Origin of the sequence: Bacillus sp. EKM202B, from assembly GCF_011066025.1 — a bacterium.
Classification (GTDB): Bacteria; Bacillota; Bacilli; order Bacillales; family Bacillaceae_G; genus Bacillus_A; species Bacillus_A toyonensis.
Window position 1 is genome coordinate 1 of the sequence record NZ_JAAMNK010000030.1, and the last position, 49,816, is coordinate 49,816.

Genomic DNA, 49,816 nt, shown 5'->3' on the forward strand with positions numbered 1-49,816 from the left:
ACCTCCATTAAAATCATAACTGATACTTACGATTTAGAGAGGTGTTTTTTATCGTCTCATTCTCAGGGTTCACTCCAATACAGGAAGGATGGCGTTTATTATGAATATTTAGATTCAAAGGGTTCTGATGCAAGGTTAGTTTAATAAAGTTACATGATGAAAGAACATTCATTATTCCATCAGGTGAAAATAAAAATTGATACCTGGTACTTATTTCTGTTAAATATTTTGTTTTAAATTAATTATATAAAGAAATGGAGGCTAGAAAATAGATGCATAGATTGAGTTTGTACTGCTTATATTAGAGATTTAAAGAAAGAATATGTACGATTCTCCCACTACACTAGTATAGTGGCCTTTATTAACAGCAAAATTTACAATTTACAAGGAGAATATTTTATGAGTAAGAGAATAAAAGAATTAGATTCCATACGAGGGTTAGCGGCACTTACAGTGGTATTTGGACATTTTTGTTTAATGCTACCATCGTTGCCTAATTCTATTAAATTTTCCCCGCTTAGGTTTTTATGGGCGGGTGGAGAAGCGGTAATCGTTTTTTATGTACTGAGTGGTTTTGTGTTATCTATGGCACTTTATCATTCAAAAACAAATTATTGGGGATATTTAATTAAGCGATTTGTAAGAATTTATATTCCTTACTATTTTTGGATAATCATTACCTTTGCGTTATTTATTTTGTTTTCACCGTATGAGGTGGCAGGACTACGGGATTGGTTCTATGATAGGTGGCAAGGGTCTATAACAAAAATAGATATTATAAACCACATTGTGCTTCTTAATAACTTTTTTACGGAAAATTACAATCCAGTTATTTGGTCATTGGCTCAAGAAATGCGTATATCGATTGTATTTCCTTTGTTATTCCTTCTTTTTTATAAACTGAGTTGGAAGAAAACGATATTAATTGCTTTGAGCTTTTCTTTAATTAGTGTTTTCCTTAATATGTTGCATATTGGGAAAGCAGAGGGATTTTATAATGGTTATGTCGATACACTGCATTTCACATCTATGTTTATGGTTGGAATGTTACTTTTTAAGTATCAGGAAAAACTTATTTACTTATATCAAAATATGAAAAAATATAAAAAAGGATTTCTTATTGCATTAGGGATTATTCTATATTTATATTCCATTTTAATTTATGGTTTTTCCCGTAATGATACTACTTTCTTATTCAAAGATTGGGGTGTCGTAATGGGGGTTAGTATATTTATTATAATGGCTATGAGTAACCTAAAAATAAAAGCATTTTTAAATAAGAGTGTATTTGTATATTTAGGAGAAATTTCATACAGTATCTATTTGTGTCATTTTCCAATCATGATGGTACTATTTAAACTTTTGTATACAAAGATACCTATTTTTTTCCTTCTCACTTTGTGCATTATAATGACACTACTTTTTTCTATAGTTTCGTATCATTTAATCGAAAAGAAATGTATCAACTGGGCAAAACAAAGAACAACAAATTTTTTGAAAAAAGTATAATTCCTAGAGAGATTTTATTTCTTTAGTAAATATACGAATATGACTGATTCCTAAGTATACTTAGGAATCGGTCAATTTTGGATTCTAAATGTAAATATAGTAAAGTGGAATATAATTGAAAACGAAAACGAAAACCACTTAGAAATAACAATTACGGTGTGAGCTATTGTATAGTATAGATATGGTTAATAATAAAGGGGGAATACATATGTGGAAGCGATTTGTAGCAATTGGTGATAGTTTTACAGAGGGGATAGGGGATGAAGTTGAGGGAATAGCATTAAAAAGCTGGGTAGATCATTTTGTTCAACTGTGTGAAAACGATATAGAATATGCTAATTTTGCAAAGCGTGGGTTAGTAACTGAAGAAATTCGCTCGCAGCAATTGGAAAAGGCATTAACTTTTAATCCAGATTTGGTTAGTCTCATTGCAGGTGCAAATGATGTTTTAAAAGGACGTTGGAATCATGATGCATATAAGAACGATATGGAATTTATGATAGACACATTAAGTAAAACAGGCGCTGATATTATGATAGCAAACCTTCCAGATTTTACTGTTAGGCTTCCATTTCCTTCTGAAAAAAAACAAGTAGTAAAAGAACAATTATTAGAGGCAAATGAAGTTATACTTTCACTGAGTAGAGAGTATAAGCTTCATCATGTTGACTTTTGGAATCATCATTTAGTTAATGACAATACGCTTTGGTCTACGGATTTCATTCATCCAAACTCAAAAGGATATGTAAAAGTTGCTGAATTGATTTTTAGTAGTTTGCCTGTACAGAAGACAAAATAATAGTTTGCAATTTAACGAATATAATATTAATTGTATGAAGCTATGTTTTTTAGTAAATGGAAAGAACTAAAAATTTAGCAAACAAAGCGTATCTACGATATATTTCTACAGTAGTGCACAAATGCAAAATCACAAAGAAAGATTACTTATCGAAATAGGTGGTCTTTAAACGTTTTTATAACTAAATTAAAATATATACTGTATTACTAACAATTTCGTACTACATAAAGATTAAGTTCTCTTATAGAAAAACTGATTTTATATTATCTTAAAATATAATAACATGTTCAAATCATATTTTGGGTATGTATCCTAATTGTGAATAATGTGTAATTTTTTGAATTATAAATGTCCAATAAATAAAATAGATAGTAGGTGCAGAAGTATTAATGCTATATTATTCAATTCTTGTTATGAGTGCATTAGTAATTGTTAGTATTATATTTTTATTATCAACTTTAGTTATTGGAATTAATTTGAATAGAAAATATGTAGGATAGAGAAAGGTACATATACTTTAATGTATATGTACCTTTTTATTTAGTAGGATTTATAGTCTCTATAAACTATTATGTTAATAAAATTAAAAAACTTAATTCTTGATATCCTTATGGCTAAAGCCATCTATAAAATGACAATATAACTAAATACTTGTTTGATATGATTTGTGGATTTAGTTTTTTATCCGAATTTTCTGATTCAAATATTTCAACTTTATGAATATAGTAGGTGAAATATTTGTGTGATAGTATTTGAGATAGAAAAAAGCCAACTTTAAAAAGGATGTGAATTGAATGTGTAAACGACTGTAAAGTGTTATATTAAGGCAACGTTTAGCTGTTATTAGTGTAAGGTAAAGGTCTATTTTGTAACAGTTGATATAAAAATGAAGAAATAGGTGAACTCGAATTTATCTGACTATTTTAAAAATACAAAACCTTGAGGTTAGTCTAGATTTTAACGAAGTTAAATTCTAGCTGAAATATTTATAATGATTAATTAAGTTTAATAAAGGGGTACCTTATACGCAAAAGCGTTTATATTAGTAACTTAAGGAGCTTGCTTTTATGAAAACTACCGATTCAAAAGGCCTATTAGGAAATAGGGTTTATTTACAAGTTTTCTCTGCCTATTCATTGCTTATGCTTGGTGTTTTTATTGATATGTTAGCGATTATGACTATAGTTGGGTTTGAATGGGAAGTAGATCCTACTATGATTGGATTGATCCCTGTTGCATATGCACTTCCTGGAATTATTTTTGGCTCATGGGCAGGTGTTATTGCAGATCGTTTTAGAAAAATTCCAATTATGATGTTCTGTAATTTGATGGTTGGTTTAATAACAATTGCTCTTTTATTTGTACAAAATATCCACTGGCTCTTAGTGGCATTAATGATTCGTTCCATTTTTATTGTTTTCTATTATCCTGCACAACAAACACTAACAAGACAGATTGTATCCCCAGATTTGCTTACTAAAGCAGTAAGTATCAACGGAATAGTAGAGCAGGGTACCAAGATAGTAGGCCCACTTATAGGGGGCATGTTGCTGAGTTGGTTTCAGCCAGAGTTCTGCCTCATTATAAGAGCTATAAGTTGTTTATTAGCTACGTTAGTTCTGATACCCACAATAAAATTCAAAGAAACTATATCCAAAGAACTTGTTGAAAAGCAAAAGCAAAGCACTTGGGCCGCTTGGGTACAAGGGTGGGGCTATGTGTTATCTAATCGGATAATATTATCAACTATGATTTTCGTTACAATAGCCATGGCAGTATTACAATTAGTAGACTCACAATTCCCGACTTTATTTAAGAGCTTATTCCCACATGATAAAAGTAAAATGGGATATATCATTTCTATTATTGGTCTTGGCGGAATACTTGGTGCATTACTAACTCAGAAATTAAAACAATTTCAATATGGTTGGGTAGTATGTGGAGGCATGGTTTTAATGGGAATTGGTTTTGGGGGGATTGGTTTGATAACGCCCGGTACGGTCTTCGTTTTGGCCTATCTGATTAGTTTTATCGCTGGTATTGGAAGTGGGCTGATGCTTGTATCTAATCAAGTCATTTTACAAATAGAATCTGATCAAGATCAAGTAGGAAGAGTATTTGGTATTCAAAGCAGTTTAACAAACGCAGTTCTAATTATTTCTCCTGCTATGAGTGGCCCATTAGTGCATTTGTTTGGAGTAACTCAACTCTATGTTTATGGTGGGATTGGGCTTGTTGTCATTGGAGTAATTGGAGTTTCACTGCAGAAATATTTATGGGCTAAACATAAACACGAACCTATAAGAGCAAATAATTTTTGAAGGGAAGATTTTTTATGACCAATGAGGAATGTTTTCCATTAAGTCACCCGCAGCGAAGAATATGGTATACAGAAGTTATTCATTCTGATAAAGGGATATGTAATTTAAGATTTTTATTTAAACTTCATCGAAAAATGAATTATTCAAAATTAAACCAAGTTGTGAATCGTGTTATCAGTGAAAATGACGGTCTGTGCATTAGATTAAAAGAAAATGGGCATCAGGAACCTAAACAATATTTTATTAAACATGAAGAACAAGAATTTGAGTTTTTCGATTTCAGTAATGTGGAGAATTCAGATTTGCTTGAGGAATGGATTGAGCAGAAAACAAAAGAAACGTTTACATTATTTAATTCGAATTTATACTATTTCGCTTTAATAAAATTAAACGATAATGAATGTGCAGTCTTTGGAAATGTTCATCATATTATTATGGATGGTTTATCAATTCAAATATTTACTGAGCAGATTGCAAAACATTATTATGATATGCATAACGAGACTGAGGAAGGCGAAATTAAAAATTCATATGTTCAATTTCTGGCTAATGAACAAACATACTTGAATAGTAGTCGCTTTCAAAAAGATCAAAAATTCTGGTTAGAGGAATTTAAAACACTTCCATCTGTGACCGGATTGAAGCCCTATAATACGTACCAAGTTAGTACCAAAGCATCACGCGAAACGTTTGTATTATCGGAGCATTTGAAGAGAAAAATAGAATTTTTTTCCGAAAATTACAAATTTAGTTTATATACTCTTTTTGTCGCTACTTTCTCGTTGTCCATGTATCGGTGGACTTCATCGCTTGATATTGCATTAGGAATGGCTTACGGCAACCGTATGACTAAAATGGAACGAAAATTGATTGGAATGATGGTGAGTACAGTTCCTTTAAGAATGGATATTAACCCAGAAGAAGAAGTGCTTTCATTTATTGGTAGGGTGTCCAGAAAACAAAGTAAATCATTAAGACATCAGAAATATCCATTTGATTTATTATTAAAGCAGATTAATAAAGAGAATAACAGCAATGTGAGACTTTTCGGAACTACGATCGATTATAGGGATCGTGATGAAAGTGGTGACTCACTATGGATCGCAAACCGTGAAGAGGTACAAGATTTTGCAGTGCATATTGAAAATCTAATTGATATAGACTCTTTACATGTACATATTGATTATCGTGAGGAGCTATTTTCTAAGGAAGAGATAAAACGCTTTTTTAACGTTATGTTAGCGATAATGGAAAACACTTTTGAAAACCCAAAGCAGAAGGTAGCTGAAATCGAAATTATTTCTGATGAAGATAAAAGAAAAAGTTTAGTTGAGTTCAACAATCCTAAGCTGGATTTCCCGCCTCGGGAAACTCTTCATGAATTGTTCGAACGACAAGCAATGATTTATCCAAACGCTATTGCAGTTACGTATGAAAAAGAAAAAGTTACTTATAAGGAGCTTAATGAACGTGCAAATCAGTTAGCTCATTATCTGCAGAAAAAGGGAATAGGACCTGATACTTTAGTTGGACTGTGTGTTGAACGTTCTCTCGAAATGATTGTAGGTATTTTAGGGATTTTGAAGGCTGGTGGGGCTTATGTTCCACTTGATCCAACATATCCAGAGCAGCGACTTCAATATATTTTAGAGGATGCGAGCATTCAGTTATTCGTAACGCAAGAAAGTTTAAAAGAATTGAAATGGTTACCAGAAAATGTTGAATCGATTTGCCTGGATCGTGATCAAGAAGAGATTGGGAAAGAAAGTAAGACCTTGCCGGTTTCTAATGTGAATTCCCAAAATCTAGCTTACGTAATCTATACTTCGGGATCAACAGGGAATCCAAAGGGCGTTATGATAGATCATCACAATGTCATTCGGTTATTTAAATCGACGGATTGTTGGTATCAATTTAATGAAAAAGATACTTGGACGTTTTTTCATTCTTATGCATTTGATTTCTCAGTATGGGAAATTTGGGGAGCATTATTATATGGTGGAAAATTAGTTGTTGTTCCGTACTGGATTAGTCGATCGCCAAAAGATTTTTATCAATTATTGGTGGAGGAAGAAGTCACAGTTCTAAATCAGACACCTTCCGCATTTCGACAATTAATACGAGTGTGTGAACACGAAGATAAGAATAAAAACTTGCAGCTGCGTTATGTGATATTTGGCGGAGAAGCGTTAGACCCCATTAGCTTGTTGCCGTGGTTCCAAAGATATGGGGATAAAGAACCACAGCTAATTAACATGTATGGAATTACAGAAACTACAGTTCATGTTACGTATTATCCAATTACTCTAGATGATGTGCATCATGCTTCGAGAAGTAATATCGGAAAACGGATTCCAGATTTAGAAGTGTATATATTAGATGCTTATCAACAACCTGTTCCTATAGGTGTAGATGGTGAGCTTTATATTGGCGGGGCAGGGCTTGCACGTGGGTATTTAAATAGACCTGAATTAACAGCAGAGCGCTTTATATCTCATCCATTTAGTAGTGATCCGAAATCAAGATTATACCGGACAGGAGACTTAGCGAGGTATTTGCCAGATGGGAATCTGGATTATCGTGGAAGAATTGATCATCAGGTTAAAATACGTGGTTTCCGAATTGAGATTGGGGAGATTGAGTCTACTTTAAATGCATATGCATCTATAAAAGAGGCAGTTGTAATTGTAAGAGAGGATCAACCGGGTGATAAACGATTAGTAGCTTATGTTGTAGGAGATGGAAATGTAGGTGCGTGGAGAGAGTATCTTAAAGCGAAACTACCGAGCTATATGGTACCTTCGGGATATGTGACGATGGAAGCCATTCCACTTACAGCTAACGGCAAAGTTGATCGTGAGTCCTTACCTATGCCGGAGGAAAAGCAGATTAATAGTGAATGTATTGACCCTCGGAATAGTAATGAACAGATACTCGCTACCATTTGGAAGCAAGTATTAGGTATTAAAAAGGTGGGAATCTATGATAATTTCTTTGAAATTGGTGGCGACTCGATTCTCAGTATTCAAATCATATCTCAAGCAAGTCAATTAGGGTTAAAACTTACTCCAAAGCAAATGTTTGAATGCCCAACTATTGCCGAGCTGGCACAATTGGCTATAGAAACGCAGGGAGTACAAGCGGAGCAGGGGATTGTAACAGGAGATGTGCCTCTTACTCCAATTCAGTACTGGTTCTTCGAGCAAGAACATCCACATCCAGAGCATTGGAATCAATCAATGCTTTTAAGAGTAAAAGAGAGATTGGATGTGAAGTTACTAGAGGGAGCAATATTAAATTTAATCAAACATCATGATGCTTTACGTTTTCGGTACGAGCAGTTACCAAACGGAACATGGAGGCAGAGAAATGAAGGAACTGATGAGCTGTCAGTACTCCATGTTGTAAAACGGAACAAAGTTAATGAAAAAGAGTGGAATAAAATAATACAAGAAGAGATGAACATTAATCAAGCTAGTTTCAATTTAGTTACTGGTCCGTTAATGAGAGTAGTTTATTTTGAGGATAACTTGACTGGAAATGATCGAATATTCTGGGTGATTCATCATTTAGTAGTAGATGGAGTATCGTGGAGAATTCTATTGGAAGATTTACAGGTGGTATATAACCAGATGAAACAAGGTCAAGGAATTCGCTTACCTGCGAAAAGTACATCTTTTAAAGAATGGTCTGAACGACTCCAGACATACAGTGATTCGGGTATTTCAAAAGAAGTACAGATTTATTGGAATGAACAAGTAGAAAAAGAAACGATGACAATTTCAATGGACTATCCAATACAAGAAACAACAGAAGAATCTATTGATCAAGTGACGAGGACTTTAGGAGTAGAAGAAACACAAGCATTGTTACACGAAGTTCCAGTCACTCATAAGACAAGGATTAATGAGGTACTATTGGCGGCATTAGGACAAGCTATCGTCGATTGTACAAATCAGCAAACGGTTTCTATTCATCTAGAAGGACACGGGAGAGAAGAGATGATTGAAGGTATTGATTTATCACGGACAGTGGGCTGGTTTACGAGTATTTATCCTGTTCATCTAAATTTTCAAGGAACTAAAACACCAATTGAAGGCTTAAAGGCTGTCAAAGAACAATTGCGTCGAATTCCGAATCACGGAGTAGACTATGGTATTTTACGTTACTTGAATAAAGAAATACTTCCGTTTTATCAGCAAAAGCCTTCAATAAGCTTTAACTATTTGGGCCAATTTGATCAGGTGTTTTTAAAGGAATCTTTGTTTATGCAAGAGGCAGGGTTTACATTTTTAGATCATGCTCCAGATTCCAAGACATCTCATCTAATTGATGTTATCGGAATGGTGAAAGATGAAAAGTTACATTTTATTTGGATGTATAGTAGAGAACAGTTTTCTAAATTAAAAATTCAAGTAATAGCAGATGGTATGTTGAGGCATCTTCGCCAACTTATAAATAAACCAACAACAGAGTCAGCTTTTACGGTATCAGATTTTGCTGATGCAGAGGATCTTACGGAAGAAAGCTTGAGCAAAGTATTACTTAAATTAACAAAGAAGAGGGTGTAAAAATGGGAGACATTATTGATATATATGGTTTATCACCTTTGCAAAAAGGAATACTGTTTCATACTTTATACGATCAAGATGATGAATATTCTTTTTCCTATATTGTACAAGTAGGTTTCTTGCTCGGGGGGCAATTGGATGTTGCTACTTTTGAAAAGGCTTGGGAATATGTTATTCAACGACATGAGGTTCTGCGCTCAGTATTTGTTTGGGAGGAAGTAGAAAAACCTCTACAAGCAGTTTACGAACGTCTTCCTTTTACTATTCATCAAGAGGATTGGAGTACCCATTCGCATGAGGAGAAGGAGAAGAAATTACACCAGTTTTTGACTGCAGATCGTAGGAAAGGATTTTTATTGGATGAAGCACCATTGATGAGAGTCACTGCGATTAAAGAAGCAGAAGGGGAAACGAGAATTATTTGGACACATCATCATATTTTGCTAGATGGTTGGAGTGTTTCATTGGTGTTTAGTGAAGTGATGGAAGTTTATCTCAAGATGATAAAGGGAGAATTGTTGAATCTTCCTAAATCTCTTCCTTATAAAAAATATATCCAGTGGATAAATAAACAAGATCAAAGTCAAGCAGAGGAATTTTGGAAAGAAGAATTAAAAGGGTTCTATGCACCTACGCCAATAGCGATGGAAAGAAAGGATCAAGGGCAGGAGAAGGGCTATGGAGAGTGTGTTTATCAGGTATCTGAGGAACTCACTGAGAATTTACAAGAGTGGGTACGAAATAGTCGATTAACATTGAATACATTAGTACAAGGAGCATGGGCCTATTTGATGGGTAGGTATAGCGGTGAAAGTGACATCGTATTTGGCGTAACTAGCTCTGGACGTCCTACTGATTTGATAGGAGCAGAGAATATGGTAGGCCTATTTATTAACACATTACCTACTAGAATTCGATTAACGGATAATACATCTGTAGTAGATTGGCTTCGTAAAATACAGATGAAAGAAATGGAACGAAGACAATATGAGTATAATTCATTGATAGATATTCAAGGGTGGAGTGAGGTTCCGCGAAATAGCTCCTTATTTCATACCTTGTATGTGTTTGAAAATTATCCAATTCAAGGTGAGAGAAATGATGATTTAAGATTACTAGATGTTAAAAGCGCGGAACAAACAAATTATCCTTTAACACTCATTGTAATGCCTGGTAAGAAAATTACTTTAAAGTTGATGTATGATCGAAGCTATTTTAATGAAGAAACAATAAATCGGATTCAGAATCACTTATTGCAAATATTAATCCAGATGACGAAGAGCCTAGATTCAAAACTCTTTGAAATTACTCATTTAACAGCGGAAGAACAGATACAGTTATTAGAGGAATGGAATCATACTCAAGTAAATTATTCGGCTGAAGGCATGATTCATACGATGTTTGAGGAGCAAGTTAAAAAAACGCCGGAAGCAATCGCGGCTATTTACGAAAATGAACAAATTACCTATAAAGAGTTGGAGGAGCGTGCGAATCAGCTAGCTCATTATTTACAAAAGCGTGGTGTAGGCTCAGAGTCTCTGGTTGGGGTATATATAGAACGTTCATTACAAATGATGATAGCGTTATTAGGTATTCTAAAATCAGGAGCAGCGTATGTTCCACTTGATCCTACTTATCCAGAGAGTCGGCTTCGATATATATTAGAGGATGCTGGAATCGAAGTACTAGTGACGGAAGAGAATTCTAAAAATTTGTTTGTATCTGAAAATGTTGAAACGATTTGTATGAATAAAGATTATACTGCAATTGAAAAAGAAGAAACAACCCCATGTATAAGTGGTGTAACAGGAAGAAGTTTAGCGTATGTTATGTATACTTCAGGATCTACAGGGAATCCAAAGGGAGTAATGATTGAGCATCATTCAGTAATCAATTATCTAGAATGGATGCAACATAAATATCCACTTTCTGAAAAGGATGTGGTCTTGCAGAAAACGCCATTCTCATTTGATGTCTCTGTTTGGGAGTTGTTTTGGGGTATTCACGTTGGTGCAAGTGTATCTTTCCTGCCTCCAGGTGGAGAAAAAGATCCTTCTATTATAGCTGAAGTGATTAAAAAACATCAGGTTACTATAGTTCAATTTGTACCTTCGATGTTATCTGTTTTCTTAGATCACTTCAATCATATTGAATTGAACATGAATTGTTCGTCCATACGCCATGTATTTTCTGGTGGGGAAGAACTAAGTTCAGGGTTGGTTAGACGATTTCAACAGAAATGGAATCATAGTGGACAAGTGAAATTAACCAACTTTTATGGACCAACTGAAGCCACTATTTATGTGAATGCATTTGATATTCAGCCAAATCAAGAATTTGTTTCTATTGGGCAGCCGATACAGAACACGCAATTATATGTATTAGACCAAAATCAACGCTTGCAATCAATAGGAATTGAGGGTGAGTTATATATTGGTGGTGCTGGTTTAGCACGTGGATACTTAAATCGTCCGAATCTTACTGCTGAAAAATTCGTTTCGCATCCATATCGATTCGGGGAACGACTATATCGAACAGGAGATTCAGTAAGATATCTAACTGATGGAAATTTAGAATTTATAGGTAGAATGGACCATCAAGTCAAAATGCGTGGTTTTAGGATTGAATTAGGAGAAATTGAAGCGACTTTAGAAAAATGTTCGTTTATTAAAGAGGCTGTCGTATTAGTTAGAGAAGATCGTCCAGGTGATCAACGATTGGTTGCATATGTAATGAGCGATGGAAATACCCAAGAGTGGAGAGAGTATTTACAAAACCAATTACCGAATCATATGATTCCAGCGCACCTTGTAGAGTTAGAACACTTCCCGCTTACTCCGAATGGGAAAATTGACCGAAAGGCCTTGCCAGCACCTGATGAGCAAACTATTGGAGGTTTAAATGTTCTACCTCGGACGCCATCGGAAGAGCTTATTGCCTCGGTTTGGAGTCAAGTGTTAGGAACTGAAAATATCGGTATTCAGGATTCCTTTTTTGAACGGGGTGGGCACTCACTACTCGCTACTCAAATTGTTTCTCGATTACAAGAATTGTTCCAAATCAAAATCCCATTACGTGAACTTTTCAAGCACGATACAGTGGAGGCATTGGCGAAACGAGTAGATCAGTTACGAAAAAAAGATAAAAAACGAGAGGCTGCCCCTCTTATACCTATGAAACGAGAAGAAGCTATTCCGCTTTCCTATGCGCAGAAACGTCTATGGTTTATTGATCAATTAATGTCAAATAGTGCTATGTACAATATTCATGCAGCGTGTCGCTTAACAGGTAAATGGTCAATTGAAGCGTTGGAGGTCGGATGGAATCAGTTGTTGGAGCGTCATGAATCATTACGGACGATAATTCTAGAACAAGAGGGTGAACCTTTCCAACAGGTTCAATCTCATGTATTCAGACATATCCCTCAATTGAATCTAACAGATCTCTCTTTGGAAGATAGGGAAAGAGAAATGAAACGGCTCATTCAAAACGAAGCGGAGGAACCATTTCATTTTGGACAAGGTCCTCTGATTCGAACACGAATATTGAAAGTGGACAGAGAAGAATGGGTTCTCATTTGTACGATGCATCATATTATTTCAGATGGATGGTCAATGGGGATTTTACTTGAAGAATGGATGGCTTTTTATGAAGGAGCACTAAGCGGAAAACCGGCGGAATTGAAGGAGTTATCTATCCAATATGCAGACTTTGTTATGTGGCAGAAGGAATGGCAAAAAGAAGAGAATTTGGATCAGCACCTTCGATATTGGAAGGAAGAATTGGCTGGGGAGTTACCGGTTTTACAATTACCGATGGATCGTCCTCGACCTGCGGTTCAAACCCACCGTGGTGCAAGTCAGTCCTTAATGGTGGCGAATTCCCTACAGGAAAAGCTCAAAGATTTAAGTCTGCAAGAAGGATGCACTTTATTTATGACATTGATGGCAGCGTATCAAAGCTTCCTTTCCCGTTATACAGGACAGGATGACATCTTGGTTGGAAGCCCAATCGCTAATCGAAATGTTAAAGAGATTGAGGGATTAATAGGTTTCTTTGCAAATACGTTGGTTTATCGAGCTGATTTCAGTGAAAATCCGACGTTCCAAGAACTTTTGTCGCAGGTAAGAAAAAAAGCACTAAAAGCATACGAGTATCAGGACATCCCATTTGAGAAAGTGGTAGAATCCGTAAAGCCGGAACGGAATACAAGTCATTCACCAATATTCCAAACCATGTTTATTTTACAGAATACGAAGCAAGAATTTCCTCGGCTATCTGAAAGACAAATGGAACTCATGGAAAGCCATGCTTCTGTAGCGAAATTTGATTTGAGTTTATTTGTTACTGAGACGGAAGAAGGATTATCACTAACCTTTGAATACAATACTGATTTGTTTGATGATACAACCATTGAACGTATGGCAAGTCATTTTGAGCATTGGTTAAATCAAATTGTCTCTCATCCAAAATGTTTATTATCAGAATTGAATATGTTATCCAAAGTAGAATATAAGCAATTACTAGAAGAATGGAATGAATCAGCTGTTATAGATATAGAAGAATGCGCGATTCATACATTGTTTGAAGAACAAGTGGAAAAAACACCAGAAGCAATTGCAGTAGTATACGAAGATGAAGAACTAACATATCGAGAGTTGGACGAACGCTCGAATCAGCTGGCACATTATTTACAAAAAAATGGTGTAGGTTGCGAATCATTGGTTGGGATTTGTGTTACACGTTCATCTGAGATGATTGTAGGCCTCTTAGGAATTATGAAGGCAGGAGGAGCATATGTCCCAATAGATCCAGCGTATCCTGAAAGTCGACTGCAATACATTTTAGCGGATGCTCAAATAAAGGTACTAGTAACACAGGAAAAATTACAACAAAAAATGGTTATACCTAAATCCGTTGACGTGATTTGTATTGATCGTGATCGAGCAGAAATAGAACAAGAAGTAACTACGGTGTGTTCGAGTGAAGTGACGGGTGATAACTTAGCCTATATTATCTATACTTCAGGTTCCACTGGAAATCCAAAGGGAGTAATGATTGAGCATAGGAATACAGTAACAATGATTCGTTGGGCGCATCACACATATTCCCGAAAGGATTTAGCGGGAGTGTTGGCCTCCACTTCGCTATCCTTTGATCTATCTGTTTTTGAAGTGTTTGTTCCCCTAACGATGGGTGGTAAGGTGATTGTCGCTGAAAATGCTCTACATCTAGACAAGTTGTCTACCAAGGATGTGACTTTAGTCAATACTGTGCCATCGGCAGCGAAGGAACTGGTTCGAGCAAAAACACTCCCTTCTTCGGTAAAGGTGGTGAATTTGGCTGGAGAACGATTGCCATATTCACTTGTTCAAGATTTATATGAGAGAAGTACGGTTGAGAAGGTGTACAACCTATATGGACCGTCCGAAGATACTACGTATTCCACTTATATGGAATTAGAAAAGGGTGTCGTCCATAGGGTACCACCAATTGGTAAACCAATATTCAATACAGAAGTATATGTACTAAGTATTGAACAAAAAATGGTTCCAATTGGTGTAGTTGGTGAGCTGTACATTGGTGGATCGGGATTAGCACGTGGATACTTAAACCGTCCTGACTTAACGGAAGATCGTTTTATACCGCATCCATTTAAAGAAGGGGAGCGAGTATACCGGACTGGAGATCTAGTAAGGTATTTGCTGGATGGAAATTTGGAGTATCTTGGCCGAATCGATCATCAGGTAAAAATTCGTGGGTTCCGGATTGAACTAGGAGAAATTGAAGCGGCATTACAAAAGCATACATTAGTTAACGAAGCTATTGTGACGGTGAGGGAAGATTATCCTGGTGATCTACGTTTGATTGCTTATGTTGTAGGAGATGGGGATGCTCAAAAGTGGCGTGATTATCTCAAGGACCAGCTACCAAATTATATGATTCCAGCCTATTTTGTCGGATTGAATGCATTTCCACTCACTCCAAATGGAAAAATTGATAGGAAGGCCTTACCAGCACCAGAGAAACAGGAGATAACAAGTGGTTATATTGCTCCTCGTACGCCTACGGAAAAAACAATCGTTTCAATATGGAATGAAGTTTTAGGTATGGAAAACATCGGAATTCAGGATTCGTTTTTTGAAATAGGTGGTCACTCATTACTTGCTACGCAAGCTGTCTCCAGTCTTAAAGAGGCTTTTGGAATTGAGATACCATTGCATGATTTATTTATGTTTCATACAGTGCAGCAATTGGCAGAACAGATAGATCAATTGCACCATAACAAAAATCAAGAAATGCAGAATGATAGTAAGGAGAATGTAAGTCTTCAAGACTATATTCAAAAAGAAGAAGAAGTGGGTAATGATGAAGAATTATTTGAACTGCTTAAGCAATTAGAAGAGCTATCAGAGGAAGAAGCACAAGGAATATTTGAGAGTAATTTAGTTGAGGAAGGGGTAAAAAAATGAGAAGTGATTTACTTGCAAAGCTGAGTTCACTTTCTCCTGAGAAGAGAGCTTGGCTTCAGAAGCAAATGCAAAAAAAGGAGAATAAAGAAGCGCTCCCGTTGTCTTATGCACAACAACGTTTGTGGTTTATGGACAGATTTAATCCAAACAGTTCTTTATATAATATTCCAACGGTATGGAATCTAAAAGGAAATTGGATACCTGAAGCATTAGAGAAGGGATTCAATCGACTTATTGAACGTCATGAATCATTACGAACTGTTTTTAAAGAAGTAGAAGAACAACCTGTACAACAAATTGTCGAATTCCTTCCTAGAGCATTACCTGTAAGAGATTACTCTCAACTTCCTCTAGAAGTAAAAGAAAAAGAGGTAGATAGTTTAATTGCGAGAGAAGCGCAAAAACCATTTGATTTAATGAATGGTCCTTTAATTCGTAATCAGCTTGTTCAATTAGAAAAGGATGAATGGTTATTACTGTGTACGATGCATCATATTGTTTCTGATGCCTGGTCCATTGGTATATTCATGAATGAATTACTTGCTTTCTATGAAGAGGAAACGGGCGGAAATCCTGCTAAATTAAGTTCATTATCCATTCAATATGCAGATTTTGCGAAGTGGCAAAAGGAGTGGTTGCAAGGTGATGTGCTAAATCGTCAGCTTACGTATTGGCAGGAAGAATTGTCTGGTGAGCTCCCTATATTACAACTGCCAGTGGACCGGCCTCGACCGGTTACGCAAACTTATTCTGGGGATACGCATCACGTGATTTTTTCTTCTAGATTACTCAGTCAATTAAAAGATTTAAGTCGACAAGAAGGATCTACCTTATTTATGACTTTAATGGCTGCATATCAGAGCTTTCTTGCACGTTATACAGGACAAAAAGATATTCTAGTCGGAAGTCCGATTGCAAATCGGAATCATAAGGGAGTAGAAGGATTAATTGGTTTCTTTGTTAATACGTTGGTTTACCGATCAGATTTGAGTGGTACCCCTACTTTCCGGGAGATTTTGAACCAAACAAAGAAAAAGGCGTTAAAAGCTTACGAATATCAAGATATACCATTTGAAAAAGTGGTAGAAGCTGTGCAACCTGAACGAAGCATGAGCCATTCTCCTATCTTTCAGACCATGTTTACGCTACAGAATATAAAACAAGAACGACTAGATTTGCCTGGTAGAAGGATTGAAATGGTAGAAAGTAATATGTCTATTGCAAAATTTGATTTGAGCTTAACTGCCTATGAAGTGGAAGAAGGTCTATTTGTCTCATTTGAATACAACACGGATTTATTTGATAGTAGTACCATTGCACGTATGGCAGGCCATTTTGAGAACTGGCTAAATGAAATCGCGCATCATCCAGATGAATCATATACAAAGCTGTCAATGTTATCGGACACTGAGCAGAAACAACTCCTAGAAGAATGGAATGATACAGAAGTAGTTTATGGTCATGATTGTATGATTCATGAGCTATTTGAGCAGCAAGTTGCACGTACACCTGATGCAGTGGCGGTAGTTTATGAGGGTGGAAAGCTAACGTATCAAGAACTCAATGAAAAATCGAATCAATTGGCACATTTTCTACAAAAACGAGGTATTGGACCTGAATCATTGGTTGGTATATGTATTGAACGTTCTCCTGATATGATTATTGGTCTCTTTGGGATTTTGAAAGCAGGTGGGGCTTATGTCCCACTGGACCCAAGTTATCCCGAAAACCGTCTGAGATACATTTTAGAGAATTCACAAATTCAAGTGCTGTTAACAAAAGAGGCACTACAGGACTGGTTACCTAAAGATATTCAAGCAATTTGTTTAGACAGGGATCAAGTAATGATTTCTAAAGAGAGTAACTTAGCTCCGGTGAGTGGAGTAACAGCAAATAACTTAGCCTATATCATATACACTTCGGGTTCAACGGGAAATCCAAAGGGGGTAATGATTGAACATCATTCGGTTATCAACCGCCTACAGTGGATGCAGAAAAAATATCCATTGTCCGAGGAAGATACAATCCTACAAAAGACACCGTTTTCGTTTGATGTTTCCGTTTGGGAATTATTTTGGTGGTCATTTGTAGGAGCACGTGTTTGTTTGCTTCCACCAGGAGGAGAGAAAGATCCTGCAGTGATTGAGGAGTATGTTGAACGATATCGTGTGACCACCATGCACTTTGTTCCGTCGATGTTATCTACTTTCTTGGATTATATGGAACAATATAATTCGAAAAGGGATGTATCGTCTTTAATTCATGTTTTTACTAGTGGAGAAGCATTAAACTCTGAGCAGGTTCGCCGGTTTAAGTGGATCTTTTACAATGTTCAGCAAACACAGTTAATTAATTTGTATGGTCCTACTGAAGCGACTGTGGATGTGACTTATTATGATTGTGATTTAGAAAAAGAATCAATGCTTATTCCAATTGGTCGTCCAATTGATAATACAGAGTTGTATGTGTTAGATCAATATCAACAGGTGGTCCCAATTGGTGTGTCGGGGGAACTTTACCTTGGAGGAGTAGGATTGGCACGTGGCTACTTCAATCGACCAGATTTAACTACTGAACGTTTTATTCCGCATCCCTTTAAGGAAGGAGAACGATTATATCGAACGGGTGACCTGGTGAGGTATATGAATAATCGTAACTTGGAATATATTGGAAGGATAGATAACCAAGTCAAAATTAGAGGATTCAGAATTGAATTGGGAGAAATTGAATCAGCTTTACATGATCACTCATCTGTAAAAGAGGCTGTTGTGTTGGTGAAGGAAGATCGTCCAGGAGATAAGCAGTTAGTAGCTTATGTAGTGGGTGAAGGGGATACTGTAGAGTGGCGTGAATATCTCAAGAAGCAACTTCCACATTATATGGTTCCGGCATACTTTTTCCAAATTGAAGGGATGCCACTCACTCCAAATGGTAAGGTGAATCGGAAAGCCTTACTGGAATTGGAAGCACAGTTCATAAGTGAAGATATTACTTCATCACGAACACCAGTGGAGGAGCTCATCGTTTCCGTATGGAGCCAAGTGTTAGGTGTAAAAAATATTAGTGTTCAGGATTCCTTTTTTGAAATCGGTGGTCACTCACTACTAGCTACTCAAGTAGTGTCACGTTTACAGGAAATCTTTCAAATCGAATTACCAGTACGTGAACTATTTGAGTATGCAACGGTGGAGTCACTGGCAAAGCGATTAGATCAGTTACGTAAAGGAGATAGAAAACGAGAGATTCCGCCACTAATGCCGATGGAACGAGGAGAAACTATTCCACTATCTTATGCGCAACAGCGCTTATGGTTTATTGATCAATTTACACCTAATAGTGCCCTTTATAATATGCCAATGGTATGCCGCCTTACAGGGAGTTGGCTACTTGAGGCACTGGAAACAGGATGGAACCAACTAATAGAACGTCATGAATCATTGCGGACGGTCTTTCATGAAGTGAACGGTCAACCCATACAGCAAATTGAACCGTATGCTTTTCAATCAATTCCGAAAACGGATTTAACTATGCTTTCTCCAGAAGACCGAGAAGAAGAAGTTAAACGTTTGATTCAACAAGAAACAGAAGTGCCATTTGATTTAGCAGAGGGCCCACTAATCAGGACAAGTATTTTGCAAGTGGGAGAGGAAGAATGGATTCTCCTTTGTACTTTACATCATATCATTTCAGATGGATGGTCGATGGGAGTCCTACTTGAAGAATGGATGGCATTCTATGAGAAAGAAACGGATGGAAAGATAGCAGAACTTGAACCATTACCGGTTCAATATGCCGACTTCGCTCAGTGGCAAAAAGGTTGGCTGAAGGAGGAGGTGCTTGATCAACAACTCCAATATTGGAGGGAAGAATTGTCTGGAGAGCTTCCTGTACTCCAACTTCCTATGGATCGTCCGCGTCCTGCAATACAAACTCATCACGGGTCGACATACACTCTGGTTCTGCCAAGCACGCTACATGATAACTTGAACAAACTTAGTCGCAAAGAAGGGGCTACACTCTTCATGACGCTGTTGGCTGCATATCAAAGTTTTCTATCCCGTTATACGGGACAAGAAGATATTCTGGTCGGAAGTCCAATTGCGAATCGAAATTATAGAGAAATAGAAGGACTAATTGGTTTCTTCGTCAACACGCTGGTTTATCGAGCTAATCTGAGTGGTAGACCGACATTTCAAGATGTTCTGTCTCAGGTTCGTAAAAAGGCATTGAAGGCGTATGAATATCAGGATATCCCTTTTGAAAAAATTGTAGAAGTTGTGCAACCAGAGCGGAGTACAAGTCATTCGCCAATCTTCCAGACCATGTTCATCTTGCAAAATATGAAACAAGAGTTCCCGGTGTTATCTGGTAGAAGTATTGAAATGATAGAAAGCCATAGTCCAATTGCAAAGTTTGATTTAAGTGTAATGGTAGCTGAGACAGAAGAGGAATTGCTTTTTACTTTTGAATACAATAAGGATTTATTCAATGCATCTACTATTGAACGGATGGCAGGACACTTTGAGAAATGGCTACACGAAGTTTCTCATCACCCACAAAATCCGTTGCATGACCTGAGCATGCTATCGGAACCCGAGCGTACTTTGTTATTAGAAACATGGAATGACACTGTAATGGAAATGTCCCATCAGGCTCTTATTTGTGACAGATTTGAGGAACATGTAGCAAGGCGCCCTGATGCGATTGCCGTTGTTGATCAAACAAAAAAGTGGACTTATGGTGAACTGGATGCACAAGCAAATCAGTTGGCAAATGTTTTACAGCGAAAAGGAGTCGCCCCAGAGTCAGTGGTGGGAGTTTATCTTCCGAGGTCAGCTGAGCTCATGGCAAGTTTACTAGGCATTTTAAAAGCTGGTGGAGCTTATGTTGTTTTAGATCCGTTGTATCCAAAATCAAGGTTAGAATACATGATTGAAGATGCAGGAATTCAATTTGTAGTGACGGCGGAAGGACAAGAAGGCCATTTCGCACACGTCGAAACGGTGAGGTTAGAAGAATTAACAGTGGAAAGCGTAATCGCACCTACACGTCAGTTAAATCCAGAGAACTTAGCTTATATTGTCTATACCTCTGGTTCTACAGGAAAGCCAAAGGGTGTCATGGTTGAATATCGCTCATTAATGAATATGGTTTCTTGGCATCAAGAAGTTTATCGTATTACAGCAGAGGATCGTGCGACCCAGATTGCAGGGATTGCTTTTGATTCGGCTGTCCAGGAAATTTGGCCGTATCTAACTGCTGGTGCAGCACTCTACTTGTCAACAGAGGAACTGAGAATTAATCCAGAAGCACTAAGGGACTGGCTCATTGATTCACGAATAACAGCTAGTTTTGCACCTACACCTATTCTGGAAAGACTCTTGAAATTATCTTGGCCAGATAAAACGGATCTTCGTTTTATCCTTACAGGTGGGGATCAATTAACGCAGTATCCATCTAAAGATATTCCTTTTGCGGTAATTAATCAGTATGGTCCATCGGAAAATACCGTTGTTACCACAGATTGTTATGTGCCTGTAGGAGTGACAACCGGTACGCCATCGATTGGTCGGCCGATTGCGAATACAGAAGTTTATGTATTAGATTCTCATCTTCAGCTAGTACCAATTGGTATAATTGGAGATCTCTATATTGGAGGGAAGAGTCTTGCACGTGGATATGCTAATCGCCCGGATCTCACAAAGGAAAAATTTATTCCACATCCTTTCAAGTCAGGAGAACGTCTCTATTACACAGGAGACAAAGCAAGTTATCTTTCTGATGGTAATCTCCAGTTCCATGGTCGTATAGATGACCAAGTAAAAATTCGTGGTTTCCGGATTGAATTGGGAGAAATAGAAGCTGTTTTGCAGGCGCATTCTTCTGTGAAAGAAGCAGTTGTATTGGTACGAGAGGATAATCAAGATGACAAGAGATTAGTAGCTTATGTAGTTGGTGAAGGAAGTGTACATGAATGGCGAGAACATCTACAAACACATTTACCAAATTACATGGTTCCAACAAACTTTATTGAGATGGAATTTTTACCACTTACACCGAATGGAAAACTTGATTTGAAGGCATTGCCTATACTTAGTGAACAATCCGCCGAAAATACTGTATACCCACGAACTCCACTGGAAGAACTTATCGCTTCAGTGTGGAGTCAAGTGCTAGGAATAAAAGAAATTGGTGTTCAGGATTCTTTCTTTGAGCTTGGTGGTCACTCTCTACTTGCTACACAAGTGGTCTCGCGCTTACAAGAAGTCTTTCAAATCAAATTACCGGTACGTGAATTGTTCGAATATCCAACGGTCGAGGCACTATCGAAACGAATAGATCAGTTGCGTAAGGGGAGTGAAAAACGAGAAATTCCACCATTGATGCCGATGGAACGAGGAAATAATATTCCGCTGTCATATGCCCAACAGCGCTTATGGTTTATTGATCAGTTTGAACCTAATAGTGCACTTTATAATATGCCAATGGTATGCCGCCTTACAGGGAATTGGTTACCTGAGGAATTGGAGTTGGGATGGAATCAGTTGATAGAGCGTCATGAATCTTTGCGGACGGTATTTCATGAAGAGGAAGGTCATCCTGTGCAACAGATTCAACCTTATATTTTCCGTCCTCTTCCGCAAATGGACCTAACTAAGCTTTCATTAAAGGAGAGAGAAAGAAAGTTGCAGCAATGGATTCAAACTGAAGTTGAATCTCCATTTGATTTAGAACAAGGACCATTGTTCCGTGGACAAATCATAAGAATTTCAGAAGAAGAATGGGTTCTTCTGTGTAATATGCATCACATTATCTCAGATGGATGGTCGATGGAAATCTTGCTTCAAGAATGGATGACATTTTATGAGAATGCGATTGGTGAAAAACAAGCAGAGCTGGAACCACTACCAGTTCAATATGCCGATTTTGCTCAGTGGCAAAGAGGATGGTTGAAAGATGAAGTACTAAATCAACAGCTTGCATATTGGAAGGAAGAATTATCTGGTGAGTTACCAGTCTTAATGTTGCCAATGGATCGTCCGCGTCCGCCAGTGCAAACCCACCATGGATTAACTCATAATGTGCTGTTGTCACGCTCATTACTGGATAAATTAAACGAACTAAGTCGTCAAGAAGGGGCCACGCTTTTCATGACCTTATTGGCATCGTATCAAAGTTTCCTTTCCCGTTATACGGGACAATCGGATATTATTGTTGGCAGCCCAATTGCAAATCGAAATTATCGAGAAATTGAGGGGCTGATTGGTTTCTTTGTCAACACATTGGTTTATCGGGCTGATTTAAGTAATGCACCGGTATTTCAAGAGTTGTTGTCTCAAGTGCGGATAAAAGCATTGAAGGCGTATGAGTATCAAGATGTTCCGTTTGAGAAAATTGTAGAGGTTATCCAACCTGAACGAAATACAAGCCATTCCCCGATTTTCCAAACCATGTTTACTTTGCAAAATACGGGACAGGAGCTACCAGAACTACATGGAAGAAATATAGAAGTAATGGAAAGTAATGCTCCAATCGCTAAGTTTGATTTAAGTTTAACTGCTGCAGAAGTGGAAGAGGGTTTATTGCTTACTTTTGTTTATAGGACGGATTTATTTGACAGCTTAACTATTGAATCCATGGCTGAACATTTTGGAAACTGGTTGAATGTAATCGTGGAGAATCCTGATAAATCATTAGCTAAGTTGCCTATATTATCAGGATTACAGCAAAAAGAGTTGGAAGAGTGGAATAATAATGCTGTAGTATATCCACGGGAAAGTGCGATTCATCAGCTGTTTGAAGAGCAGGTAAATCATACACCTGACGCGGTGGCAGTGGTAGATGAAAAACAGCAGTTAACATATCTAGAGCTTAATGAAAAAGCTAATCAATTGGCCCACTATCTTCAGCAATGTGGGATTGGGACTGAATCATTAGTTGGACTTTGCTTTGAGCGTTCAGTTGAGATGATTGTTGGTATTATGGGGATCTGGAAGGCTGGAGCAGCATATGTTCCATTGGATCCATCCTATCCAGAAAGTCGTCTACGATATATTTTGGAGGACACTGGAATTCAAGTATTAGTTACGAATGAGTCATTAGAAGATTGGATACCCAAAGAAGTCAAGGCAGTTTGTCTAGATAGGGATCAAGCAATGATTTCAAAAGAAAGCATTCTTTCACCAAAATGTGAAGTAACAGGAGAAAACCTAGCGTATGTTATCTATACTTCGGGATCGACGGGGAATCCAAAGGGTGTCTTGATACAGCATCATTCTGTAATAAACTTGTCGCATGGTTTACAAAAAGAGGTTTTCGAACATGAGATACCATCTAACATGCATGTCGGTTTAAATGCGTCAATTGCCTTTGATGCATCTATTCAACAATTACAAATGCTGTTGTATGGTTCAAGTTTGTATATTATTCCGAATGAAGTACGAAGTGATCCGGAACAGTTTGTAGCTTATATTAGGGAGAACAAGTTAGCAATCTTTGATATAACACCTTCATTGCTTCAATTACTTATAGATGCCGGATTGTTAGAAACGTACGATGGCGTTCATGTTCCAAGTAAGGTATTGGTTGGCGGCGAAGCGATTATGCCGTCATTATGGGAACAGCTAGTAGAGACTGATAAAATTGAGTTTTATAATGTATATGGTCCTACAGAATGTACGGTTGATGCAACATGCTATCATATCAAAAAAGATAGTGAGAGAGTAACGATTGGGCGTCCGTTGCCTAACGTTCAAACTTATGTATTGGATAGAAATGGGTTGCCAGTTCCAGTTGGTGTGATGGGTGAACTTTATATCGGAGGAGCGGGTCTAGCGAGGGGATACTTAAATCGTCCAGAGTTAACATCCGAACGATTTATTTCTCATCCATTCAAAGAAGGCGAGAGATTATATAGAACAGGCGATCTCGTGAGATATCTTCCTGATGGTAATATAGACTATTTAGGAAGAATTGATAATCAAGTGAAGATTAGAGGATTTCGAATCGAACTTGGGGAGATTGAGTCGACTTTACAGGAGCATGACTTGATAAAAGAGGCAGTTGTAATAGTTAGGGAAAATCAGTCGGGAGATAAGAGGTTGGTAGCTTATATAGTGGGCGAAGGCAGTTTAGAAGAATGGCGCGAGTATCTTAAAATAAAACTGCCAATCCATATGATACCTTCCTACTTTGTCGAAATGGAAGAGTTACCGCTAACCATAAATGGAAAGATTGATCGGAAATCATTGCCTATACCAGATTATCAAGGAACACAAGAAGGCTACGTAGCCCCAAGAAATGAACGTGAACACAAGCTTTCTATCATTTGGGAACGTGTGCTGGGTTCAAAACGTATTGGTATTTATGATAACTTTTTTGAAATTGGTGGAGATTCAATTCTTAGCATTCAGATTGTCTCTCGTGCGAAGCAAACTGGTTTACAATTGACACCAAAACAAATATTTGAACACCAAACGATTGCTGAGTTGGCGCAGGTAGTCAAAGAAGAACAAGGTGTACAAGCCGAACAAGGAATTATAACTGGAGATACGATACTTACACCTATTCAGCAAGGTTTTTTTGCACAAAATCATCCTAACCCACATCATTGGAATCAATCCATGTTCTTTAGAACGAAAGAGAAACTGGATATAGTATCACTGGAGAAGTCAGTGCGTAATCTTCTACTTCATCATGATGCCCTGCGTTTAAGATATGAACGTTTACCTGATGGGGCTTGGAAACAGTGGAATGAAGGAATAGAAGAACAATTGATACTTACTGTCATTTCATTAGCCGAAGTGCCGGAAGCCGATTGGCATCAAGTTATTCAAAAAGAGATTAATATTGCACAAGAAAGTTTGAATTTACATGATGGTCCGTTAATGAGAATGGTTTATTTTGATGAAGGTGAGAAGACTGGCCGATTATTTTGGACAATTCATCACTTAGCCGTGGATGGTGTTTCTTGGCGAATTTTATTGGAAGATTTGCAAACAGCGTATAATCAAGCGATTCAAGGGCAGAAAATTCAATTACCTATGAAGAGTACATCCTTTAAAGAGTGGTCGGAAAAATTACATCATTACGCTGAAACTGGAATATCACAAGAAGTGCTGCATTACTGGGAGCAGCAGTCTGAACAAGACGTAGTTAAACTGCCGATAGATGGTACTATAAGTAATTCAGTAAGCGCAGTAACTGAGGAAATTACTGTGGTGTTAAATGAGAATGAGACCCGTATGTTATTGCAAGAGACTTTAAGCACTCACCGTGTCCAAATCAATGAAGTATTATTAGCAGCATTGGTACAAGCTACAGCAGCATGTACAGGGCAGAAGATATTGAGCGTGGATTTAGAGGGGCATGGTAGAGAAGAAATTATTGAAGATGTTGACTTATCGAGAACCGTGGGATGGTTTACAAGTATTTACCCTGTTCACTTAAATATTACTAGTGCTAATACGCCAATTGCAGCATTAAAAGCAGTTAAAGAACAAGTTCGCAAAATTCCTAATAAGGGTGTTGATTATGGAGTGTTGCGTTACATGAACGCAACAATGTGTGAGCAATTGAGCTCTCAACATACACCGTCTATTAGTTTTAACTATCTTGGACAATTTGATCAAATGTTTTCTAGAGATGCAATGTTTATGCCGGAGAACGAATTTAAGCGTTTAGATCATGCTGCCGGTTCCAAGCGATCGCATGTAATTGATGTAATTGGGGTTGTAACGAATGGAAAACTTCAGTTCACTTGGGTATACAATGTTGGACAATTCGCCAAATCAACGATTCAAAATATTGCACAGAATATGCTATATCAACTGAGCAGATTGATTCAACCTTCAGATAGAGAATCTGCACTGACCATTTCGGATTTTGCAATGGCTAATCTTAACCAAGTAGGTTTGACAAATGTACTAAACAAAATGAATCGTGGAAAGAACAATCAGATTACTGATTTATATCCACTATCACCTTTGCAAGAAGGTATGATTTTCCACACATTGCATGACCAAGGGAATGAACATGTTGCACCGTATATAGTGCAATTAAGTTTTATGATTAAAGGGAAAATGGATATTCCTACTTTTGAGCAGGCGTGGAAATCTGTAATTCAGCGGCATGAAATTTTTCGTACAGCATTTGTTTGGGACGAAATTGAAGAACCATTACAAGTGGTGTATGAAAATATCCCATTTAAAGTGAACAAAGAAGACTGGCGTACAATGACAACTAAAGAGATAGAGGAAAAAAGAAAAGTCTTTTTGGCATTAGATCGAAAACAAGCCTTCCAATTTGATGAAGCGCCATTGATGCGAGTAACGGTCATTCAAGAAGGTGAGGAAGAATATCGAATTGTTTGGACACATCACCATATTTTACTGGATGGATGGAGTTTACCATTGGTCTTTAATGAATTACTTACAGTCTATCAGAAGAAAATGAATGGAGAAGCCGTGAAGTTACCTAAGCCCTCACCATATAAGAAATATATCCAATGGCTAAGAGAACAAGATAAGGAGCAGGCGGAACAATTCTGGAGAGAAAAGCTTAAAGGTTTCACTGCACCAACTTTGCTGGGCTTAGAAAGTAAAGAGGGAGAAAAAGGTTACACAGAGAAGGTTATGTATTTATCAGAAGAGCAGACCCAAGCGTTACAAGGATGGGCGAAACGCAATAAACTTACTTTGAGTACAGTAATTCAAGGTGCATGGGCATATCTCATGAGCCGGTATAGTGGAGAAAATGACATTGTCTTTGGTGTAACAAGCTCAGGGCGTTCTACGGAGATTATTGATGTTGAAAACATCGTAGGTCCTTTCATTACAACGTCACCGACGCGAATTCAATTGATTGATGATATAAAAGTAATGGATTGGTTGCAGAAGATACAAGAGGAAGAGATAGAAAGAAGACAATATGAGTATGCTTCTTTAACAGAAATTCAGGGATGGAGTGAAGTTCCTAGAGGAACACCGCTGTTTAATAGTTTATATGTGTTTGAAAATTATCCAGTGAAAGAGGAGTCTTCAGAAAATCTAGAAATTGGTGAATTGGAAGGAGTAGAGCAAACCCACTACCCATTAGGGCTGGCTGTAGTTCCAGGAACCCAGTTATCGTTAAAGTTAATGTATGACTGTAGTAAGTTTAATAGAATAACTATTGAACGAGTGTTGGGTCATTTACACCAAGTGTTGATGCAAATGCTCAAAAACATTGATCAAACTCTATCAGAGCTGGTATATATTACGGAAGCTGAACAAAGACAACTATTAAAAGAATGGAATGATAATGCTATATCCTATCCACGTGAGAATGTGATTCATCAACTATTCGAAGAGCAAGTAAATCGTACGCCTGACGCGGTGGCAGTGGTAGATGAAAAACAGCAACTAACATATCGAGAGCTGAATGAAAGAGCTAATCAATTGGCCCATCATCTACAGAAATGTGGAATTGGGACAGAGTCATTGGTTGGCCTCTGCTTTGAGCGTTCAGTTGAGATGGTTGTTGGTCTCATGGGAATTTGGAAGGCTGGAGCAGCCTATGTTCCATTGGATCCAACGAATCCGGAAAGCCGCCTGCGATATATTTTAGAAGACACAGGAATTCAAGTATTGGTTACAAATGAGGTATTAGTAGGCTGGATACCTAAAGAAATCAAGACAGTTTGCTTAGATAGGGACCAAGCAATGATTTCTCGAGAAATCAAACTTTCGCCGATATGTGAGGTAACAGGGGAAAACTTAGCGTATGTTATCTACACTTCCGGTTCGACAGGGAATCCAAAGGGTGCTTTAGTACAGCACCATTCTGTAATAAACCTATCATATGGTTTACAAAAAGAAATTTTCTCACATGAGATACCTAGTAATATGCGCGTCGGTTTAAATGCGTCAATTGCCTTTGATGTATCTATTCAGCAATTACAAATGCTGCTTCATGGTTCAAGTTTATATATTATCCCAGGTGAAGTTCGCACTAATCCGGAACAATTTGTTTCCTATATTAGGGAGAATAAATTGGAAATGTTTGATATGACGCCTTCATTACTTCAATTACTTATAGATGGAGGATTGCTAGAAACAAGTGCTGATGTTCATGTACCAAGTAAGATATTGGTCGGTGGTGAAGCAATTATGCCGTCATTATGGGAACAGCTAGTAGAGACTGAAAAAATTGATTTTTATAACGTATACGGTCCTACAGAATGTACGGTTGATACAACGTGTTATCATATCCAAACAGATAGTAAGCGAGTTACAATTGGACGTCCATTGCCGAACGTTCAAACTTATGTATTGGATAAAAATCTGTTACCTGTTCCAGTTGGTGTAACAGGTGAGCTATATATTGGTGGTGCAGGTATAGCGAGAGGATACTTGAATCGTCCAGAATTAACAGCAGAGCGATTCATTCGTCATCCATTTAATGAAGAAGAGTGTTTATATCGTACAGGAGATTTGGTTCGTTATTTACCTGATGGTAATTTAGATTACTTGAGAAGAATTGATAATCAAGTGAAAATTCGGGGCTTCCGTATTGAACTTGAAGAGGTCGAAGCGAATCTAGAGAGTCATCCATTGGTAAAAGAAGCAGTAGTTTTGGTAACAGAGGATAAATTAGGAGAGCAGAGATTGGTTGCTTATGTAGTTGGAGCTGGAAGCATGCATGACTGGCGTGAATATCTCAAGACACAAGTACCGAATTATATGGTTCCCGCACACTTTATTGAGGTAGACGAGATTCCTCTTACAATGAATGGGAAAGTTGATCGAAAGGCATTGTACAGTTTAACTATTCAAAGAGAAAATAACTTCTCTACACCAATCATTCCAAGGGATGAAATTGAATATCAGTTGGTTAAAATCTGGCAGGATGTGTTACAGATAGAAGATGTCTATGTAAATGATGATTTCTTTAATAGAGGGGGACACTCTCTCCTTGTAATCAAATTAGTTTCAAAAATTAGGGAGAAGTTTGGAAAAGAGATTAAGGTGTCTACATTGATTAAGAATCCAACATTGGAAGGAATCGCATGCCTTATTCGTGATAAGCATGATATGACAAAATCTGTATCAGCGCTGGTACCACTACAAGAATCAGAGAAAAGACCTTTCTTCTGCGTTCATCCGTTTATGGGGAATGTATTTTGTTACATTCAATTAGCAAGATTGCTTAAGAATCACTGTTCATTTTATGGTTTACAGAATCCTCTCATAGAAAAGAGAGAGATTGACGACTCGACCTTGCCGGAACTAATTCAACTTTACATTAAAGAAATAAAAAGTGTTCAGCCAGAAGGCCCATATCGTCTTGGAGGATGGTCTTTAGGCGGTGCAATTGCTTATAAAATCGCAACTGTACTAAGAAATCAAGGAGAGGAAGTTGAATTGTTGGTACTTATGGATACTAAAGTACCTTCAGAGCAAGATCGTAAAACAAGGGAGGATATGCTCTCATATATATCTGAACATTTCATTCCTAGAGATCTTATTGAGCAGGAAGAAGGCCTCGTCCATAAGCAAGATATGCTTGTGGAGCGATTAATTATGGAAGGAGTACTCCCGCCTGATGCAAATCTTATGAATTTGAAGCAAGTTATCAATGCTCATAGGAAATGCCTGAACTTAATGGCAGATAATGATTTGATACCATACTTTGGAGAAGTTATCTACTTTAGTGCTGAGGAAGGAAAAGAGTTGTTTACAGATTGGGGACCTTTATTAAAAGGAAGAATAAAGAAGTATTCTGTCCCTGGATCACATGAGGAAATAGTAGACTTCCCCGCAGTTGAAAAGATAGCTAAGTATCTATTAAATGAATTTGAAGGAATAAAAGAAACATCCCTTTCATTAACTGAAAAGTAGAGAGTGCAAAAGATGCAACGCTATGAACGAAAAGGGCAGCCCAATAACTGCAAATAAAGTGAAGGCAATAATGAATATATCAAGAGTATTACTTTTTAAGAGGATAATGCAAAAATTACTTGATAGAGACATAGAAACCTATACGAGTTGCTCATAGAATGATGTAAATGCTCTCCATTTTTTGTAATAGAAGCTAATGCTTTGATGATATTACTGAGGAAAGGTGTATATTTTCATTGATATGTAAATATGCACCTTTTCTATTGTATTTGCAATTTAATAAAGTTAATTTGAATTTATGTAACGCACATATATGAAGCCATCCTTTAAAAAAGGAAGTGATTTATCATACATATTCAAGCTGTGAAAATACCAAAGAATATTGAAAGTCATTTGTTTAAGCAACTTAGTAACTTGGTTTCAAATGAGAAGAAAGAACGAATGAAGCGTTTATTAAACTCATGCGACATTAATAGGACCCTGATAGGGGATTTACTAATCCGATCTCTAATCTGCCAAAAGTATAAAATTAATAATGAAGAAATTAGATTTATATATAATGAGTATGGAAAACCTTTTTTTGAAAATTTTTCTGACTTTCATTTTAATCTGTCACATTCAGGAGAATGGGTGGTTTGTACTACTGCTAATTTTAATGTGGGTATTGATATAGAAAAGGTTTCAGAAATAGAGGCTCTTAAATTAGCAAATGAATTTTTTTCAGAGGAAGAATTTTATGATATATCTAATATGAATTCTGATGAACAAATTAATTATTTTTATGATTTATGGACATTAAAAGAAAGTTATATAAAAACGATTGGAAAAGGGCTTTATATCCCGTTAAATTCATTCTCTATAAAAAAAGAGTCACGAACTTTAATTTCATATAAGTATATACCTCAAAACTTTTACTTTAGACAATATAACATTGAGCCAAATTATAAGATATCTGCTTGTGCAACAAGGGATGAATTTCCGCAAGAGATAATAATTAAAGACATTTATTCAATTTGCCAAAATATATACAAATTTGAAAGTAAGGAGAAAATCAATGCGGAAGACTAAACTTTTTTGCTTTCCACATGCTGGGGGATCTGCGTTTAGTTACGCAAAATGGAAAAATCACTTTAATCCATATATTGAGGTAGTCCCGATAGAGTTAGCTGGTAGAGGATATAGAATTGAAGAAAACTTGTACCAAAGTATGGAAGAGGCCGTAAATGATGTCTACAATAATATAGTTATGCAGATAGATGATTCGCCCTACATTCTATTCGGGCATAGCATGGGGAGTTTGATTGCCTATGAAGTAGCTAGGAAAATACAGGATTCTAATAACGAATTACCTGAATTTCTTGTTTTGTCCGGTAGAAACCATCCAAATAGTAAAATAAAAAATATCCGATATAATCTTCCTAACGAACAATTTAAAAGAGAAGTTATTGCAATGGGAGGTACACCATCTGGGGTACTTCAATCAGAAGAATTAATGGAGATTTTTCTCCCTATTTTAAGAGCAGATTTTAAGATTGTCGAGACATACATTCATGATAATAATATACAACCATGTGATATTGATTTTCTTATATTTAATGGGAAAAATGATGAATTTACTACATATGATCAAGTAATAAAATGGAAGAAATATACAAGTAAAACGTGTACTTTTCATTCTTTTGAAGGTAATCATTTCTTTCTAAATGAAAATATTGAAGAAATAGCAAAGAGTATTATAGGAAAGTTTAATTCTAAAAGATTATCAACTAGTTTTTAGAGATTTTCTTTGATCATCAGACAGTCGTTGGATAACTGGTGAGTTAATTGATGCAATTTGTGGATCTTGCTTATAATGCTAATTGTAAGTATTATGTACTTTAAAACCAAAACTTTCCCAATTTAATGTTGAGAAAGTTTTGGTTTTTATTATTCTAGTAGTAATCACTTTTTAAAGTTATAGAAATTTAAAAATAAAGTATTGTATACATGTAAGTATGATTAAAAATGAAAAGTTGTAAATGCTAAATTTAATTAAATACGCCTTACTCTCTTTAACATTGGCCTGAATGAATAGTTTATAGGAGATTACACTGGCTAAAGATGCGATAATTGTTCCGAGCCCTCCAATATTTACTCCTAGTAATAAAGCTTTCCAATCAGAAGTAAAGTTTGATAGAAGAATTGAAGTAGGAAAATTGCTAATCAATTGACTCAAAAATATGGAACTAAAGAAGACTGAAGTATCTCCTCTTAAATTAGCGCGAGCAAATGTCTCCAGCGCATCCGAATGGGAAATGTTTCCGATAAAAATAAAAAAACAGACAAAGGTTATTAGAAGAAAGTAATCGATCTTAAATAGTAAGTTTCTATCTAACGTAAATGCTGCCATCAATGTGACTATTAGCGCAATGTAATAATTAATAACACCAAAAATAGATGCAATGATAGTGATAAGTATCAAAATCCAGACGGTAGCTTTTTTTCGATTTTTCACGGTAATAACAGGTAGTTCTATTTTCAAATCTGTTTTTTGAAGTTTTTGAGTAAATATAAATAACAAACTAATTCCAAGTACAGCTAAAAGCAGGATTGAACCTAAAAATGGGATGAGCTTAATTCCATAGTAAGAATATAGGTATAAATTTTGTGGGTTTCCCATAGGCATCAAGCTACTACCGATGTTTGCCGCAATTGTCTGCAGGATGATTGTATCCGTCATGTTCATTTGTGTTTTTTTACTAATGACAAGTGTTATTGGTACAAAAGTGAGGAGAGCAACATCATTTGTTACAAACATGGAGCAAATAAAGCATAACAAAATTAGAATAATAGATATTGACCTGCTGTTATTGCATGTATTTAAAATCGCAACGGCAAGTTTATCTAATATCTTTAGCTGTTCAAAGGCCTTAATGGCCACCATTAAATTAAATAAGCTAATTAACACTTCAAAGTTAATATATTCGATCTTTGGTGAATGTATTAAGCAGCTTACAATTGCTAGTATCAGTGAAATGGTAAGTACTAAATCCTTTTTTAAAAATTCGAATTTCATAAGGAGTCTTTTTTTATTTTGAACGAATACAATTTCTTTCACAATACACCACCTGTAGTCTATGTTAGTAAATATACGTTTTTGGGGATAACTCAATATTGTTAGAAAAGAGGATGTCATAAGGTCCTAAATAAGAGTTTTGTAATGTTTCATCCCTCCAAAAAAATTAGTGTCTTTAATGTTGTAAATATGTGCAATATAGATGAATTCCACTAGGGGGATTAATTGATAAAACAAATGTTTTTTGTATGATACCATAAATAAATTAAATGTTTTATTTTTTTAATATTCTTACAATATTTCATTGATTCTTGATTTCAAATACTTTATATGAAGTTCTAAAAGAGAAAAAGTATGCATGTTTTTATGAAGAAAATAGAGGCTTGTCAAAGATTAGGTAGAACCGAATCTGCGACGTTTGGATACTGTATAAAATTCACAAAATCTCAGTGTTTTTTAGATAAAAAAACTTAAAATATTTTTTTGTTTTTATAAAAACCTGTACTTTTTCGTAACATTCTGTACTTTTAATTATAAATTAAAGACAAGGTTCTCTTAGTTGAAGAGTGAAAGCGCTTTATAGATTTTTCGTGAAGTTTTTACCTAGCCTATTTTTGAGATTAGTAGTGAGAAAGGAGATATTTCCATGTTCTTGAGAAAATTAACAAAAAACCACTTAATCACTATTGATTATTATGATTTAAATCACCGGTAAACGAAACAAACATAATAGTACAACAATGTTAGTGGATAAAAATATTAGTTTGCAGAAAGGGGTAGAGCATCCGTTTGTATAAGCATTAAGTACTTCAAAATTTCAGTTTTACGGTTACATGTTGTGATGTTTGCTTAAACAGGCCAATCCGATTCATATAGAAAATTTTTATCCTTGTTGTATTTGAATATGAAAGAGGTATTTATACCAGGAAATATAGGTGATTTTATATAGATTATGATAGATAAATTTTGGCATGGAGTGATGATATGGAAAGGTTTTTTGTAGAGTTAGTCGGATCAACAAATGATTTTTTATGGTCTAAATTGTTAATTATTATGCTTGTTATTTGCGGAATTTATTTTACATTTAAATTGAATTTTGTACAGTTTCGAATGTTAAAAGAGATGGTCCGTGTATTAATGGAGGGGAAAAGTGGTTCTAAAGATCAAATCTCTCCTTTTCAAGCGTTTTGTATTGGTATGGCAGCTCGCGTTGGAACAGGGAATATCACAGGAATTGCGATTGCAATTGCATTAGGTGGTCCTGGAGCTGTATTTTGGATGTGGATTATTTCTATTATTAGCTCGGCCTCCAGTTTTGTCGAAAGCACATTAGCACAAATATATAAAGTAAAAGATAAAACTGGTTTCCGCGGTGGTCCATCCTATTATATGGAAAAAGGGTTGAATAAACGTTGGATGGGAGTATTATTCTCTATTTTAATCACAATTACTTTTGGTCTTGTATTCAATTCAGTACAATCCAATACGGTTACAATCGCTTTTCAAAACTCATTTGGTACAGATCGTCTAACAGTTGGGATAATCATGGCCATTGCTTTTGCTGCAATTATCTTTGGTGGTGTACAACGTATTGCAAAAATGGCTGAATACAAGGTGGTATTTTTAGCGGTATTATACATTGGAGTTGCATTATTTGTTGTAGTTACCAACATATCAAAAATGCCGGAAGTGCTTTCTCTTATTGTTCAAAACGCATTTGGTTTTAAACAAATAGCAGGCGGTTCAATTGGTGCAGCACTTATGAATGGAGTTAAACGTGGTTTATTTTCAAATGAAGCTGGTATGGGAAGTGCACCAAACGTTGCCGCAACAGCAACAACAAGCCATCCGGTGAAACAAGGACTGATTCAAGCATTTGGTGTATTAACGGATACACTAATCATTTGTACTAGCACTGCCTTTATTATTTTGCTGTCTGATGCATATAAACAACCGGGGTTAAATGGTATTGCACTGACACAAGCAGCATTAAGTGAACACATCGGTCCTTGGGCATCGGGTTGTCTTGCTATCTTTGTTTTTTTATTTGGATTTGGTGCGTTAATTGGCAACTATTATTATGGTGAAACAAATATTCGCTTCTTACATACAAGTAAAGTGTGGTTAATGATATACAGAATAAGTGTATTGGCTATGATTGTATTTGGTTCTGTTGCAAAGATTCAAATTGTATGGGATTTAGCGGACTTATTTATGGGCTTTATGGTTATTATTAATTTAATTGCTATTACCTTACTTTCAAAAGTAGCATTTGCGGCGTTACAAGATTATATAAACCAGAAAAAAGCTGGTAAAGATCCTATTTTTTATAAAGAAAACATTAAAGGGCTTGAAAATATTGAATGTTGGGATAGTTATGAGAAAACTTCAAAAAAGAAAAGTGTGTAATAAGAAGGATATTCAGACTGCAATATGTCTGAATATTTTTCTTGGTTCTAGTGCAAATATTATTGATTATAGTAAAGAAAAAATCATTCTATATAAAGTTAATAGTACGGGGGAATATGATTACATGATAAAGGATTCTAGCGTTCAAGTTGAGGGTCAAGAAAAAGTTTGCTTAGATCAATGGGTAGCTCATTATCGAACGTATGCAGCTAAGGGACGAAGTGCCAGTTATATTCCAGCTCTGGGGGAAATAAATGTATCGCAGTTAGGTATTTGTATAGTAAAGCCAGATGGAACAATGATAAAGTCAGGAGATTGGGAGATACCTTTCACATTACAAAGTATATCAAAAGTAATCGGTTTTATAGCCGCTTGTTTAAGTCGCGGTATTTCTTATGTATTAGAACGAGTTGACGTAGAGCCAACTGGAGATGCCTTTAATTCAATTATTCGTTTAGAGATACATAAACCAGGAAAACCTTTTAATCCTATGATTAATGCTGGAGCGATTACGATAGCTTCACTTTTGCCAGGGACATCGGTGCAAGAAAAATTAGAATCTATATACGTATTAATTGAAAAAATGATAGAGAAGCGTCCCGCTATTAATGAAATAGTATTTCAATCAGAATGGGAAACGGCTCATCGTAATAGAGCATTAGCATACTATTTAAAGGAGAACGGTTTTCTAGAATCAGATGTGGAGGAGACACTAGAGGTTTACCTAAAACAATGTTCGATTGAAATAAATACAGAAGATATTGCCTTAATAGGGCTTATACTGGCACATGATGGATATCATCCTATTCGCAAAGAACAAGTGCTCCCTAAAGAAGTAGCTAGGTTAACAAAAGCTTTAATGCTTACTTGTGGAATGTACAATGCTTCTGGAAAATTTGCTGCTTTCATTGGATTACCAGCTAAGAGTGGGGTATCCGGCGGAATTATGACACTTGTTCCCTCAAAATCTAGGAAGGATTTATCGTTCCAAGATGGATGTGGTATTGGTATTTACGGACCAGCCATTGATGAGTATGGGAATAGTTTACCAGGAATTATGTTGTTAGAACATATTGCAAAAGAATGGGATTTAAGTATATTTTAAAAAGGAGCACAGATATTTTGGTGTTAGAGCGAGTCCAAAAGTGTTCAGACCTTATATTGTGTCTGAACATTTTTAAGTTATAAAGTATCTTTCTAAAGTAGAAGAGTGTAATGAATACTCACAATCTATAATGCTTTCGTTTATATCTTATTTATCAGTTTTTGAAAAAAATAGAGTAAGTATTGTATTAATGCAAATAGGTTTGTATACTGACTGTTAGGCGAAAGTGAGAAGTGATTATTTTGAATCTTAGTAATTTAGTAAAAAAAGACATCTATATTCTCATTTTAATGATACTTACAGTACCCTTAGTAGGTGAGATAAAGTCATTTCCTTTAAATGAAACATTTAGAATGAGCTTTGGTGCACCAACATTTTTCTTTTTTTTGTTATTGTTTCGACGAGTTCCAGCATTTTTACCGGGTTTTTTAACAGCGATAGTCGTGGTAGTATTTCGTATCTCAATGGATGTCATTATAAAGGAAAATATGGATTGGCTAGCCGCTTTTCATACTCACTATCCTAGTTTTTTCTTTTATTTTACTTATTCGTATCTCTTTCATTTAGCAAAAATCAAACGTTTTTATAATCAACCACTAATGATTGGTTTTATTGGTTGCATGATTGAAATACTGTCAGACTGTGTGGAATTAATGATTCAATATTTCGTATTAAAAACATCGATCACATCCGAGGCAATAAATGAGATCATTGTTATCGCATGTTCCCATAGTTTTATAGTTCTAAGCTTTTTCAATATGATGAAATTGTATGAAGCGCAATCAAGGGAGAGACACATAAAGAAACAAAATGAACACATGCTCATGCTCATCTCTAATTTATATGAAGATGCTGTTCATTTAAAAAAAACATTACAAGATGCTGAGAATATAACAAAAAAATCCTATGATTTATATAAAACTTTAGACTCTTTTGAGCACAAACAGATGGATTTTCAGTTTGGGGATTTAAGGCAACAGGCATTACAAATTGCTGGTGAGGTCCATGACGTTAAAAAGGATAACCAACGTATTTTTGCGGGACTTTCAAAGCTAATTTCTGATGAAAGTTTTACAGATTATATGTCTGTACATGAACTAGTAAATATCATTATACGGGCAAATACGAAATATGCACGGTTGCTAGAGAAAGACATCCAATTTGTGTATAAAATTGATGGTGTGCATCCTCATTATCATATTTACACAATCTTATCTATTATAAATAATATCGTTACAAACGCTGTAGAAGCTATCCAAGGTATGGGAACCATCACAATTGACATTAATAAAGACCACCATTTTGTTGAATTTCGAATAGGCGATAATGGTCCCGGTATTTCTTCAAAATATAAAGATTCAATTTTTGAGCCTGGGTTTACTTCTAAATATGATGATTTAGGCAATCCATCGACAGGTATCGGATTATCGTATGTTAAAGAAATGGTCGAACAACTTGAAGGTGATGTTACGCTTGAGGACAGAACCGAAGGAAAAGGATCAATTTTTATAATTAGATTAAGGATTGATCATATAATTTCGAAAGGGTGATTCTATGTATTTTTATATAGTAGATGATGAAAAAGCGGTTCGCTCAATGTTGGCTCAAATTATCGAGGATGAAGATCTTGGGGAGGTTATAGGAGAAGCTGAGGATGGTTTATCTTTAGAGCAACAAATGCTAATCCTTAAAAATATAGACATTTTATTTATCGATTTGTTAATGCCGATTCAAGATGGAATAAAAACAATTCGTCAAATAAAACCTTCGTTTAAAGGGAAAATCATCATGGTCTCTCAAGTAGAATCAAAAGAATTAATTGCTGATGCTTATTCGCTTGGCGTTGAATACTATATTATTAAGCCGATTAACCGGATTGAAGTATTAACAGTTGTTCGGAAAGTCATTGAACGAATTCGTTTGGAAAAATCGATAAAAAACATTCAAGAATCGCTTAATACGGTACTAAAATTGGATAGTAATTCAAGTGTGCAAGAAAAATACCGTAATGAAAAACATTTAAATACTTTTAATCATTTTCAAAATTCCATTCATTTTCTTTTGTCTGAATTAGGAATAGCCAGTGAAAGTGGAAGTAAAGATTTAATGGATATGCTAGATTATTTATATAAATATGAACAAGATAACACGTTGGAACAAGGTTTTCCCTCACTAAAAGAGATTTTTATGAATTTAGCTCAAAAAAAACTTGGGGATTCAGCTGAAGATACCGAATTAAAAAGGTTCATAGAAGCTTCCAAACAACGGATTCGGAGAGCAATTTATCAATCATTAAACCATTTAGCATCCCTTGGACTTACTGATTTTTTAAACCCGAAGTTCGAAAATTATGCTTCTAGATTTTTTGATTTTACTACCGTAAGGAGAAAGATGACAGAATTGAATAATGAACCAACATTACCTGCTCGTATTGATACGAAAAAATTTATTCAAGTTCTTTATTTTGAAGCAAAACGAATACACTTGGAGTTAAGATGATAAACTTTTGCTAATTATTATTTTCAATTGATAGATTGATAATTGTTTTCATGTTATTTGTTTTATATAGTTTTTCTAAGAGAGGACTTTCCTTTATTTCATATTGGTTTTAAAGTCAGAAAATTCCGTATCGATTCGGTAGAAGTGTATGAACTTAGAACAAAAGAATATGTATTTTTTATTTTTTAAACATTAATATTCATTAAAAAAAACGAGTATTTTCACAATAAAATATAAATACATAATAAGTTGAATTTAAAAAAGATGCTATCTTCTAGCATCTTTTTTTCTTTAAGAGGAAATATCATCGATCCTTATATTATTTAAAATTCAAATGTGGGCATATAAATAAGGGAAAAGGAGATAATATCTAACAAATTATAATTGGAAATGGTATTTTAGGTCAGAAATGTTTTTATACTAACTGGTTATTGGTGCTAAATAAGCATAATGTCTCGCTTTTCTGCTCTTTAATCTTATCGTTATTTTTTATTAAGTACATATCGTTTTTTAGAAATCTCAATCCTAGCAGAGTATATAAATTGGGTGATAAAAATGTGGAACATAATTACTTCTTATCTTCCAGGTTGGAAAGTCTTTGTACAAGCTTTTATCTTGTTTTTAATTCCGTATACTATCTCAAGATTTTTTCATTGGGTTCGTATGTCAGAGAAAGAGTGGGAAGAATGAGTTGGTGGAAGTCAAGAGACAAACAAGTGAAAAAAAATAATATTCAAAGTAAAACGAAACAAGAATATAAACCTTCTCAAAATACAATCGTTCATTTCACAAATGATTTTGCCTCTAACTTAGAACTTATAAAGCAACAAATCGGACATAATTCTGATGTTCGCTTTCGGAAGTTTAATATTGGACGCACAGATATTCAGGCTGGGATCGTTTTTGTTGATGGTCTATCAGATAAAGAGATAATTGACAAACATATTATGAAATTACTAATGGATGATTTTTCTGATGAATATAAAAATGAATCTTCTTATGTGGAGGGGACTGTTTCAAAAGAATATATTAATAATAAAGTTCTTACAATTAGTGAAGTAGCAGAAGTCCATTACATAAAAGATTTAATACCCAAAGTATTGATAGGTTCAACAGCTCTTTTAATTGATGGTTTAGCAGATGTGTTTATTCTTGGTACAACAAAAGCAAATAAACGAAACATGGAAGAACCAGTATCGGAGGCATTAGTCAGAGGTCCACGGGTCGGTTTTACTGAAGTATTAAGTGATAATACCTCACTTTTGCGAAGGCATTGTGCAGATGATAATTTATCATTAGTAAAGCTACCAGTAGGAGAACGTGCAAAGAAAGAGCTAGTTGTCGCATTTATTAACGATCTTGCTAGTACAGAATTGGTGGAAGAAATAAAAAATAGAATTCAGAAAATTGACATAGACAGTGTACTCGAATCTGGTTATATAGAGCAACTTATTGAAGATAATTATCTCAGTCCTTTTCCGCAGATTCAAAATACAGAACGACCTGATCGTGTTATTAGTGCTTTGATGGAAGGTCGAGTAGCTATTTTGTTAGATGGAACACCATTTGTTTTAATTGCTCCAGTTACATTTAGTATGCTACTGCAATCACCAGAAGATTATTATGAAAGGTGGCTTCCTGGTACACTTCTCCGCTTATTACGCTTCATGACAGCTTTTGTTTCATTATTTGCTCCAGCACTGTATATTTCTTTCATTTCATTTCATCCAGGATTAATTCCCACTAAGCTCGCTATTTCTATTATCGGATCGCGAGAAGGAGTTCCTTTTCCCGCTTTAATAGAAGCGTTAATTATGGAAGTAGCTATCGAAGTTTTACGAGAAGCAGGTTTACGTCTGCCTAAACCGATTGGACCGGCAATGGGAATTGTGGGCGGTTTAATAATTGGTCAGGCTGCCGTAGAAGCAGGAATTGTTAGTCCAATAATGGTTATCGTTGTTGCGGTAACAGCTATTTCTTCTTTTACTATTCCGCAATATAGTGTGGGAATTACGTTACGCATTCTTCGTTTTGTAGCTATGTTTTGTGCTGCGATATTTGGATTGTATGGAGTTATTCTCTTCTTTCTTTTACTTTGCAGTCATTTAGTGAAACTGAAAAGTTTTGGCGTTCCTTATACTAGCCCTGCTGTTCCATATCGATTCAGTGACTGGAAAGATTTTATGGTTCGCATGCCATTAAAAATAATGAGACGTCGACCGAAAATAATGCATACCAAAAAAACTATCCGCAAAAGGTAGCTGATGACGAAAGGAAGTGGCCTTCAGTGATTACTATACCTAAAGACCGAATAACAACTTCACAAGCAGTTGTTATTATTGTAAATTACATACTTGGGACAGGAATTCTCACTTTGCCCAGAGCATCTGTGGAAAAAGTGAAAACACCAGATGTATGGTTAAGTGTGATATTAGGTGGGATACTCGCAATGGTTTCAGGAGTAATTATGGTCAAATTAAGTCAGCAGTTTCCAGAAAAAACATTTTACCAATACAGTCAAGATATTGTAGGGAAATGGATAGGCAGATTGCTTAGTTTTCTTATTATAGGGTATTTTCTTACAACTTCAGCATTTCAAATTCGTTCAATGGCAGAAGTAATAAGCTTTTTTTTGCTAGAAGGAACCCCCACATGGGCTATTGTTATGCCTTTTATGTGGATAGGTCTCTATTTGATTATGGGTGGTATTAATTCAATTGCACGGATGTTTGAAATAATATTTCCTATTACTGTTTTTATTTTTTTAATCATTTCCTTTATGAGTATCGGAATATTCGAGATAGATAATCTCCGTCCCGTATTAGGTTTGGGAATTAAACCAGTGCTAGATGGGATAAAAACAACGTCTCTCGCATATACAGGTCCTGAAATTATGTTAATTCTTTTGGTATTTATGGAACAACGAAAGAAAGCAGTAAAAGCTATTTTAGTTGGAATTTCTATTCCGTTAATCTTTTATGTAATAACTGTTGTAATGGTCATTGGTGCATTATCAATTGATGGGGTTGTAACAAGAACATGGCCGACAATTGACCTTATGCGCAGTTTTGAAATTTCTGGTTTGATATTTGAACGTTTTGAATCTTTACTGCTTGTAATATGGATTATGCAAATATTTGCTACCTATACGATTAGTTACTATGCAGCTGCATTAGGATTAGCGCAACTCTTTAAAAAGAGTATTCATCCGTTTATTTTTGCTTTGATTCCAATCATTTACATCATTGCTATGACTTCGAAAAATATAAATGACTTGCTTAAATTGGGGGATATGCTTGGTAATGTTGCATTATTTTTATTTGGTTTACTGCCACTGCTTCTTCTTATTATTACGCGATTAAAAGGAGGAGTAGTGTGAAAAATAAATTTAATTATATGCGCTTCTATTTGGCTTTGTTAGGGACGCTTTTGCTTCTATTTTTAACAGGGTGTTGGAGCAGCAAAGAAGTAGAAGAGTTGAGTTTAACTGCAGGTATAGCACTAGATAAAGGGAAGGATTCAACAATTGAGAAAGAGGATGAGGAAGGAGGTTATCCTAAAAGAAATCTTATAACAGCTACTTATCAAATTGTCAGTTCGCAAGCACAAAGTAAAGGGAACGGACAGCAAAAACGTTATATAAATGTTTCTGAGACCGGTGATTCCATTCATCAAATTGTTCGTGAGTTTTCATTGAAAAGAGAGAGCACAATGTTCAGCCCACATTTAAAAAACATTGTTATTAGTGATAGTCTTGTACGTACATACAGTTTAGAACAATTACTTGAACAGTATCTCCGCGACAATGAAGTTCGGCTTAGCTGTATGATCTTAATTAGCAAGGGTCTAGCGAAGGAGGTACTGGAATCAAACAAAAAAGGAGAAATCCCAGCATTTCGTTTGTCTGGAATTGCAGATAATCGAAATAGAACAACAAGGATTTTACCTCCTGTATCGCTCGCTAAATTGGAAGGAAAGATGCGGTCAGGTTCCAGTTTTCTTTTGCAAAATGTAATCTCGATAAATGGGGAAACAAAATTTGCAGGAGCTGCTGTAATTAAAGGGAAAACAAAAAAGTTGATGGGCTTTTTAAATGAGCAGGAATTGGAAGGAGTAGTATGGATAAACGGAAAAAGGAATGGTGGTGTGGTAAAAACTTTTGATAAAGAATCAAAGAAACTCATTATATACGAAATAAAGTCAATAAAAAGCAAAATCATACCACATGTTAAAGGAAATAATATTTCCTTTGATGTAAACATTGAATCAGAAGGGCGTTTGTCTGAAAATTGGATGCAATCAGGAAAGGATTTTGAAAATGAATTTTTAAAAAGAGAAGAAAAAGCTATTGAAAAAGAAGTAAAGCACTTAGTACATCATGTTACAAAAAAAATACAAAAAGAATATCAAGTCGATATTGCGGGTTTTGGCAACCAATTAAGAATTAAGCACCCGAGAACATGGGAGAAAGTCAAAAAAGATTGGGATCAAACATTTAGTAAGGTACCGATTAAATATCATATAAATGTAACTATACAAGATTATGGAGCATCAAGTTTAAAACGGTGAGACGTCTCAATTGACCTTATATTTACACAAAAACAAAAAGTTACGGAAATTTTAATTTGAAAATTTTTGTAACTTTTTGTTTTTTTATGTCCTTCTTATTATAGATTAAAGAAATGATTTTATCCCGCTATTTGCCGGGCAGTAAAACCCCCACCTCAAAATTCAGCGAAAGCAAAGAAGTTATTAGAGGTATATGTAAGCTTTATATAGGAAGGAGAATGTTTAAATTCTATTGATAAACCCAGTAATTGTAATAGCCCTTATTTAGAATAATAATTTCAAAATTAATAAAACTTAGAGTAGAAGGAGCAAGAGCAAATTATTATGAATAAACAAATAGGATTCATCGGATGTGGAAACATGGGTATTGCTATGATAGGTGGGATGATTAAAAAAAATATAGTTTCTCCAGATCAAATAATTTGTTCAGATTTAAACGTCATTAATTTAAAAAATGCTAGTAATGAATATGGCATAACTATAACTACTAACAATAATGACGTCGCTAACAGTGCTGACATTTTAATTTTATCAATCAAACCAGATTTATACTCATCAGTAATTAACCAAATAAAAGATCAATTAAAAAATGATGTAATCGTTGTAACTATTGCTGCAGGTGCTGTAATTGGCCTTATGGCTGTTATTTTTTCCAATATGTATGCGGCAACACGAGTATTCTTTGCAATGAGTCGTGATGGATTGTTACCGAAATCATTTGCGAAAGTTAATAAGAAAACTGGAGCACCCACTTTTATCACTGGATTGGCAGGAATAGGGAGCTCTATAATAGCTGGGTTTATTGACTTGAAAGAATTAGTTAATTTAGTTAATATCGGTAGTTTGGTGACGTTTGCGTTAGTTTGTCTATCAGTTATTATCCTCCGTAAATCACACCCAAATTTAAAACGTGGATTTATGGTACCTTTTGTACCTGTATTACCAAGCGTTTCAATTGTATGTTGTTTGTTTTTAATGCTAAATTTACCGTTAAGGACATGGGTGTACTTTAGTATTTGGATTACTATTGGGGTAGTAATATATTTCCTTTACTCAATAAAACACAGTAATTTAAATGAGGAAACGATCTCGAAATTACATGATAAAATTGCGAGATAATAACGATCGAAAATTTTATTAATAATCATATTGATAGTTGAGTAACATAGAAACAGTTTTTTGAAATTTAGCAAGAGATAAAATAAGAGATGCTAGGGCAGCTAAGTACTTTTTTAGAAACCTTGCTTGTTTTTTACGATTTAAAACTGCTAAGGAGAGGGAGAAGTATGAGTGAATTGCATTTTATGAGTCTAGAAGAACTGGATAATGAATTGGAAAAATCTGACAGTGGTATTTATTTCATTAAAGATTATAATGACAATATTATTTATGTAGGCAAGGCTTTTAGTATAAAAAGTAGAGTGTTAGCTCATTTTAATAGTTATTCCAATATTAAGGAATATGTACATTTATTTAATAAAGTAGCGTATCTCATTGAAGATAGTTTGTTAAAACGCTCATTGTTACAAGTTACGTATATGATTAAATATAAACCAGTATTAAACAAAGAAGTCCAAAAAGAATTCCCAGAGTTATATAATCAATATATTAAGCAAACAAATAAAAAATCTATGTTGTTAGAAATTGATGAAGCTAAAGAAAAAAGGGATGAGTTAAAGAATAGATTAGTAAAATTAGTGGGTGGAAAAACTATGTTTTATGACATAATTTCTCTGTTAAACAATGGATATAACTATCATGTCCTCGCAAAAGTATTGAGCATAGAACTTCAAACTTTAATTATAATAAAAGAACACCGAAATAAATTCCCGATACCACATAATTATAAGAGGACAATAAAACATCAAGATATAATGTATGCTTTATCTGGAAAAAAGAATTTAAGTACTTCAAGGTTAAACACTTAAATTTAAAATAGTAAATTCGTTGCTTTTAGCACTTCAACTAGACTGTGCCCCCGAAAGTTAGAGGAGTCGGTTTATTAGATAGCCTCTGGGATATGAGCCTAGTACAATGCTGGGTTCATACCTTTTAATTTTCCCTTGATTCTTTCATGCTTATAGCACTCTATATACTTTGCTAATTCTTGTTTGAAATCTGTTATACTTTCAAATTCTTTCAATACAGAAATAGACATACAAAAACGCCATTCTTTCTTATAAATCTACAGAAAGAATGGCGTATTCTTCAAAAGTGAGTTCCTTTATTGAAAAGCTTTAGTTCTATATGACAGATAAAAGGGCAAGCAGCGCTAAAATAGCGGGGAGTCCTTGTTTCACGATAATTGATTTATTGGATGTGAAACCTCCGAAAATAGCTGCTACCACCACACAAATGATGAAAAATAATTGAATCATATAACCAATGGGATTGTTTCCAAGTATAAGTCCCCAAATGAGGCCAGCTGCTAAGAACCCATTATATAAACCTTGATTTGCAAACATAATGGCTACGTTTCGATCTCCTTCTAAATGCTTCGGCAATTTGAAAGCGCGTTGTGCTACTTTTGAATTAATAAAAAACATTTCGAGAATCATGATAAATAAATGCTCTAATGCTACGATTCCTACTAAAAGAGCTGCGATTATTTCCATGCTATTCTGTCTCCTTTAATCCTTAATATAAATTTTATACTATTTCCATTTTGCAATTCTATCAACAGGGAGAAGATATGAAGCATATCCTTCGTCGGCTACTATATCAAAAGATAGAAGTAGAACTGATGCATAGCGCTCTTTTTCCAAACGAAAGAATGCATTGCTATTTTCCTTGTCATGTCCTCTGATTGGATTTGGATTATACATATGTGCACGTGCTGCCAGCATGAACTGCATGGAGAGAAGTACTAGATCAATCAGTGTAGTTCCGCGATTTTTCTTGGCATGGAAGTTTTTGGGGAAGAATATTTTTCATATGTAAAATAACAAAATGTAATTTATAAATATGAAGTTGATAAAATGAATTCGGATTAATAATATTCCCCAAGCTAATCCTATATAAACCGTTTACAAATTAATTATCTAAGTATTTCTAAGTTTAAAGAGTGCAGTGTCTTCGTTCTTTAGTTAATCAATTTTCAAATGTTGATTCAATATTTTCTATTCTCTTGGAACTTAGTTCTCGTTTACTTCTCACAAAAGCAATAAAATCAATTATCTCTTCTGTTGAAAGTACTTCTCCATCTATTAAAAGTGTTGAATCTGGATCGTTTAGGAGTCTTGTAATATCAATTACATCTTTGTTTTGATGTGAATGTTCAATTCGACCTAATATATAATCTACAGACGTATCAAATAAATCTGCTATTTTAGATAAAGATTGTAATGAAGGTAATCTATAACCATTTTCATAACCAGCATAGGTGCTTTTCGCAATCCCAAGTCGATCTGCTGTCTCTTGTAAGGACCATCTTTGATTTTTTCTTAATTCAGATAAACGTTCCAGCATTCGTCTCATACCCCATCTAATTTTATTAAATTAATTATAACATAGAAAAAGAATCAAGAACAGAAAAAAAGTACGCGTATTGAATACGAAAACTTGATTAATTCAAATTAAGTTATATAATGATAAGTATAAGTACGCATTTCGCGAACGATATATCGTTGTTTATTTTATGGAGGGGTTGTGTATGAAGAGAATTTTATTACTTGCAACTGGTGGGACAATTGCATCTGTGGAGGGGAATGAAGGGCTTGTTCCAGGATTGTCCGCTGAGGAATTATTGAATTATTTTTCGAGGTCATCCCGAAACTTAGAAATAGATTGCAAAATCTTAATGAATATTGATAGTACCAATATGCAACCTGAGCATTGGAAAGAAATAGCTAATGCTGTTTTTAATCACTATGATGACTATGACGGGTTTGTGATTACACATGGAACGGATACGTTAGCTTATACATCTTCTGCGTTATCTTATATGCTTCAAGGTTTAAGAAAACCAGTTGTTTTAACAGGCTCACAAGTACCTATTAGTTTTAAAAAGACAGATGCAAAGAAAAATGTAGCTGATGCTCTTAGATTTGCCTGTGAGGATGTTGGCGGTGTGTTTATTGTTTTTGATAGTAGGGTGATTATTGGGACGAGAGCAGTAAAAATGCGAACAAAAAGTTATGATGCATTTGAAAGTGTGAATTATCCATATGTTGCTGAGATAAATGAAGATGAAGTGAAATATCATTGGAAGCCAACTTCCTCACATAATGAACTTTCAATAGATACTAATTTATGTACGGACGTTTTTCTTATGAAATTGTATCCAGGTACAAAGTCAGAGATATTTGATTGTTTAAAAGATTTGTATAAAGGGATTATTATTGAAAGTTTTGGTAACGGTGGATTACCTTTTGAAGGAAGGAACTTGCTTTCGAAAATTCAAGAGTTGACTGAAATGGAGATTGCTGTAGTGATTACTACTCAATGCCTGGAAGAAGGAGAAGACATACTTCTCTATGAAGTAGGACGGAAAGTGGCGCAACATCAAGTAATATTATCTGGAGATATGAATACGGAAGCCATCATAGCAAAATTGATGTGGACGCTTGGAAAAACTAATAAATTAGAAGAGATTAAAAAAATTATTGAAGAGCCTTTAGCCTACGATTTAACAATAAAATCTGATAAGGATTGGTAATAACTTCATATGATTTATTTAGGTTTTACATTTAATATGGGGGAGAAATTAAAATGTCAATGACAAACAAGAACATGCGAGTGGAGAAGGATTTTTTGGGAGCAAAGGAATTACCCATTAAGACATATTACGGAATTCAAACTTTACGCGCTGTTGAAAATTTCCCGATTACAGGGTACAAAATTCATGAAAGTTTAATTAGATCATTCGCAATTGTAAAAAAAGCAGCAGCACTTGCGAATACAGATGTAGGTAGATTGGAATTGAATAAAGGCGGCGCGATCGCAGAAGCTGCTCAAGAAATTCTAGATGGAAAATGGCACGATCATTTCATCGTCGACCCAATTCAGGGCGGTGCAGGTACTTCAATGAACATGAATGCAAATGAAGTCATTGCCAATCGTGCTCTTGAATTATTAGGAATGGAAAAGGGAGACTATCATTATATTAGTCCAAATAGCCATGTGAATATGGCACAATCAACAAACGATGCATTCCCAACGGCGATTCATATCGCGACATTAAATGCGTTAGAAGGCTTATTACAAACGATGGGTTATATGCATGATGTATTTGAATTAAAAGCAGAACAATTCGACCATGTTATTAAAATGGGTCGTACTCATTTACAAGATGCTGTACCAATTCGTCTTGGACAAGAGTTTAAAGCGTATTCTCGCGTACTTGAACGTGATATGAAACGTATTAAGCAATCACGTCAACATTTATATGAAGTAAATATGGGAGCAACTGCAGTTGGTACAGGCCTAAATGCAGATCCAGAGTATATTGAAGCAGTTGTAAAACATCTTGCTACAATTAGTGAATTACCGCTTGTTGGTGCAGAAGATTTAGTGGACGCAACGCAAAATACTGATGCGTACACAGAAGTGTCTGCAGCACTTAAAGTATGTATGATGAACATGTCTAAAATTGCGAATGACCTTCGCTTAATGGCATCAGGTCCACG

At 35.5% G+C, this 49,816-nt stretch carries 22 protein-coding genes and 2 pseudogenes; 19 read left to right on the forward strand and 5 right to left on the reverse strand.

Features of this window, described 5'->3' with window-relative positions; all coding sequences use genetic code 11:
* Nucleotides 1-399: 399 nt before the first annotated feature.
* The 8 genes from G9F74_RS24450 (at nucleotide 400) to G9F74_RS24485 (ending at nucleotide 32,329) form a co-directional block, all read left to right on the forward strand.
* Nucleotides 400-1,509, forward strand: coding sequence for an acyltransferase family protein (locus tag G9F74_RS24450; protein ID WP_016108412.1), 1,110 nt, complete (start codon nucleotides 400-402; stop codon nucleotides 1,507-1,509).
* A gap of 181 nt (nucleotides 1,510-1,690) precedes the next feature.
* Nucleotides 1,691-2,308: an SGNH/GDSL hydrolase family protein gene (locus G9F74_RS24455; protein ID WP_131202475.1), complete on the forward strand. Its 618-nt coding sequence runs from the start codon at nucleotides 1,691-1,693 to the stop codon at nucleotides 2,306-2,308.
* 1,067 nt (nucleotides 2,309-3,375) lie between these two features.
* Nucleotides 3,376-4,629, forward strand: a complete 1,254-nt coding sequence (locus G9F74_RS24460) for an MFS transporter (protein ID WP_000858625.1) — start codon at nucleotides 3,376-3,378, stop codon at nucleotides 4,627-4,629.
* Nucleotides 4,630-4,643: 14 nt separating this feature from the next.
* Nucleotides 4,644-9,200, forward strand: a complete 4,557-nt coding sequence (locus G9F74_RS24465) for a non-ribosomal peptide synthetase (RefSeq protein WP_016108415.1) — start codon at nucleotides 4,644-4,646, stop codon at nucleotides 9,198-9,200.
* A gap of 2 nt (nucleotides 9,201-9,202) precedes the next feature.
* A complete protein-coding gene (locus G9F74_RS24470; protein ID WP_016108416.1) occupies nucleotides 9,203-15,673 on the forward strand; it encodes a non-ribosomal peptide synthetase in 6,471 nt (2,156 codons plus the stop codon).
* Entirely contained in the window at nucleotides 15,670-30,552 is a 14,883-nt protein-coding gene (locus G9F74_RS24475) for a non-ribosomal peptide synthetase (protein WP_016108417.1), read from the forward strand. Before G9F74_RS24470 ends, G9F74_RS24475 begins: the two co-directional genes overlap by 4 nt.
* A gap of 363 nt (nucleotides 30,553-30,915) precedes the next feature.
* Nucleotides 30,916-31,620: a 4'-phosphopantetheinyl transferase family protein gene (locus tag G9F74_RS24480; protein WP_033668511.1), complete on the forward strand. Its 705-nt coding sequence runs from the start codon at nucleotides 30,916-30,918 to the stop codon at nucleotides 31,618-31,620.
* A complete protein-coding gene (locus G9F74_RS24485) occupies nucleotides 31,607-32,329 on the forward strand; it encodes a thioesterase II family protein (RefSeq protein WP_016108419.1) in 723 nt (240 codons plus the stop codon). Before G9F74_RS24480 ends, G9F74_RS24485 begins: the two co-directional genes overlap by 14 nt.
* A gap of 177 nt (nucleotides 32,330-32,506) precedes the next feature.
* Here the strand turns inward: G9F74_RS24485 and G9F74_RS24490 are convergent, their stop codons facing one another.
* Nucleotides 32,507-33,649 (reverse strand): anion transporter, encoded by a 1,143-nt coding sequence (locus G9F74_RS24490; RefSeq protein ID WP_016108420.1) that lies wholly within the window; start codon nucleotides 33,647-33,649, stop codon nucleotides 32,507-32,509.
* 942 nt (nucleotides 33,650-34,591) lie between these two features.
* On the opposite strand from G9F74_RS24490, the gene G9F74_RS24495 reads away from it, so the two are divergent.
* The 9 genes from G9F74_RS24495 to G9F74_RS24535 all read left to right on the forward strand — a co-directional run bounded on the left by G9F74_RS24495 (nucleotide 34,592) and on the right by G9F74_RS24535 (nucleotide 46,117).
* Nucleotides 34,592-36,016 (forward strand): alanine/glycine:cation symporter family protein, encoded by a 1,425-nt coding sequence (locus G9F74_RS24495; protein WP_000439283.1) that lies wholly within the window; start codon nucleotides 34,592-34,594, stop codon nucleotides 36,014-36,016.
* Nucleotides 36,017-36,140: 124 nt separating this feature from the next.
* Nucleotides 36,141-37,121: a glutaminase GlsA gene (glsA, locus tag G9F74_RS24500; protein WP_000588653.1), complete on the forward strand. Its 981-nt coding sequence runs from the start codon at nucleotides 36,141-36,143 to the stop codon at nucleotides 37,119-37,121.
* 233 nt (nucleotides 37,122-37,354) lie between these two features.
* Nucleotides 37,355-38,671, forward strand: coding sequence for a sensor histidine kinase (locus tag G9F74_RS24505; RefSeq protein ID WP_016108422.1), 1,317 nt, complete (start codon nucleotides 37,355-37,357; stop codon nucleotides 38,669-38,671).
* 4 nt (nucleotides 38,672-38,675) lie between these two features.
* Nucleotides 38,676-39,620 carry a response regulator gene (locus G9F74_RS24510; RefSeq protein ID WP_016108423.1) on the forward strand — a complete coding sequence of 315 codons (945 nt, stop codon included), beginning with the start codon at nucleotides 38,676-38,678 and terminating at the stop codon, nucleotides 39,618-39,620.
* Nucleotides 39,621-40,306: 686 nt separating this feature from the next.
* Nucleotides 40,307-41,881, forward strand: coding sequence for a spore germination protein (locus tag G9F74_RS24515; RefSeq protein ID WP_016108424.1), 1,575 nt, complete (start codon nucleotides 40,307-40,309; stop codon nucleotides 41,879-41,881).
* Between the two features lie 26 nt (nucleotides 41,882-41,907).
* On the forward strand, nucleotides 41,908-42,999 hold the full coding sequence (locus tag G9F74_RS24520; protein WP_000628607.1) for a spore germination protein: 1,092 nt from the start codon (nucleotides 41,908-41,910) through the stop codon (nucleotides 42,997-42,999).
* Nucleotides 42,996-44,189: a Ger(x)C family spore germination protein gene (locus G9F74_RS24525; RefSeq protein WP_016108425.1), complete on the forward strand. Its 1,194-nt coding sequence runs from the start codon at nucleotides 42,996-42,998 to the stop codon at nucleotides 44,187-44,189. Before G9F74_RS24520 ends, G9F74_RS24525 begins: the two co-directional genes overlap by 4 nt.
* 384 nt (nucleotides 44,190-44,573) lie before the next feature.
* Nucleotides 44,574-45,308 carry an amino acid permease gene (locus G9F74_RS24530; protein ID WP_229181211.1) on the forward strand — a complete coding sequence of 245 codons (735 nt, stop codon included), beginning with the start codon at nucleotides 44,574-44,576 and terminating at the stop codon, nucleotides 45,306-45,308.
* 167 nt (nucleotides 45,309-45,475) lie between these two features.
* Nucleotides 45,476-46,117: a GIY-YIG nuclease family protein gene (locus tag G9F74_RS24535; protein WP_097838202.1), complete on the forward strand. Its 642-nt coding sequence runs from the start codon at nucleotides 45,476-45,478 to the stop codon at nucleotides 46,115-46,117.
* Between the two features lie 98 nt (nucleotides 46,118-46,215).
* Here G9F74_RS24535 and G9F74_RS24540 read toward each other — a convergent pair.
* The 4 genes and pseudogenes from G9F74_RS24540 to ansR all read right to left on the reverse strand — a co-directional run.
* A pseudogene (locus G9F74_RS24540) lies at nucleotides 46,216-46,329 on the reverse strand (IS3 family transposase); the annotation flags it as partial.
* Nucleotides 46,330-46,432: 103 nt separating this feature from the next.
* Entirely contained in the window at nucleotides 46,433-46,804 is a 372-nt protein-coding gene (locus tag G9F74_RS24545; protein WP_000402496.1) for a DUF1304 domain-containing protein, read from the reverse strand.
* Between the two features lie 39 nt (nucleotides 46,805-46,843).
* Nucleotides 46,844-47,092, reverse strand: a pseudogene (locus tag G9F74_RS30465) (nitroreductase family protein); the annotation flags it as partial.
* A 187-nt stretch (nucleotides 47,093-47,279) separates the two neighbouring features.
* Nucleotides 47,280-47,657, reverse strand: a complete 378-nt coding sequence (gene ansR, locus G9F74_RS24550) for an HTH-type transcriptional regulator AnsR (RefSeq protein ID WP_000893561.1) — start codon at nucleotides 47,655-47,657, stop codon at nucleotides 47,280-47,282.
* A 184-nt stretch (nucleotides 47,658-47,841) separates the two neighbouring features.
* Between ansR and ansA the strand changes: the two genes are divergently transcribed.
* Nucleotides 47,842-48,846: an asparaginase gene (gene ansA, locus G9F74_RS24555; protein ID WP_016108428.1), complete on the forward strand. Its 1,005-nt coding sequence runs from the start codon at nucleotides 47,842-47,844 to the stop codon at nucleotides 48,844-48,846.
* A 53-nt stretch (nucleotides 48,847-48,899) separates the two neighbouring features.
* The coding region (locus G9F74_RS24560; RefSeq protein ID WP_260408161.1) for a lyase family protein at nucleotides 48,900-49,816 on the forward strand (917 nt) is incomplete at its 3' end.

What these genes read in the sequence shown, in the direction of transcription:
- G9F74_RS24530 (WP_229181211.1), top strand. Translation starts at nt 44,574, where the DNA reads ATGATTAAAAAAAATATAGTTTCTCCAGATCAAATAATTTGTTCAGAT.
- glsA (WP_000588653.1), top strand. Translation starts at nt 36,141, where the DNA reads ATGATAAAGGATTCTAGCGTTCAAGTTGAGGGTCAAGAAAAAGTTTGC.
- ansR (WP_000893561.1), bottom strand. Translation starts at nt 47,657, where the DNA reads ATGCTGGAACGTTTATCTGAATTAAGAAAAAATCAAAGATGGTCCTTA.
- G9F74_RS24535 (WP_097838202.1), top strand. Translation starts at nt 45,476, where the DNA reads ATGAGTGAATTGCATTTTATGAGTCTAGAAGAACTGGATAATGAATTG.
- G9F74_RS24455 (WP_131202475.1), top strand. Translation starts at nt 1,691, where the DNA reads ATGGTTAATAATAAAGGGGGAATACATATGTGGAAGCGATTTGTAGCA.
- G9F74_RS24495 (WP_000439283.1), top strand. Translation starts at nt 34,592, where the DNA reads ATGGAAAGGTTTTTTGTAGAGTTAGTCGGATCAACAAATGATTTTTTA.
- G9F74_RS24475 (WP_016108417.1), top strand. Translation starts at nt 15,670, where the DNA reads ATGAGAAGTGATTTACTTGCAAAGCTGAGTTCACTTTCTCCTGAGAAG.
- G9F74_RS24450 (WP_016108412.1), top strand. Translation starts at nt 400, where the DNA reads ATGAGTAAGAGAATAAAAGAATTAGATTCCATACGAGGGTTAGCGGCA.
- ansA (WP_016108428.1), top strand. Translation starts at nt 47,842, where the DNA reads ATGAAGAGAATTTTATTACTTGCAACTGGTGGGACAATTGCATCTGTG.
- G9F74_RS24470 (WP_016108416.1), top strand. Translation starts at nt 9,203, where the DNA reads ATGGGAGACATTATTGATATATATGGTTTATCACCTTTGCAAAAAGGA.
- G9F74_RS24545 (WP_000402496.1), bottom strand. Translation starts at nt 46,804, where the DNA reads ATGGAAATAATCGCAGCTCTTTTAGTAGGAATCGTAGCATTAGAGCAT.
- G9F74_RS24510 (WP_016108423.1), top strand. Translation starts at nt 38,676, where the DNA reads ATGTATTTTTATATAGTAGATGATGAAAAAGCGGTTCGCTCAATGTTG.
- G9F74_RS24485 (WP_016108419.1), top strand. Translation starts at nt 31,607, where the DNA reads ATGCGGAAGACTAAACTTTTTTGCTTTCCACATGCTGGGGGATCTGCG.
- G9F74_RS24460 (WP_000858625.1), top strand. Translation starts at nt 3,376, where the DNA reads ATGAAAACTACCGATTCAAAAGGCCTATTAGGAAATAGGGTTTATTTA.
- G9F74_RS24465 (WP_016108415.1), top strand. Translation starts at nt 4,644, where the DNA reads ATGACCAATGAGGAATGTTTTCCATTAAGTCACCCGCAGCGAAGAATA.
- G9F74_RS24515 (WP_016108424.1), top strand. Translation starts at nt 40,307, where the DNA reads ATGAGTTGGTGGAAGTCAAGAGACAAACAAGTGAAAAAAAATAATATT.